At 49.5% G+C, this 57,671-nt stretch carries 47 protein-coding genes, 1 tRNA gene and 1 pseudogene (1 of these 49 running past the window's edge); 29 read left to right on the forward strand and 20 right to left on the reverse strand.

Annotated features, from left to right (window positions below; translation table 11 throughout):
• Positions 1-135: 135 nt before the first annotated feature.
• The 7 genes from ACFSW8_RS09095 to ACFSW8_RS09125 are packed head-to-tail and all read right to left on the reverse strand — an operon-like array spanning position 136 to position 8,807.
• Positions 136-2,490 (reverse strand): secretin N-terminal domain-containing protein, encoded by a 2,355-nt coding sequence (locus tag ACFSW8_RS09095; protein ID WP_377089467.1) that lies wholly within the window; start codon positions 2,488-2,490, stop codon positions 136-138.
• Positions 2,491-2,502: 12 nt separating this feature from the next.
• Positions 2,503-3,099 carry a hypothetical protein gene (locus ACFSW8_RS09100; RefSeq protein WP_377089466.1) on the reverse strand — a complete coding sequence of 199 codons (597 nt, stop codon included), beginning with the start codon at positions 3,097-3,099 and terminating at the stop codon, positions 2,503-2,505.
• An 18-nt stretch (positions 3,100-3,117) separates the two neighbouring features.
• Positions 3,118-3,633, reverse strand: coding sequence for a hypothetical protein (locus ACFSW8_RS09105; RefSeq protein WP_377089465.1), 516 nt, complete (start codon positions 3,631-3,633; stop codon positions 3,118-3,120).
• A 24-nt stretch (positions 3,634-3,657) separates the two neighbouring features.
• Positions 3,658-4,884: a PilN domain-containing protein gene (locus ACFSW8_RS09110; protein ID WP_377089464.1), complete on the reverse strand. Its 1,227-nt coding sequence runs from the start codon at positions 4,882-4,884 to the stop codon at positions 3,658-3,660.
• Complete coding sequence (locus ACFSW8_RS09115) at positions 4,877-5,821, reverse strand: type II secretion system minor pseudopilin (RefSeq protein ID WP_377089463.1); 945 nt, start codon at positions 5,819-5,821, stop codon at positions 4,877-4,879. Before ACFSW8_RS09115 ends, ACFSW8_RS09110 begins: the two co-directional genes overlap by 8 nt.
• 2 nt (positions 5,822-5,823) lie before the next feature.
• Entirely contained in the window at positions 5,824-7,062 is a 1,239-nt protein-coding gene (locus tag ACFSW8_RS09120) for a type II secretion system F family protein (RefSeq protein ID WP_377089462.1), read from the reverse strand.
• Between the two features lie 2 nt (positions 7,063-7,064).
• Positions 7,065-8,807 (reverse strand): GspE/PulE family protein, encoded by a 1,743-nt coding sequence (locus tag ACFSW8_RS09125; RefSeq protein WP_377089461.1) that lies wholly within the window; start codon positions 8,805-8,807, stop codon positions 7,065-7,067.
• A 278-nt stretch (positions 8,808-9,085) separates the two neighbouring features.
• Here ACFSW8_RS09125 and gspG point away from each other — a divergent pair, with 278 nt between their 5' ends.
• The 7 genes and pseudogenes from gspG to ACFSW8_RS09160 all read left to right on the forward strand — a co-directional run bounded on the left by gspG (position 9,086) and on the right by ACFSW8_RS09160 (position 13,408).
• Positions 9,086-9,529: a type II secretion system major pseudopilin GspG gene (gspG, locus tag ACFSW8_RS09130; protein ID WP_377178027.1), complete on the forward strand. Its 444-nt coding sequence runs from the start codon at positions 9,086-9,088 to the stop codon at positions 9,527-9,529.
• A pseudogene (locus ACFSW8_RS09135) lies at positions 9,519-9,611 on the forward strand (type II secretion system protein); the annotation flags it as partial. The gene gspG and the pseudogene ACFSW8_RS09135, both read left to right, overlap by 11 nt.
• Before the next feature lie 39 nt (positions 9,612-9,650).
• Positions 9,651-10,031, forward strand: coding sequence for a hypothetical protein (locus ACFSW8_RS09140; protein WP_377178057.1), 381 nt, complete (start codon positions 9,651-9,653; stop codon positions 10,029-10,031).
• On the forward strand, positions 10,021-10,452 hold the full coding sequence (locus tag ACFSW8_RS09145; RefSeq protein WP_377089457.1) for a hypothetical protein: 432 nt from the start codon (positions 10,021-10,023) through the stop codon (positions 10,450-10,452). Before ACFSW8_RS09140 ends, ACFSW8_RS09145 begins: the two co-directional genes overlap by 11 nt.
• Complete coding sequence (locus tag ACFSW8_RS09150) at positions 10,452-11,093, forward strand: prepilin-type N-terminal cleavage/methylation domain-containing protein (protein WP_377089456.1); 642 nt, start codon at positions 10,452-10,454, stop codon at positions 11,091-11,093. Before ACFSW8_RS09145 ends, ACFSW8_RS09150 begins: the two co-directional genes overlap by 1 nt.
• 321 nt (positions 11,094-11,414) lie before the next feature.
• Positions 11,415-12,515, forward strand: a complete 1,101-nt coding sequence (locus tag ACFSW8_RS09155; RefSeq protein ID WP_377178029.1) for a substrate-binding domain-containing protein — start codon at positions 11,415-11,417, stop codon at positions 12,513-12,515.
• Positions 12,516-12,559: 44 nt separating this feature from the next.
• Positions 12,560-13,408 carry a helix-turn-helix transcriptional regulator gene (locus ACFSW8_RS09160; protein ID WP_377178031.1) on the forward strand — a complete coding sequence of 283 codons (849 nt, stop codon included), beginning with the start codon at positions 12,560-12,562 and terminating at the stop codon, positions 13,406-13,408.
• 9 nt (positions 13,409-13,417) lie between these two features.
• Here ACFSW8_RS09160 and ACFSW8_RS09165 read toward each other — a convergent pair whose 3' ends face one another.
• The 4 genes from ACFSW8_RS09165 to ACFSW8_RS09180 all read right to left on the reverse strand — a co-directional run bounded on the left by ACFSW8_RS09165 (position 13,418) and on the right by ACFSW8_RS09180 (position 19,713).
• Complete coding sequence (locus ACFSW8_RS09165; protein ID WP_377178033.1) at positions 13,418-14,128, reverse strand: hypothetical protein; 711 nt, start codon at positions 14,126-14,128, stop codon at positions 13,418-13,420.
• 8 nt (positions 14,129-14,136) lie between these two features.
• Positions 14,137-14,781: a hypothetical protein gene (locus tag ACFSW8_RS09170; RefSeq protein WP_377178035.1), complete on the reverse strand. Its 645-nt coding sequence runs from the start codon at positions 14,779-14,781 to the stop codon at positions 14,137-14,139.
• A gap of 585 nt (positions 14,782-15,366) precedes the next feature.
• Positions 15,367-16,059, reverse strand: coding sequence for a hypothetical protein (locus tag ACFSW8_RS09175; protein ID WP_377089448.1), 693 nt, complete (start codon positions 16,057-16,059; stop codon positions 15,367-15,369).
• A gap of 15 nt (positions 16,060-16,074) precedes the next feature.
• Entirely contained in the window at positions 16,075-19,713 is a 3,639-nt protein-coding gene (locus ACFSW8_RS09180; protein ID WP_377178037.1) for a hypothetical protein, read from the reverse strand.
• A gap of 856 nt (positions 19,714-20,569) precedes the next feature.
• Here ACFSW8_RS09180 and ACFSW8_RS09185 point away from each other — a divergent pair.
• Positions 20,570-22,693, forward strand: coding sequence for a DUF6288 domain-containing protein (locus ACFSW8_RS09185; protein WP_377089444.1), 2,124 nt, complete (start codon positions 20,570-20,572; stop codon positions 22,691-22,693).
• Between the two features lie 837 nt (positions 22,694-23,530).
• Here the strand turns inward: ACFSW8_RS09185 and ACFSW8_RS09190 are convergent.
• On the reverse strand, positions 23,531-23,827 hold the full coding sequence (locus ACFSW8_RS09190; protein ID WP_377178039.1) for a sulfatase-like hydrolase/transferase: 297 nt from the start codon (positions 23,825-23,827) through the stop codon (positions 23,531-23,533).
• A gap of 214 nt (positions 23,828-24,041) precedes the next feature.
• Entirely contained in the window at positions 24,042-25,514 is a 1,473-nt protein-coding gene (locus ACFSW8_RS09195; RefSeq protein WP_377089441.1) for a sulfatase family protein, read from the reverse strand.
• Positions 25,515-26,102: 588 nt separating this feature from the next.
• Between ACFSW8_RS09195 and ACFSW8_RS09200 the strand changes: the two genes are divergently transcribed.
• The 4 genes from ACFSW8_RS09200 (at position 26,103) to ACFSW8_RS09215 (ending at position 32,375) form a co-directional block, all read left to right on the forward strand.
• Positions 26,103-29,342, forward strand: coding sequence for a LamG-like jellyroll fold domain-containing protein (locus tag ACFSW8_RS09200; protein ID WP_377178041.1), 3,240 nt, complete (start codon positions 26,103-26,105; stop codon positions 29,340-29,342).
• 246 nt (positions 29,343-29,588) lie between these two features.
• The gene (locus ACFSW8_RS09205) at positions 29,589-30,161 is read left to right on the forward strand and encodes a sigma-70 family RNA polymerase sigma factor (protein ID WP_377178043.1); all 573 of its coding nucleotides are present in this window, start codon (positions 29,589-29,591) and stop codon (positions 30,159-30,161) included.
• Positions 30,158-31,636, forward strand: a complete 1,479-nt coding sequence (locus ACFSW8_RS09210; RefSeq protein WP_377178045.1) for a FecR domain-containing protein — start codon at positions 30,158-30,160, stop codon at positions 31,634-31,636. Before ACFSW8_RS09205 ends, ACFSW8_RS09210 begins: the two co-directional genes overlap by 4 nt.
• Positions 31,637-31,727: 91 nt before the next feature.
• On the forward strand, positions 31,728-32,375 hold the full coding sequence (locus ACFSW8_RS09215) for a PEP-CTERM sorting domain-containing protein (RefSeq protein WP_377089432.1): 648 nt from the start codon (positions 31,728-31,730) through the stop codon (positions 32,373-32,375).
• 460 nt (positions 32,376-32,835) lie between these two features.
• Here ACFSW8_RS09215 and ACFSW8_RS09220 read toward each other — a convergent pair.
• Positions 32,836-32,908, reverse strand: a tRNA-Ile gene (locus ACFSW8_RS09220).
• A gap of 258 nt (positions 32,909-33,166) precedes the next feature.
• Here ACFSW8_RS09220 and ilvB point away from each other — a divergent pair.
• From ilvB to ACFSW8_RS09255, 7 genes are all read left to right on the forward strand, one after another.
• Complete coding sequence (gene ilvB / locus ACFSW8_RS09225; RefSeq protein ID WP_377089428.1) at positions 33,167-34,906, forward strand: biosynthetic-type acetolactate synthase large subunit; 1,740 nt, start codon at positions 33,167-33,169, stop codon at positions 34,904-34,906.
• Positions 34,907-34,943: 37 nt separating this feature from the next.
• Positions 34,944-35,486 (forward strand): acetolactate synthase small subunit, encoded by a 543-nt coding sequence (gene ilvN / locus ACFSW8_RS09230; RefSeq protein ID WP_377089427.1) that lies wholly within the window; start codon positions 34,944-34,946, stop codon positions 35,484-35,486.
• Between the two features lie 160 nt (positions 35,487-35,646).
• Positions 35,647-36,705, forward strand: coding sequence for a patatin-like phospholipase family protein (locus tag ACFSW8_RS09235; RefSeq protein ID WP_377089426.1), 1,059 nt, complete (start codon positions 35,647-35,649; stop codon positions 36,703-36,705).
• Positions 36,662-38,113, forward strand: a complete 1,452-nt coding sequence (locus tag ACFSW8_RS09240; protein ID WP_377089425.1) for a phenylacetate--CoA ligase family protein — start codon at positions 36,662-36,664, stop codon at positions 38,111-38,113. The genes ACFSW8_RS09235 and ACFSW8_RS09240 overlap by 44 nt, the downstream gene beginning before the upstream one ends.
• Before the next feature lie 26 nt (positions 38,114-38,139).
• The gene (locus tag ACFSW8_RS09245; RefSeq protein WP_377089424.1) at positions 38,140-39,402 is read left to right on the forward strand and encodes a thiolase family protein; all 1,263 of its coding nucleotides are present in this window, start codon (positions 38,140-38,142) and stop codon (positions 39,400-39,402) included.
• A 1-nt stretch (position 39,403) separates the two neighbouring features.
• Positions 39,404-41,377, forward strand: a complete 1,974-nt coding sequence (locus ACFSW8_RS09250; RefSeq protein ID WP_377089423.1) for a 3-hydroxyacyl-CoA dehydrogenase NAD-binding domain-containing protein — start codon at positions 39,404-39,406, stop codon at positions 41,375-41,377.
• A 20-nt stretch (positions 41,378-41,397) separates the two neighbouring features.
• Entirely contained in the window at positions 41,398-43,224 is a 1,827-nt protein-coding gene (locus ACFSW8_RS09255) for an acyl-CoA dehydrogenase family protein (RefSeq protein ID WP_377089422.1), read from the forward strand.
• Between the two features lie 2 nt (positions 43,225-43,226).
• Here the strand turns inward: ACFSW8_RS09255 and ACFSW8_RS09260 are convergent, their stop codons facing one another.
• Together ACFSW8_RS09260 and ACFSW8_RS09265 are read right to left on the reverse strand one after the other, a co-directional pair.
• Positions 43,227-43,949: a putative 4-mercaptohistidine N1-methyltransferase gene (locus tag ACFSW8_RS09260; RefSeq protein ID WP_377089421.1), complete on the reverse strand. Its 723-nt coding sequence runs from the start codon at positions 43,947-43,949 to the stop codon at positions 43,227-43,229.
• 96 nt (positions 43,950-44,045) lie between these two features.
• On the reverse strand, positions 44,046-45,236 hold the full coding sequence (locus tag ACFSW8_RS09265; RefSeq protein ID WP_377089420.1) for a M29 family metallopeptidase: 1,191 nt from the start codon (positions 45,234-45,236) through the stop codon (positions 44,046-44,048).
• Between the two features lie 193 nt (positions 45,237-45,429).
• Here ACFSW8_RS09265 and ACFSW8_RS09270 point away from each other — a divergent pair, with 193 nt between their 5' ends.
• The 5 genes from ACFSW8_RS09270 (at position 45,430) to ACFSW8_RS09290 (ending at position 49,642) form a co-directional block, all read left to right on the forward strand.
• Positions 45,430-46,062, forward strand: a complete 633-nt coding sequence (locus ACFSW8_RS09270; RefSeq protein ID WP_377089417.1) for a hypothetical protein — start codon at positions 45,430-45,432, stop codon at positions 46,060-46,062.
• 11 nt (positions 46,063-46,073) lie between these two features.
• Positions 46,074-46,406, forward strand: coding sequence for a hypothetical protein (locus ACFSW8_RS09275; protein ID WP_377089416.1), 333 nt, complete (start codon positions 46,074-46,076; stop codon positions 46,404-46,406).
• A gap of 280 nt (positions 46,407-46,686) precedes the next feature.
• Positions 46,687-47,841 carry a glutamine-hydrolyzing carbamoyl-phosphate synthase small subunit gene (gene carA, locus ACFSW8_RS09280; protein ID WP_377089414.1) on the forward strand — a complete coding sequence of 385 codons (1,155 nt, stop codon included), beginning with the start codon at positions 46,687-46,689 and terminating at the stop codon, positions 47,839-47,841.
• A gap of 29 nt (positions 47,842-47,870) precedes the next feature.
• Positions 47,871-48,368, forward strand: coding sequence for a hypothetical protein (locus ACFSW8_RS09285; RefSeq protein WP_377089413.1), 498 nt, complete (start codon positions 47,871-47,873; stop codon positions 48,366-48,368).
• A gap of 5 nt (positions 48,369-48,373) precedes the next feature.
• Positions 48,374-49,642: an adenylosuccinate synthase gene (locus ACFSW8_RS09290; protein WP_377089412.1), complete on the forward strand. Its 1,269-nt coding sequence runs from the start codon at positions 48,374-48,376 to the stop codon at positions 49,640-49,642.
• A 70-nt stretch (positions 49,643-49,712) separates the two neighbouring features.
• Here the strand turns inward: ACFSW8_RS09290 and ACFSW8_RS09295 are convergent, their stop codons facing one another.
• From ACFSW8_RS09295 to ACFSW8_RS09310, 4 genes are all read right to left on the reverse strand, one after another.
• Entirely contained in the window at positions 49,713-50,732 is a 1,020-nt protein-coding gene (locus tag ACFSW8_RS09295) for a S1C family serine protease (RefSeq protein ID WP_377178047.1), read from the reverse strand.
• A 22-nt stretch (positions 50,733-50,754) separates the two neighbouring features.
• Positions 50,755-51,747: a S1C family serine protease gene (locus ACFSW8_RS09300; protein WP_377178049.1), complete on the reverse strand. Its 993-nt coding sequence runs from the start codon at positions 51,745-51,747 to the stop codon at positions 50,755-50,757.
• Positions 51,748-52,079: 332 nt separating this feature from the next.
• On the reverse strand, positions 52,080-53,090 hold the full coding sequence (locus ACFSW8_RS09305; RefSeq protein WP_377089409.1) for a hypothetical protein: 1,011 nt from the start codon (positions 53,088-53,090) through the stop codon (positions 52,080-52,082).
• A gap of 32 nt (positions 53,091-53,122) precedes the next feature.
• Positions 53,123-53,647, reverse strand: coding sequence for a TPM domain-containing protein (locus tag ACFSW8_RS09310; RefSeq protein WP_377089408.1), 525 nt, complete (start codon positions 53,645-53,647; stop codon positions 53,123-53,125).
• Positions 53,648-53,791: 144 nt separating this feature from the next.
• Here ACFSW8_RS09310 and ACFSW8_RS09315 point away from each other — a divergent pair, with 144 nt between their 5' ends.
• The 5 genes from ACFSW8_RS09315 to ACFSW8_RS09335 all read left to right on the forward strand — a co-directional run.
• A complete protein-coding gene (locus ACFSW8_RS09315; protein WP_377178051.1) occupies positions 53,792-54,217 on the forward strand; it encodes an AP2/ERF family transcription factor in 426 nt (141 codons plus the stop codon).
• Positions 54,218-54,287: 70 nt separating this feature from the next.
• Positions 54,288-54,971 carry a hypothetical protein gene (locus tag ACFSW8_RS09320; RefSeq protein ID WP_377089405.1) on the forward strand — a complete coding sequence of 228 codons (684 nt, stop codon included), beginning with the start codon at positions 54,288-54,290 and terminating at the stop codon, positions 54,969-54,971.
• Positions 54,972-55,002: 31 nt separating this feature from the next.
• On the forward strand, positions 55,003-55,998 hold the full coding sequence (bioB, locus tag ACFSW8_RS09325) for a biotin synthase BioB (protein ID WP_377091482.1): 996 nt from the start codon (positions 55,003-55,005) through the stop codon (positions 55,996-55,998).
• 55 nt (positions 55,999-56,053) lie between these two features.
• The gene (locus ACFSW8_RS09330) at positions 56,054-57,205 is read left to right on the forward strand and encodes a beta-ketoacyl synthase N-terminal-like domain-containing protein (protein WP_377089404.1); all 1,152 of its coding nucleotides are present in this window, start codon (positions 56,054-56,056) and stop codon (positions 57,203-57,205) included.
• Positions 57,206-57,228: 23 nt separating this feature from the next.
• Positions 57,229-57,671, forward strand: the 5' portion of a protein-coding gene (locus ACFSW8_RS09335; protein ID WP_377089403.1) for a L,D-transpeptidase family protein. Its footprint extends 7 nt past the window's final position; only the first 443 of its 450 coding nucleotides appear in the window; the start codon lies at positions 57,229-57,231; its stop codon lies off the right edge, out of view.

Consider the following 57,671-nt stretch of genomic DNA (forward strand, 5'->3'; position numbering starts at 1 on the left):
GATTCCGTTGTTCAATACAACTTACCCCTAACCAATAGAAAGGAAATAAACTTACCAGTTGACCTCTCTTCACATAAAAGCCCGCACATCTCCGTGCAGGCTTTATATGGAATTTGATTTATGAAGCGAGTAACACTAACGTTTGCGAACACCACGGAAGGTATTCTTGTTCCGTGTCGGTGGTTGATTCTCAGGCGTTGGATCAGGAAGATACCAGAGTCGTCTTTGAGCTTTTTGCTCGGCAGTCGCCGCATCTTGTTGATCGGGATCAGAATACTTCAATGGAAGTACGCTCGCTCCAGACTGCAGGTCGCGCACAAGTTGGGATTTCTCACCATTTTGCCTTTGCAGATCCATTAACTCAGGTCGCCCATTAACAATCCGTGGAGAAATGAAGATCACAAGTTCTTCGCGGATCACATCTTTCTGGATAGTGGAGAACAAACGCTTAAGCCCGGGGATATGCATCAATACCGGTATACCACTCTCAGTTGACTCGTTTCTCTCAGTGATCAATCCCCCAAGAACAATGGTCTCCCCATTGGGAACAGTCACAGTCGTGAGAATACTCTCCTGACCAATCGTAGGAATGCTATTTCCATCAATGACAGTCTCACCAATGATGTTGTTATTCACGAATGAGATCTGTAAGGTCACTTCATTTTTGGAGTTCACCAGTGGGATGACTTCTAGTTCCAAAAGGATGTCACGGAATGCGATGTTAGTAGACTGCGACCCATTATTCCCAGAACCTCCCTGAGTAAATGTATTGGTTGGCACCGCCACTTGCTGGCCTGAGGAGAGGATGGCGCGCCTGTTGTTTGTCGTGAATACCGTCGGACGTGCCATGAGATGGAATTTACCACTATCTTCCATGGCTCTGAGGGTCGCAGTGAAATGCTTACCAATCTGTCCGTAGATCGATAGACCTGCAACGTTATCAAATGCTCCTAAGTTCGTCAGTGTCGTTGGATCTGCTAAGATCGGATAGCCTGTTCTATTTTGTGCAGCAAAGCCACTGTTCGCCCCACGAGTGAGCTGATAGGTACGTGCAAAATCCACACCAAAGTCGATCGAGTCCCCAAGATTATAGCGTCCAAAAATCGCAGTAATCTGTACCTGATCGGTCACTACATCCATCTCGTCTATCAGATCTTTCACCACCTTAATGGACGAAGGAGGCCCTTTGATAATCAAAGTATTGTTACTATTGTCGGCAACGAGCAAAGTCTTACCAATAATCACAGCTTCCGGTCCCTCTTCACGAGATGTCTCCGCTAGATTCCCCCCTGCATTGTTCTGTGAGAAGGATCCATTTGCAGACACTTGCCCACGGTTCTGACCACTAGTAATACGGTTATTTCCACTGCGCTGGTTTCCACCCGCTTCGTCAGAACTTTTCACAGACACTTGCGTGATGGCATTCTCCGCAATGTTTAAAAATTCAGAGACTGAGAGGAATTTCAACTTATGTTTGTAGAAGTTTCGTTCGTCCAATGGAGTATCAAAACCAGCCACTAAGCCTTCAGCCACCTCGACATCGATCGGGCGTCCAATCACAAAAATACGATTGGTCCGCACATCGGCAAGCACCTGCACGCTGCTGAAGCTTTCTCCTCCCGCACGGCGATTATTCTGATTACTGTTCCCTTGGCCACCAGGACGGTTATTAGCGTTGTTCGGCGCGGGAGTCGCAACCGCCCCACCTGCACCAGCTGAAAGCTGAGTATTCTGCTGAGCACTGAACTCCATGATCGAGCGGATATTCTCAGCAGTCTCCTCAGCGTCTGCATGCTGCAGTGAAATCCACTTCTGACGAGACAACTCCTGAGGTGTATCTATACGTTCTTTAATACTGATGAGCGTACGAATTAATTGGGAGTTCTCAGTGATTATCAGCGCATTGGCATTTGGCACAGGAACCACCGATCCGTGCGCATCAAGCTGAGAGACCACTCCAGTAAAGATACTCATTGCCTCTTCCGGCTTAATATAATCAAAGCCCATGACGTACGTCACAAGTTCCTCGCCATCGGGCAATAACAAAGCGTCAGATACCAAGGGGTAACCACCAGCCTTCCTCACATTAGGGGCTGGCAAAAGCTTCACCTCATTTGGCCCACTCGGTACAAAGACCAAGCCTTCCAAGAAACAGGTTTTCACCAACAAGTCAGCAGCCTCGCGATAGCTTAGCTTCCCTTCTTGTACAAAACTAATCTCTACGCCCTGCACTGCTCTGGTGAGAATCACGCGCTTGCCTGTATACTTACGGTAATGCTGAGCGATCGCCTCCCCACTCATCTGTGGTTCAATGACGCCTTCTGGAAGAATCGTATTCGGGTCAACCAAGGGCTTTTCCTGAGCTGGTGCCGCCCCTGGTGCAGGAGGTTCAGGCGGCTGCTCTGGCAACACTGGAGCCTGAGCTGAGGCCACACCTGCAAGCAAGAAGCTGGTGGAAAGCCCGTTAAGAACTTTAGAAATCTTTTTCATAATGCGTAGGTCTTATTTCGTGCGAGGCACGGGTGGAGTCGGTGAGGGTGTGCGACGCACGCGCGGGCGGCGTCCTGTAGAATTTGTACTCGGAGTCGGAGTTGTCTTACCTGCGGTTGGAACAGGTGGGCGGTTACTTGTGGTAGGACGCACTGGCTGCCCCTTGGGGGCTGCTTTCGTCACCACTTTTGAGGCTTTAGCGATGCTGTTTTTAATATCTGTGGAATTGAACCCAATTGTCTGTTGGCTCCCCCCACTCATCACCACTGCAGTAGTTTGCATGTAGCTGTTCTTATTCGGGTTGACCTTCACGAGACGAAGCCCATTTTTGTTAGTAGGCTTACCTTCCTTAAGAACAATCCGGGTCTTAGGGTCCTTGCGATCCACCACCGTTACATACCAACCATCATCAAACTTCGTGACCCCTCTGAGCGCTAAGGAAGTGCTCACTGGTTTGGGCGCGTCAGCTATCACCTTTTTCTTGATGATGAAGGGCGACCTCTTTGGAATCGCGCTAAACTCATTGAAGTTAGGATTTATCGGCACAGTTCCCTCCGCTAGCATGGCTAGCAAAATATTGGCACTCAGAACTGTTAGTAATTTATGCATGAGTCAATGGTTTCTACACTATAGAGATTCAGATGCAATCAGCCATTGTTCGGCTGTGAGGGTACAGATGATCGTTTCGTCTTCCTCAGCTTTCGGCGAAGGCCTCATCAAAATTTGAGTGACCGCACGAAATTCACTTGGCTGGTGAATCTCCACGAGCCATTGGTAGATCTGCTCTTCAGTGGCAGTCGCTGTCATCTGAATTTTTGTCCTCTGATACTTACCTCCCTTATTATCTAGGGGGCTGAGCTGAGGCTTCTCTGGAGTAAAGCCTAACTTTTTCCCTGAGCTCGTGAGAAACTCTAACAATTTACTCTGCTCAGCACCGAAGGTGGATGGCTCCGGCTCATACTGATCCATCCATGCCACTTCCTCAGCGATCACATCTGCGGTGGTCACACTATTACGGTAGCTCTCAGCACGCACAGCGAGAGACATCGCTTGGCCCTCTTTTTCTCGATAAGTTTCAAGATACTTCTTAATCCCCCACACATGCCCAAACACTAGGACCATGCCAGCGATCATCAGAAACATTGTTTTTTCACGCTTATTCATCGCTTAATATCCCTCGTAGCCAACAGGCTTTGCATTAAATTGAAATTCCCAGAGTCGCGTCTTACTGGATTGCTTAGGTTGCCCTAACTCCCACTCGTATTCCTCAAAAACATCCGACTTCCTCAACTTAGGCTTAAATCGGTTCAAGGCATCCGGAGTTGTAGCATTCCCTTTGATTTGAATGAACCCTTGTTGCACATTGATTTCGGTGAAGCGTATCGGCTGCCCGCCCGGAATCGCCATGACGCATTCCTTAAACAAACGCAATGGCCAGTTAGGCGTCACCACTGGCGATAGCTCATCCCAAGCCGCAAAATGGTCCTGATTACTCTGCCAGGAGGGAGCAAACTGAGCGATTTCATTCTCAAGCTTCGCAATCTTTTGATCCTGTTGGTGATTTTTCCACCACAGGACAACTCCTGCGATTAAATACAATGCCGCCACAGCCATGAGCACAACCCGCAAGCGCATCATTGATCTAACCCGCTTCTCCCACTCACTCACTGCAGAAGGCTGCAGTTCTATAGTACTTGTAGGAAATGATGGAACGGGTCGCGGTTCCTGATGTAACAGAAGGTTCGCTGAGGCCAGCTGCTTCTCGAGCTCAGTCACATCCTCAAACGAGGACCACAGCAAGAGTTCGTGCGGATGAAACGCAATCCCCTTCATTGCCAGCTGTGAGCAAAGAAGCGAAATCGTCATGCCCAAGTTGAGAACCTCCGATCCCAATGGCTCAATAAAGAACGGTACGTTGTTTCGGTAAAACGCTAAACACCAAGTGTGCCGTTCTTTCCAGAGTGCAATACAGTCGCCGTCTCGGTTTGGTGAATAGAATCTTGCTGAAAAATCAAACGAGTAATGCCGTAGGTCGTTCTCTGCGTTCAACTCCTCTTCTAACAGATAGATGGCGGAAACAAATGTCTTCCCGTCAGATTTCTCTACAGGGATACAATCCCACCCCTGATAAGCCTCATCCATAAGAAGCCCTGAACTCTCAAGTTCAAGTTGAGCCGCTCCTCGATATTCTTCAACATCATCACTCGGAACTAATAAAGGAATCGTCGCCACCCGACAGACAGAAAAAGCAACACAAGCACCAGGCTGAGCATCTGACTTTCCAACAGCTCCATCCAAGGACTTTACATGCTTCACCACGTCAGCGCGCTGGCTCCACACTTCCCATCCATCTGCCTCAGATGGTAAGATGACTATTTTCTCTGATTTACTCACTTGTTAATTGCTTTTCTTGATACTCTAACAAACCACTTTGTCCTCCCTTAGCGCCTGAAATGGCGCGAATGAGGTACTGGAAACTACCTGAATAACCAACACTCTCAATCCTTAAAATTGAGCCATTCAATGTGAAACGCTGCGCAATCGTATCTCGATACCCTGGTGGTGAAGCCATATCATCGAGTGCCTCACCAACACTCTCAAATCGAATATCATCTTCCGTACCCATCATTCCATCATCACCTGCCACAAATGCGCGGAACTCTGCTGCAATTGAAACCTCAACCTCCGCGGCTGCAGCCAACAACTCTGGGTGCGCTTCATGAATATCGAGTGGCCCCTGAGACCATAAAGTGAAAAATTCGCGCCAATCAGGTTTGAGTTCCTCAACCAGATAAAAGCCACGAACGAGCTGCAGCTCATCTAAATCGCGAAATGGCCGATTGTAGGGACGGTCAAGGTAGCCAAGCTCACGGTAATACTCAGCCTCAGCCCCATTCAGGCTAATCAACTCATCACCATCGACCCAATCCGTCAGAGCATCGACGAGCTGATCGACTTCGCGATCTTCTAGCCCCCATATCTTAAATAAATTGGTAAGAGCCCCCTTATCTTGAGAGCTCAGCACCGCATTGATATTTAATCGAGCAGCTTCCGGCTCAATCACCACAGCATACCCCTCATCATACTCAGCTGGAGGACCTTGAAGGATCGGATCGTCACGCTCGATCCCCGGATGTAGACCATAACTTAGACCTGTGTGAGCCTGCTGCCAGGCTGTAAAAGAATGCACCTCTGCGACATTATCATCCACATCAACCTTCAACATCGTCAGCGTCACCACTAAAAGTGAAGTCATGAATGTGATCACCCAGAGCACGGCGATGAGTGCTACCCCGCGCCGGTCACTAGTTCTATGGAGAGGTTTCTGCATCCTTATCTCTTAATATTACCCATGGTTTCGTAGATCGCTTGAATCATTGTATACGATAGTAGCGCCACCAAACCTGCCATGGCCAAAAGAACTATCGGAGAAATCAAGCCCAAGACACTTTTGATCAAAATAGAGAGGCGTTTATCGTAGTACTCGCCTGCTCGGACTAATGCGCGTGCCAACTTTCCCGTACTCTCCCCCACCGCGATCAAATCAACCATGTTGGCGGGAAACATCTCAGTCTTGCGCATACAACGGGTCAATCGGTAACCATCCCCAACGCCATCGGAGATAGAGGCTAACCTCCCTTTGAAATAGCGATTCGTCATCGTCTCCGAGGTCAACTGTAGCCCCTGAACTAAAGGCACACCATTCGCGAGTAGATTACCCAATGTCTGTAGCCACTGGACATAAATCCCATACATCAAAACATCCCCTATCACTGGCAACTTCAACTTCGCCTCGTCCCAGACTGCCTTGTTCGCCTCAGATTGATACCATACTTTCCCAGCAACAGCGGCCGCTACCGCCAGCACAAGAATTGTCACCCATTGGCTTCTCAGGAAATCACCCAATGATGTTGCTAATTTAACACCGAGTGGCATCTCAGACCCCGGCATCCCTTCAAGCAAACTCGTGATCTGAGGTAAAAGGTAAAAAATAAACACCAAGGTCACGATCACACATGCCAAGATCAAAAAGGCCGGATAAATCATCGCTTGAGTGAGGCGTGCTCGCAACTCCATCTGCTCCTTCATATAGAGCCCGTGTTGCTTCAAAATCGTTTGCAAACTGCCACTCGCCTCACCCGCTTTCACTAGATTACAGTACAGCTGATCAAATGCTGGCGACACGCGTGGCAGCGCTTGGTACATCTGTTCACCCTCTGTCACCCAGCGACGCAATTTTGCGGAGGCGCGTTTCAAAACCCCACTCTCATCCCTCTGCTCCATCGAAGCAAGTGCGGGCTCCAATGGCAGCCCCGCTTCCAGCAGCTCTGAAAGTTCCTCAGTGAAAGCAATCACATCCTTGTTTTTCAGGACCACAGGCTCATCAAGGCTTTCTTCTTTCTTTTCCTCAGCCTTCTTCTTTTTACCTGCAGTCGCCTCCTTAATTGTGACAGGCCTCAACCCCTTGGCTTGAAGAAACCGCATCGCCTCCGAACGCGTCGCCAGATCCAGCTCCCCCGCTTGCTTCTGCCCAGCCGCGTCCATGGCGACATATTGAAAAACCTTGGCCATCACTAACTATTTATGACACCTGAATGAGCATGTGTTGATGACAGCACCTCTTCTATCGAGGTCACCCCCTTCATCACCTTGCGCCAACCGTAATCGCGCATGGTTTCAAAACCTTCCTTCACTGCCTGTTCAAAGACCGCATTCTCATCTGCTCCCTTCGCGATCAAATTCTGAATGGATTCTGAAATCTGACAGATCTCGTAAATAGCGATACGCCCCTGATACCCGGTGTGGCGGCACTCTGGACACCCGACGGCAACACAAGGATGCCCTTCCAAGCGGTAAATCGGACGTGGGATCCCCAATTCCTCAGCGCGTGCCTCAGACCAATCTTTCACTGGTTCGGCACAATGACTGCAGAGCCTACGCACCAATCGCTGAGCCAAGAAGGCCCGCACTGAGGCCGATACCAAGAATGGCTCAATATCCATATCCAATAAGCGGCTGATCCCGCCAATCGCAGTATTCGTGTGCAGGGTACTAAACACCAAGTGACCAGTCAGTGAGGCTCGAATCGCAATCTCAGCTGTCTCGGTATCACGAATCTCACCAATCATCACATTGTTCGGGTCAGCACGTAGGATCGACCGCAATCCCTTCGCAAAGGTGAGCCCGACTTCCGGACGCACAGCAATCTGCACAATACCAGGTAATTTGTTCTCTACTGGATCCTCAATCGTCACCGTGCGCGTCTCCGGCTTGTTCAAATGGTCTAAGAAACAATAAAGACTCGTCGATTTACCAGACCCCGTCGGCCCCGTGGCCAAAATAACCCCATGTGACAATGAGAGCACCTCATGAATGGCATGCTTCACCGTGTCTTCTAGCTCCAGAGCATTCAGATCGAATTTCTCTTGGTTCAAAAGACGCAAACTCACAGTCTCTCCTTCCACAGACGGTATCGTCGCAACACGCACATCGATACTCTTTCCTTCGTTCTTCAAATGAATACGCCCGTCTTGTGGCATCCGACGTTCCGCCACATCCAAACGCGACATGATTTTCAAGCGCGCCACCACCGAAGACTGAAGTGCATTAATCCGCTCAGGTACCGGCACATCCAGTAATTGCCCATCCACACGGTAACGAATGCGTAATAGATCACTCTGAGGCTCGATGTGGATATCTGTCGCTTTGTGCACCAATGCCTCTCGGATGATCTGATTCACGAATCGCAACACACTCGCCTCATCAGACTCGTCTTCATCCAAAACCGATGCCTCATCCTTCTCAGCAAGCTGGTCAGCTTCAAGATCACGACCTGCCAAAATCTTTTCAAAGGTATCCGCACCCACACCATAAATGGCACTCAAGGAACTTCTAACATGCCTCCGCTCGGCCAATACCCAACGCAACGTGTAGGGGAGTTTCCGCGTCAAGGTTTGGCGCGCCTCCATCCGATAGGGGTCATAGCAGGCAATGCTCAAGACGTTCTCTTCCAGCGCCAGTGGCACCACTTGATAGCGAATCGCTAATGCGGCACTACACACTTGCTTGAGCTCACTTACGTCCTCAGGTTCCAATTCTCCAGTGAGTAAAGGCATATGCACCAACTCCGCCAAGCCCTTGTAGAAATCCTCTTCAGTCACCAAGCCTGCATCTAACAATGCGTCAATGATGGGTAATTGCAGTTGGCTAGCACTATCAATCACCTCCTCGATACTCGCCTCCTCGGCACGACTAGAGGAACAGGACAACTCAAAGAGCTGCTGCACGATTGGGCTTCTTTCTAAAATTTCACTCATATAGGGTTCTTCGAAGACCACTCACTGGGTTTCAACCGAGCTAGCGGCGGTGAGTTGCAGATTTTTCTTAACTTACTCAAATAATACTTCAAGACACGATTACTGGCCGAAAACGCATATCAGAGAAACAATTCACGTAAAGCCCAACGCTACCTCTCTAAATAAATTGTCTATCCAGCTTCTGAAGGTCCTCAATCCCCGACTGCTCCCCATGAGATTCCGCAATTCCTAAGCCGACAGTTTGACAAAGCCTACTAAATAACTTAACGAATTCACCTATGAAGTGTGCTCCTACCCATAAACACCCTCGCCTCCGCGGCGGCTTTACTCTCCTTGAAATGATGATGGTCATGGCCATCATCGCCATCCTCGTGGGTGGCGTTATCGCCCTCACCAAAGATTTCTCAGGTGGTGCTAAAATTCAAAAAGCCGAAAGTGAGATGCAGACACTCGCCGGTCACCTGATGAACTACAAAAATTTAGCCGGACGCTATCCAACTTCAGAACAAGGTTTGGACGCACTAATCAACAAACCCACAAGTGCTCCAAAACCAAGACGGTGGGACCAGACACTCAAAGCCCTTCCTGATGATCCATGGGGGAATCCATACATCTACAAGATGCCTGGCACAAAAGATTCATCCACCTACGAACTGATCAGCTACGGCGCCGATGGCCAACCAGGTGGTGACGATGACATCAGCTCGCAGGATGCGCAATAAGCCCACATGTACCCCGAACCGCTCAGGGTTCACTCTTTTAGAAATAATGGTCACCTTGGCCATTATTTCTGTTTTATTAGGCTCTGCTGTCCTTTTCATAGCCAATAACGACAATAAGGCTATGGAACAAATAGCCCAACAAACGCAGGTGCTTGCGAAAGAAACTCTGCGCAAAGCAAAACAAGAGGAACGTCCCTACTCAATCATCCTGACCAACCGCGAGATCTGGGTGCAGCCAGAAAACTCCAACCTAGAGCTCGACCTCCAAGACGCCTCTCGCCGCACCCAAACGATCGCCATCCCCGATGGTGTCTCAGTCTCGATCTTGGAACAACCCGACGACGGCTGGTTCACTCTCAAAAAAAATTCAGCCCCCTTCATTTGGACTTTCACCCAATCCGGGCTTTGCGATAACCTTGAAATCCAATTTGAAGACGATAATGCCATCGAAACAATGGCATTCCATCCACTGACCGCCGGCGAAATTCTCGATGAAGAATAACCCCACAACAACCAAAAATGGTTTCATGCTACTGGAGGCCCTGCTGGCCTTCAGCATTTTTGGCATTGCCGTCACGAGCATCGTTATCGCCCTCCATACCACAGCCGAACTCAGTCAAGATATCGTCCGAGAACAATGGGTTAAACAAGAAGCCCAAAACATCCTCAAAGAAGTCATCACAGCGCCCCGCTCAGGCAACGACTTCGAGCGCGACGAAACCTACGTGATCGATGAATTCACTGATGCAAGAATAGTCGTAGAACCACTCGAGGCAGTTAATCAAGACCAAGACATCCTCGATGACCTCTACTCAGTCACTGTTACCATCTATTGGGACGATGACGGACAACGGGCCGAGCAATCATTCACCACCACGCACTACTCTAACATGTTCAATGGTGCCAACCAAGGAGGACGCTAATGAAAACCCCAGATTTACGTCCACGCTCTGGCTTCACCATGCTCGAAATGATCCTCGCCATGTCGATTCTGGCAGTCATCATTTCAGTCATTTTCTCCATCACCACCAGCTCGGTCACCCTCGGACGCAGCATCTTGAGCTCACAATCCAATTCACGACACCAAGCTGCATTTTATAACTACCTCCAAGGCTTGTTTGCGAATCTCCCAAGTGACGCGGAAATCACCCTCGAAATCAACGACCAAGAATTTCAAACCCTCCACATCCAGAACCCCAATACCCAATACCCCGCCCAAGGACGCCAACACCTCGCCAAAGAACTCTGGATGGCCGTCAGCACCAACCGAGACGGACTCCTCAGCCTCGCAATGGAAACCTCTAACCAATACGAGGACGAAGCAAACTCACAAGACCCAATCTATTTCCAAACCGAGATGGTCAGAGACTTCAATAACATCCGCTGGGAATTCTATAATGCCAGCCGCGATGAATGGAGCCCCGAATGGACACCCGCCATGGGAAGACCATCGCAAATTAAATTTTTCTACAGCTACCCAGGCTATAGCGAGGAACATATGCACTACTTCTGGATCCCATTGCGCCAGCAACCCCAGATCAATGCAAATACCCAACAGCCGTAGCATAGCTGCGCTACCCATTGACACGTTCCTCCCGCTCAAGCTATTACCCCATATGGTAGTAGACTTCACTTAGACTCCCACTTGAGCCCACCGAGCGACTTTCATCAGATCCCACTCTTGAAACCCAAGAATGCGCTATGATGAAAAGAACGCCCACCGTCTCCGCCTACTCGTATGAGCGAGTCACCAACCCTTGTGCCACCTCAGTATGGGTCTCACCAGCTGCCCTCCTTAGCCACTCTCAGCTTTCCATATAGCGCCCCACTCCCCATGCGCATATCCTCCTTCTCAAAGCATTCAAATCTGTGGCAACATCATCAAATGGACGAAAAAAATGCCATCCTAAACCGTTGGGAACAAATTGCTAACATCGTCATTTGCCAGATCGAATCGAAAAAATGGCAACACACCCTCCCCGGCGTCAACGCACTCTCAAAAGAATATCACGTCAACCACAAGACGGTTCGAAAAGCCTTGCTTCACATAGAGAACAGAGGATTCATCGCTCCACCTGAGGGGAGAAAACCGCGTAAAATTATCGACGCGAAACACCACCCAAAACCACAACGCTCCCACCCTCGCCGCTTACTCATTCTATCCAATAAAGCGGAAGACATCGACCGCACCACTCAGAAAATCTTTGACGGACTCAAAACCCTCTGGGCTAAAAAGTTTGAAGATACACAAGCCGTCGCTGTGGACTTCATGCAATACATCCGCCCCACACAGTACCTGAAACGCCTCCTCAAGCTCCATTCCGCCGACGCCCTCGTCATTCTCAATGCACACTCCGAATGGTCCAACGCAGCCAACCAGCTTCTTCCAACCTACCTCCTCGGTGGCTGGGTTCCCAAGAAAGGAGCTTATTCAATCTCGGGCCCCGCACAATCTCTGAGCTATGAAGCTCTGGTCCAGAAACTCACCTCTATCGGCCACCAACGCATTCTCTGCGCAATGATGCATTGCATCGATGAGGAAAAAGAGCTCATCACCAATGTCTATAAAAACCACCTCAATGAACAACACCTCCTCGGTAGATGCCATGATTACGTGGTGCGTGTGAAATATGAAACTCCCGAAAGCTGGATGGCCATGTGGCAAAGACAAATCCCACGCCTCCAACCCACAGCTGTCATCGTTGAAAATGAAACACACTTGCTCTCACTCTACAGCTATTGCCACCTCCACCAAATCAGCATCCCTGACGACCTCTCTGTCGCCTGTGTTTGTGATAGTGATATTCTCGACTACCTCACCCCTAGGCCAGTGCGCCAAGTCTATCCCTTAGAAGAAACCCTGCGTCACTTCCAACAATGGATCAACCACGGCCTCACCCCCATCGGTAAGAAAATTCTCGCCGATGACTTCACCCACGGTGACTCCATCGCACCCCCTAAAAATTTACTTAACAATTCCGATTGAACTATTGGGAAGATTCGCCCACCGTTTCACGTATCCGACTAAACATGGCCGATTTACGCACTACGAATGTCCCCACCCCCACCGATTACCTCCGAGGAGTCGGTGACTCACTCTTGGGCCTCCCTCAAAATATTCTCTTCTTCCGTCGCACGAGTAAGCAGGTTCTCCAGCAAGAAAGCATCAAGAATCGCTCCCACCACCGCATTGTCGCTGTCTTTAACCTCGAAACCGCTGCCTATATCCACCTCGATCACCTTGAAGTCGAACTACGCCCTCGACAAGCGCTCGTCATTCCCCCTCACCAATTTCACCACTTCAGTAACCTCGAATCTCCAAAACTCAATTGGCTCTTTTGCACCTTCGAACTAGAGCGCCCATCCTACATCGAACCACTGCGGAATAAAGTGATCCCAGTCAATGAAGCGGCCCTAGAGAGCCTCTCGCAAGCTCTCGCAGCCTTTCTCAATGAAGATGGTAAACCACACGCTACCGATGAGCTCCAAGCTCTCGTCCTCACCACCCTTGTGCGGCTCAAGCAAGCAGCCATCGACCACTCAGCGCCCTACAATATTATCACGGACGACATCGTCAGTAAGGTCAACAGAGTCCTCATTGAAACCCCAAACACGGAACTCACGATCAGCACCATTGCTGACAACTTCAAACTCTCGGAGTCTCGTATGCGAGCCGTCTTTAGAGACTCTGCCGGCGTCTCACTCGGAAAATATATCCTCAACTACAAGATCCACACGGCCCTCTCCCTCCTCGCGAATACCAAGCTTGCTGTCTCTGAAATTGCTGACCAAGCAGGTTTCACTTCCCTCCAAGCATTCAGCCGAACTTTCAAAGAGAAAACCGGTGTTCCCCCAAGCCACTTCCGCAAGAAGCAATAAAACCTCTCCCTATTGCCCACATAACCCCAGAGTCACACCACCAATCCCAATCAAAACCGGGCGCGTAGCTTGAACCTCTGATGCCAGCTTCTGGTGCGTTTTCCGCTCCTCCACAACCTGCAATGCAGCTACCGAGCCACGCTTCTCCTGATGCGTCGCATCTCGCCGAGCCACCTCTACCACGAGTGGTCCCGACAAGCCCTTCACCCGCAGAACATTGGCCTCCGACCATCTCGGACCCTCTCCGTACACGCTCTTTTCCCCACTTGTCTCATACAGTTTCCCATTCACACGTGCCGGTAGGAAATGCCCACCATCCACATCTGAGGAAAAATAAAGTATCAACTCGTAACTTCGGTAGGGTAGCCCGTCCATTGTGATTTCAATGGCTTGCCTGTGGCTATCATCCAAATAGCCCAATCGTAATTTAGCATCGCCTATCCCCCTTGCCGCATCTGCTCCAGCAGACCCATCTCCCCAAGTATTCGCCGATTTCCAACCTATTGAAACCTTTGCTTGGCGCTCTCCATGAGAATCCTGCAATCCGACCCGCTTGCCACTCGCTGCGCCATTGGTATGATTCCAATGCTTGGCCGAGACGACTCCAGCCTCCACATGAGCACTCATCAACTGCTTCACTTCCCCAGCCCTTAGAAAGTTGACACTGAGAACCTTCTCTTGGCCGCACAACCCCACAGAAAGGGCCCCTAAAACTAGCATCGCACGCATCATTTCTCCTCAATGATCTGCACGGCAGCAATTGTCCCGCGGTTTTCCATCTCCCTCTCCTCCCTCTTAGGCACCTTGATCGAAAGTGTCCCCTTCAATCCTTTCACTTCAAGATAGTTCGACTTTGCCCATCTCTGGTCCGATCCATATGTCTTCTTCTCTCCCTCAGTAGCAAACTTCTTCCCATTCACACGCACCGGCAAGTAAGCACCACCATTCGTGTCGCTCGAAAAATAAATCAATACACGATAACTCTTATAAGGGATGTCGCTCACCCTAATCGAAACTGTCTCCTCTACACTGTCGTCAATATACCCCCTCCTCAATTGAGCATCCCCATTCCCCTTCGACGCCACTTCTTCAGCGGATGAGTCCCCCCAAAATTTATCTGCCTTCACAACGACTTCAGCCCCCTCCAATTCCTTGCCCTCATTATCCACCAAAGCCACCTTCTTACCGGCTTGGTCCGCTCGATAATGATTCCAAGCACTTTGCAACACAACGCCCGCCTCCGTGTCTGATTTCAGAAACTGACTCGCATGCGAACTCGACTCTACAAAGTTAATCCCAATCGATGAGGCAACACAGCTCGCCACCATTCCCAGCGCTACAGCACTATTCCAAATTTTCTCTCTTAACTTCATTCTTCAACAGGGTTTATTGTCCAGCGCCTAATGGCCGACTGGTAACACAATGACACCACCATCACTCCATAGCCAAGTCTCAAGATCCATCAAGACTACCACCTAAAGGGTAGCAGATTCTCCCCACACACTCCATCCATCAAAAAATAGACACAACTTAGCTTCAATGAGATACCTAATCAACAATCTCAATCATGCACGCAATCCCATAGAAAACTCCCATTAGTTGAAGTCACAAACAAAACGTAAAGTGCATAGTGCTAGAAATGCCACCCACATTATCACCCACTTAGCTCCTCCCACAAAACCTTTCCCCCAAGAAAATACCGTCAACATGCGTACCTCCCGCTCAGTAAAGGGTTCGGCTCTAACATCGCGAGCTATTTATAGAGAAGACCCACCTAACACCATGCATAATGGTAAATACAGCCCATGCACATACATTCGCATGCATTGTTTCTCAGAAAGTATGGGTCCTAAGAATTTCTGTTACTCCTTTTATTTCTCGGAACGATCTGGCTTGATGATGAACTCTACGTTTTTTCGATCTTCAGCTCTCAAAAGCGCCCGGAAGCTCCGGTTGATTCAACTTGGTTTGAAATCCACCAAACTCTTTGTCCTCACAACGGCCTCACCGCGCGAGTCCACAGTCGTATAGAAAAACATCAATGAGCGTTTGCTAGATCTGTTCATAAACATATTCGAATAGACTCTAATCATTTCGCCATTTTCATTGTGCCACGACTGACAATGAATGGCTTTCTTTACACTATTGATAGAAAACACAACGGACCGAGCCTGTTTAGGTTTTAAACTCAATTTCTTTTCTCCCATTTTAACGTAGATATCTTTCGATGTGAAATTGACCATCTTGTACGAGCCGTAGGGAAAAACAGATGGGTGGATGTCATAGACTTGGTAATTCCACTGTGTTTTTCCCTTAACCATCATTACCAATGGCTTTTTTACCTTACTGGGGATAACAAGGCTTTTAATAACCTGGAAAGGCTTTTCTGGATCGCCTGTTTTCTTGTATAGTTTGATGGGCTTCCCAGAGACATACCCGTATGGCGAGGAATAGCTCATAGGATGGATTCCCACTTCTACCATGCTCTTCTTCCGGCTGTCTTTTTGTACACTTTCAATGTACACGGACTCATCACCCCACTCGCTCCAACAAGCAATGTAGAATGTCTTTCCAAGCTTTGAAGATTGACCAAGTGCCAAACACGTAAGGAAGGAAGAAACGAGTGCAAATAGGTATAGATGACGAATCATAATATGAGGATCGGTTTAAATTTCTTGGGGTGAAAGCCACCTGAAAGAGGTCATCTTCAGTTTTCTTCCAAACTTCTTGTTAATTGAACTTACCGCAGAGTTCGCTTCCCACTTGTCCAAAGTGGTAGAAGATGAAAGATCGAGGTGGTAATCTTTCTTGAGCTGCTTGAACGGCTCGTTCGATGCATCAAGCCAGTCGGGAGTTCTCTGCACAGTCGCTTCACACCAGGCTGTGGCCATGATTTCATTGTTAGGTCCGCGAGCCTCACCATAGGCTCTGATTGTAAATGTATCCGATCGGGTACGGAGGATACTACCAATTGAGTTGAGTACATCGGACTGCATGAGATAACCTGGGGCTCCCGTTAGAGTGCTAATCGCCTTGATATTTTCTCCTGTATTGATGGATGAATTTTCAATATTCGGAATAGAAACCGCGTTGCGAAGACTGTCATTGATACCGGCAGCCTCAATTGCCATCTGGAGAGCTCCAAGCTTATCAACATCGGCAGAAACCCCTGAGATTGGAGCGAGCCTGCGATTAACAAAATCTGAAAGTCCCATGAAAGGGCCGCGGAGCTTGACCTGTTTTACAACGGATTCAGCCAACTCAGTAATCTCAGTTGCATTAAGCGTTCTGTAACCACTCCACTCGGCGTCCACACCTGACTTATCCGCTATATCGCTCTTGGAGCCTGCAGGCAGCTGAAAGCGGGAAAAAGGAATTCCACCATTGGACTCAGAGCGGATTTCCCCACTCTTCGTGAGGTACTGAACATCAAGTTCATTGTGGCCACCAAGGACGGCTTTCCATGCTTCTACCGAGGTAGAATTGACGTTAAAGCCACCCTCACAGATAAGGTGGGCTGCTATTTTGTCATAATCTTTAAGCTCCTGCTTAAGTGTACTTAGGTCCACCTGCCTTTCCACGTACTGAATACGTGAGTTGATGAGGGGGGATGGCGTAGCACTGTCGATGAGACTTTCCACTGCAGCGTCTTGATCTTCGAAAGGCTGTTTTCCTGATGCGTAGGCTAGGTGGGAGTCGCCCCAATTGATGCTGGAGAAAAAATATTGATCCCAGAGCATTTCATTAGAGGCCCAGGAGTAATCAGTGAGAGTGTGCATCAAAGACCGACTTGGATTAAACTCCCCCTCAATAGGACGTTTATAAAATAATTTCGAAGATTCTCTGAATCCTGCAGGGAGGAATGAGTTGCCAATCTGTGAAGTCCCATCCTCAGGGACGAGGGAAATATCAGCATGAGATAAGGAAGAGAGCGCTGTGAGAGGCGCACGGGGCAGTTCGTAGAGCACCACCTTACTTGTAGCACCTCCTCCCCATGACCCGTGACCTTCAGGGTCCATGACCAAATTGAGATCACTTACATCCGTGACTGTTTTTATTTCCACCTTCCATGAAGGTGCAATCTCGTTTGATCCATCATAGTTACGGTAGTCATAGACCTGTCCTCGCGGGCTGAAGTGATGGAAGACCGGAGCATCTTCAGTGCCGCCTTTCATGGAAAGGTCATATGCTCCAACATAGAATCCAGCTTCACCGAGCTGAGGCAAAGAATTGACGTTAAACGTTTTTGTCTCGCTGGATTTCTCAGAGACAATGGTCACACGTGTGATATGGTCTTCGTCTTCAACGTTGACCCGGGAAGGCATATTAGGAAACGGGGTTTCCGTAAGCAAGTCTGCGGCCGAACCGTCCGGTCTCTTGCTGGAAAGAAGAGAAAAATTGAAAGCATCATGTTCACCTCTAGCTCTACTCCATAGGCGCAGCTTTATGTCTGAGTTGTTCTGTGCCGTAATATTTGCGTTGAAATAGGAAAATAAGCCTGAATCTTCTCCATAGTCGAGAGTTGCCTCAATGAAGTTATGGCTCGCACCACTATATTTGATCTCTTGCTCGGATCCCCCAGTTGGCGTTGGTGACAGCACCTTAATTTCACCGGGGGCGAGAACAAAGGTTCCACCGGAGGGTGGGAGCAATCTGTATGCAAGTGCTGAATGGGAATTCCAATATGTTGTAAGCTTCCCGTCTCCAGATCTTAAGTTACCCTTGGTGTCATAGTATTCGTAATTGATAAAAAAAGGACTAAGCTTGGAGCCATACATACCTATCGATTCAAATTCGATTGGCCGGTTGTATGGGTTATGAATGGTGATGTAGGGGTCGAGAGAAAAGGCGAGTTTCCAGTCGTTTGGAGCAGCTCGACCTGTGGATTTTTTCCGAGCTCCGACAACAAAGGTGACTCTGGTTATCGTTGGTGCAACACGTGCCGCAGTTGGACGAATCAGAGCAGTTCTCCAGTCATAATCCGAACGAATGGGCACTGCGCAGGCTGCCCTGAAGCCATGATCCGATCTGTGGTCCACATACATGCCACCGGGGCTCGTTCGGTAGCCATACTCTCGTCCTAAATGATCATGTGAAGTCCCGATTGTTTGAGCGTAGCTGAGAGGCAGGGAGCCTCTAGCTTTAAAATGGTCATCGTCACTTGCATTGAAACTGCGAGCCCACCCAAAATCATCCCATTCTTTTTTGTAGAGTCGGTAATGGTTTCGAAGGAGATCCCAAGTCGGCCCCCTGAGAACATTATTTGTTCCCGTGACAGGAACCTCAAAAAGATAACCCAGGGAATGATTCTGAGGATAAAGCTCTGGGGTAGAATTAAATCCATAACGGGCATAGTTGCCTGTGAAATTTTTCTCGATAGAATTGTGATATTCTGTGAGTTCGTTGAACTCAGCCAGGTCATATTCAAATGCCGTGGAAAGGTCATGCTTAAGACCACCATCCCTCGTGTTGGTCAGGAGCGAAATGGAGTGGCTGGTGAAATCATGGAAGTATTTTTTTGCTGGGCTATCGTCCGGGGTATCTACTGGGTGGTTAAGATCGATGGTTTGTTTGCTAGGAGTATTGATTTTATTTGTTTTCGCCACCTCTGGATAGTTCTCAAAGAGGACAGAATCGGCGACCTCCATTCCTGTTCTATATGGAGTGGTGGTTCTAGCGGCTTTCTCCCATGCCTCAGGAGTATTTTCTTCAGAGATCGCATAACTGGCCTTGATCGAATCATCAGCAACCCAATAGGCATAGCTGCCCGTTTGCCTTCCATTGTCGGTAATCGGAACCGTAGCCACCTGAACCAAGTCTTCAGCTTGAGCATCCTCACCGACCGAACCTTTGCCAACAATGGTAATAAGTTCCGAGCCCGGAACATCGAATGGAGCAAGTGGTGTCTCGACATCTTCCAAAGTGGGAGTTGTTGAGGTCGGGATGGTGGCCAGCCACTTTACGAACTCTTTGTTGTTGGGTGATGTGGGCTCCCAGTTCTCTGTGGTCCAGACACCGGTGATGTGCTTTTTATCAGCTGATCGAGCTTCGTGAATGTCTGCGGAAGCGGTAACCCGCTGGTCGGGCCCAACTGATTCTTGAAGTTCACCCAAAGCCACCATCAATGCCATACGAGCATTCGCTCGGGCTTCCAACATCGCCCACCCATGCTTCGAAGAGCGTAGCTCCACCGTCGAAAGACTCAAGATCGCCAGAGCGATCATAACCAAAAGCACCATCACGCTAATGGTCGCCACTAAGGCAAAACCCTGCGCCCTGCCGCCCTCAAATTTTTCATTTCTCATTGTGTCTGTGTTTTGTGTTTGTGCCGCCCTCACAAAAAATGTGTTCAGTATATTCTTAGACCGCAAACCGCCATTTCATGACGAGATAGTTAAAAAAACTGTCCCACTTTTGTTTCTGATGATCTGATTTGATTGTTATTGAGGTGGTTTCTTCAACACCTTGACGGTCCCTGAATGTTCATCAGAACGGGCATATTCCTGTGGCTGACCAACACTGATGGTTTTTGCTTTGACGTACGCTGATCAACCATGTGCCGTTACCATCGCCGATTTCTACACGGTGTTTGCCGTGGATGTCGGCAGGGATTGTAAAACTGGTAGAGGTCGTTCTTTGGGCACACTCCTGTTTGTTGCCGGGTCAAAGACGCGGACCTCAGAAGCTTGTTTGCCTTTGAGCATGAACCGAACGAGTTCGCCGACAGGCCTACGGCCGTCGTTCTGGTCAACGGTGACTTTGAACGGCCATCCGGACTAGCTGTCGGCGTAGTGGGTAGCGTAACAACCACAGGGGGACGGGCTGAGCACGGCTAAAATTGTTACTCCTTGGAACAAACACCTGCTCACTCGTCTAGGAAGCATTCTTGGGTCTCTCCGAGAAGCTCAAGGCCGGTAGGTTTTGCTCCAGACAATTGGGTTTGGAAGCAATCGATAACTTCTCTCTTCACCTCTGGAGGAACCTCCACCTATTTGCGCACAAACACATGTTGTTTCAGGTGACAAACAAAACGACTAAAAAAGCTGACGATAAAAAAACGGCTTTATGTGTCAGGTTGGCGCTGCGTCTGGACTTCAAGGGAGGTCTCATTTTTCGAGATGCAAGTTGAATACAGGTTCAAACTAAAAAAAGGAGTAAGCAATGGAGTCACAGAAAAACACTGGCAGTTGGAAATATCGGATGAAAATGGGGTTGAACTTTAAAAGATCATTTTTGCAACTTTGGGTAATGATACTCACTCTCATGTTGACTAATCATTTGCAGGCTAAAGAGCAATCAACGAAAAATCTCTCAGAAAGTGAGCTGCTTGATATTGTTTTCAAAGCTGATATCAATCAGGAGTTTATCAAAAAAATGTTACCCTTAGTGGAGGGTGACCTGAAAGACCTTCTTCAGAAGGCTCCTTCTCAAAGGGGGATTGCAGCGCAGCAAAAGTGGGGGTGTATCTATGTCCCGGAAAAAACTTGGAAACAGTATGTTCGCTTGAAAGGAACGCTTATGAAAAAAGCGCATGAGCTTAGTGAAGCTGAGGCGGAAAAAGTGGATCATGAAAATGATATAGCGAAAGCGATCGCAGTTAAAGAAGCATATTCAGGTAACCGCGGGGTTATTCTCGTGCAGATGATGAGAGCCATGAAGGATCCCAGAGAGCGACTCTTATTGTTGTGCATCGAATATACCTCTCATGGTTTTGGAAACGGGCTGATGAATACTATCGCCATTGAGGAGCTCATTGCACCCTATGCTGAGTCTATGAGATTGCGTAAGCTTCGATTAGCCAAGGAGAACAATGAGATTTTAGCAGAAGGCTGTAAGGGTCCTGAGTCTGTAAGTGTTACAGGATTTTCCTTCAATTATTTTGTCAACCCAGATGAGTTAAAGCCAGGATTTAAAGGTCTCTATAGTTACGTGAGCCGGTATAGAAAGCCTGGGTATGTTGTGGCGGCAATAAAACCTGGTTCACCTGCAGCAAAATCTGAACTGAAGCTTGGAGATGTTATCTTGGGCGTAGAAGGTCAGTTGTTCAAAGACATCCCCGAAGAAGGTAAGTCTTTCAACCCTGAGCTTATGGACAAGTATATTGGCAATGCCATAGAGAAAGCTGAAACAACAGGTTCAGCCATATTTAATATTAGACGTCCAATTTCAAAAGAGCAGACTGCTTTCGAAACTTCTATTCATGGAAAAGCGATGAGCGTGGCTTTAAAGATGTCTAAGGTGGGAGGGTTTTCAAAGACGATGCCATTCAACTGTACTAAGAGTGCAGCCTATGCACAGAGCCTTGCTAAGTATCTGGCCGAAGACGTGGAAGGTGTGGAAAGTCCCTTTAATCCCCAGTATTTCCGGAGTTATACTTTACTCGGCCTGCTTTCTATGGGGGAGGCAAAATATGACAAACTGGTCGGCAAGCATATCATGAAGCTGGTCCCGGAAAGTGACACATGCCCTGGAACGAATTGCTGTACCTGGACGCATACTTCATCGGCGATAGTACTTTGTGAATATTATTTGAGAACAAAAGATGAAAGGGTAAAAGTAGGAATCGAAAGGCTCTACAAGATCCTTGCAGCTGGGCAACATGCTTATTACGGTTCGGGACATAAATGTCGGGGAGGAGATTATAATAGTTCGGGAATGAATATCACTTGTGCTAACACCTTGCTGTCTTTTGCGCTGATTAAAAAATGTGGTGTCAAAGTAGATGATACGCGTATTGAGAAATCGCTGGCGTTTTTAAGAAACGCTACTGAACATGGATACATTCGATATGATGGGGTCTCAACCTATGCCGAGGGAAAAAAGCTTGATTACAGGTACAATGGAACTCAGAAGGCCGGCTCAGCCGCAAGGACGGCCCTCACGGCAATAGCTGCTAGACTATTGGGGGATGACAAATACGCCGATGAGTTGATCCGATATACCCGACATGAACTAGGAAATGAAAAGGATCGCTTTAAACATCTCGCCCATGTACATGGTCTGCCCAAGATGGGGATGTTCTGGGGATTCCTAGCATTAGGGGGAGCCGATGAAGATGCTCTTTCGGAGGCAATGCGTGCCCACGTCTGGCTGTTGCAGATGAGTCGTAGGCCCGGTGAAAACTCTCTCTACATGTACAGGAGAGGTGGCTCTCGCTATTTAAGCACCATTTATCTCTTGGGGATAAATTCCCGCAAGCATAACCTCTATGTGACCGGAAAAAGCTGGTGGAAGCCTGGGTACAAGGTGCCGCTAGCAAAAGCGGAAAGTGTGTCAAAGAAGTAAATGTTGTGAAAGATTGATCATTTACCGTCAATCTTTCGAGGGAAGAAGTGCATCTTTTACTGTGAAAAAATATCTACTAACACTATCTGAGACACTCTTAAACATAGGGCTGGCATATGCTAACAGAACAAAACCTAATGTAATTGTAATCATGTGCGATGATTTGGGGTATGCCGATGTCGGTTTCAATGGTAGCACGTCATTCTACTCCAACCATACAATGGTCCTCATGAACCTCTACAAGCTACAGAGAAATATCTAACGAGATTCACAGATATTGCGGTCCCTAAACGCATCCCCATGCTACCATGGTCAGTGCTGACGATGATGACATGGGCTTGTTAGACGCCTGGCATTCGCAGGTAATAGTATTTCTTATCAGGCAACGGAGGCCCTGAACACAAGAACTCCCTTGATAACGCCCCCTACAGAGAAGGTAAATTTGATGTATGAGAAGTTGGTTTCCGAGTTCCTTACGCAGTATAGAGGATAGGCCTCTTGACGGTGTAAATCTATTTCCACACCTAACAAATAATAACAGTGGGACTCCACATGATGCTATAGATATGCGAAAGTTTGATAGAGGTAAATTCGTAGTTCGCCGCGGAGATTATAAATGGATCGTTCACCATAAAAATGGGGCAGCTCGAACTGTAAAATCTGAAAAAAGTATCAGTAAGTGGCTGAACATTACCAAGCAATATCCGAAGAAGGTAAAGGAGCTTGTCGGCTTTAGAGCTGTTTGTGGAGGTAGCCTTACAGAGCTATCTGGAGTTTAATTTTGATAGTTTCCTGCACGGCTGTTAGCTGCTTTAACGACTTCTTTTCCAGATTGTCTTAGTGATGTCGAAGAAGCTGCCATTTGCCGGCGATACAGGTGGAATATCCTTCCTTTTTGAGCAGATTGGCGACGGTTACTTCCTTCGGGTCAAGCCAGCCGAAACCCTGATAGTTGCGACTGTTGTAGCGCCCGCTCATGACCTGTACCCGCGAAGGTGTGCATGATGGCTGCGCATGGCAATGCGTGAAACGCAGACCACTTAACGCCAATGTGTCAAGATTGGTCGTCTTGGTATCTTTGCCGCCATAGCTGGAAAAACATTCGACACCAATGTCGTCGGCCATGATTAACACGATATTCGGCTTGCTCCCGGGCTATCCAGCACTGAAGTATGAGACAAAAAATAATGTATGTCGGAAGAGACAGGTGTAGACGGTGCCCGTTCCTATTTCTCTCGGTTTGGAAAAGAGGAACGTAATAGACAAACTTGTCCTCTTAGCCTTTTTTGTGCATCTCATTCATCCTCTCAGAATTTGATTCGTTCATTTCAGCAGTCCTAACGGATCACTAGCGTTTGGGTTGATCCCAGTAAGTGCCTTCTTTTTTGACCTGAGCTTCATGCTTTTCGAGTTCTTTGAGCATTTTTTTTGCGAGTTCTGGTTGCTCCTCCGCGCGGTCGATACGCTCGCCAAGATCCTCTTCAACTTGAAAGAGCAAAGGAGTTTCACGATCGGCCTTGAAACCGTAGTTGTCGCGCAGCTGCGATCCGGTGCGGACATGTAATTTCCATGGCCCCTGACGGATGGCGGCGGGTTTGTTGTCGGAGTAGGAATAGATGAACTTGAATGGAGCCACATCCTTATTGTCACTAAGCTTGCTCGAAAGCAGCGGGCGAATGTCGCGGCCGTCGATGCTGCGATCTGTAGGAACACTTGCACCGCAAATCTTGAATAGGGTCGGAAGAATATCCAGAGTACTGGCAGCTTCAAGTTCGCGCTTAGGCTCAATTACACCCGGCCAGTGAAAAATACCGGGGACGCGAAATCCTCCTTCCCAGGAAGCTGCGCCTTTGCCGTCACGGAAGGGATGAGCATAGCCGATGTGCATACGTGCTTCGCCGTACTTGCCGTGTTGCTTGGTGTTTCTGAACATCAACCAAGGTCCATTGTCGGACGAAAAGATGACCAGAGTATTTTTGTCAATGCCTGCGTCTTTCAATGTCTTCATTACGCGAGCGACGGAATCGTCGACTTCGGCCATAACGTCACCGAGCAAGCCACGTTTGGATTTGCCTTTAAATTTGTCGCTGGCGTAAAGACCCAGGTGGGGTTGGTTGTGAGCGATATAGGCGAAAAATGGCTTTTCTTTGTTGGCTTGGATGAATTTGACTGCAGCATCGGTATAGCGCCCAGTGAGCGATTCGGAGGCTTTTAAGTCGGAGGGTAAATCCTTGGCTAGGCGGGAATATCCTTTGATGGGCGTATTGCCATTGATGTCACTCTGAAGTAGTTGCGCATTGCCGTAATCATGGGAAACATTGGTGCCAACCCATTCATCAAAGCCATGAGCGAGCGGCAGAGTATCTGTACTCATGTCATTCTTTTCGTTGGGGCTGCCCAAATGCCACTTACCGAACATTCCCGTTTTGTAGCCAGCGCTTTTTAACCCTTCAGCAAGGGTGACTTCCTTGGTGTGAATGTGGCGTGCACTGCCAGGCCCGATCACCCAAGACCCCAAGCCTGAACGGCCAGGAACTCGTCCGGTGAGCAGGGCGTAGCGGGAGGCGCTACAGGCCGCGGTACCGACGTAAAATTGGGTGAAGCTTTTGCCTTCTTGGGCAAGGCGATCGATGTTGGGAGTGTGAATTGTCGGATTGCCATTGTGGCTGATGTCGCCATAGCCACTGTCATCGAGAAAGAAGATAATGACGTTGGGCTTTTCGAGTGCAGGTCGAGGAGAACTTGGAGCCGCCGTGACGTAACTAGCAATGCTAGGGTAGAGCAATGCCAAACCGATGAGATGAAGTGTTTTCGTAAACATAAAGAGAGGATCCTGAACTTAGAATTGAGTAGGTGGTCAATGAGCTTATGCTGAGAAATAAGCGCTTATACTGACTGCTAGGAATTTGCTTTTGAGTGAGGTGTTCTGAAAGGCTTTCATGGGGTGATAAGGGGGTAAGTAAAGATAGTGTTCTGTTCTCTATTAGACCGCAAACCGCCATTTCCTGACGCGGTAGTGTTCAGAATCTTTCGCACTTTTGTTTGGAATGATCTGAAACTTGTTGGTGTTGCTGTGGGTTCTGCTACTCGGAAGCTAAGAGTTTGAGGCTGGGGGTCGCCCCCCATCTTGCTTATTTGCATTTATCCTTGCCTCCCAAAAAACCGAGATCGCCTTTGAAGTCCATACGCCGCTCGAACCTGACACATAAAGTCGACTTTTTTTATCGTCAGGTTTTAAGCCAACTTGGTCTTCACAAGCCACAACACATGTTTACGCGCATGATGCGCAAATATGTGAAGTTTTGGCGGTGTCCGAATACCCCGCCCCCAAAAAAATTCCTCTCAGTAACTGCGCTTGCACAAGCTGACACCTCCCGCAAGAGAGACTGAGAGTAACCTTAATCACCTTATGAGACCAGAAGACACACTCGAACGCACAAGTTCATTCATGTCCAAGTGCTTCAAGACACGAAGCGCAATTCACCTACTTCTCAGCGGAATAGCGATCAGCCACACAACCGCTTTTGCTGATGAAAATCACGAAAACCTCAACGGAGCTGAGTTTTTTAGGAAAGCCTCAGCAATTGAAACATCCGCAGTTGTAGACCCAGAAAGTCCACCGCAGCACTTACGTGTTCAATTCAAAGATCCGGGAGGCAAGCCTCTCACAGCCTTCCTTGTGAGAACATCAGCCCGTAGAGCTGATTTCACAACACGATACGCTAGCAAGGGAAAGGCAGTCAAAGATTTCGACCCAGGCCCGATTCGTACTTATAAAGGATGGGTTGAAGCGCTGCCAGATACCATGGTCGCGGCAACCTTGCTGCATGACGGAACGATGAGGATTTCGATTCAACGTGCTATTTCCTCAAAAGGATGGGGCAGCAAAGGCGGTATCGCTCCTGGTCCATATTCTGCCGACAAGCCGAAAGGGAGCTCGCTGATTGATAACCGTCTAAATGTCGTACAGGAAAAGGGGGCCGAAAACTTTGACGGCGGCAAGGACTTCACTTTTGTATCTGGAAAACCGAAGTTCGAATTCGCTACTCCTTATCCGGGTGCCTCATTTTCATCTGGTATACCGACGAATGAGGCTTTCTATAAAAAGATTGCTACTGTTGATACCGGGGTCGTCATACGCGCCGACTTCTTCAATAGCAAAAACGAGAAGAGATTAAACAATCTAGATGGCTATCGAAAAATCGTGGCGCACTGCGAGCACGCAGCAAACAACTTCGACCTTATGTCATTGAGATGTGGCTTCGAATCACTGCAGATAAGCAATGTCGTTATCCCTTCTGGCTATCGAGACCCTAACCATAAAGGCGACGAAGGCGTTATTTACACCGACGAGCAAACAACCCGATTCCTAAACGGGCTGAAACCTGCAGACGGAAGCATCCTACTTAAGTATGCAGGCGGTGGTGCTGCCAACGGACTCAAAAAGCGTAAAACGGACCAGTGGATCTCATGTGCGATTAGCAACTGGAACCATGAATTTGGTCATTGGCTTGGTTGGGGAGGCGATAATTGTGGTATGGGTGTGGAGACCGATCTTCTGGGCCCACTCAGCACCCCTGCTTGGGCGCAAGCGTGTCACTCTTTCGGTGTAGTCGCTGTGAACAACCACAAGAGAAGCCGTTTACTTCAGAGGGAGAACCCTGAATGGAGTATGCATGACAACTACCGGCCTCTTCCAACGCTTCCCATTCTGCCTTATGCCATGATGGATGACCTTGAAGGCAGGGTAAATAAGGATACAGTCATCGATTGCTTATCTAACGACTTTGATGTCAATGGTGATGATATTGCGATTGCCGATTTTGATAAGACAAGTATTCACGGGGGAACCATCACATTTGTTCCTCAAGGTGGAAAAAATGGTCGTGATGCTCTGCGCTATACACCTAAGGCGGATTATACCGGTAAGGATCGATTCACTTACTGCATCGTCGACAGTGCCGGCCGCATGGCTTACGGTAATATTCGTGTAAACGTTAAAACGGGTCAGACACGGACACTTATCAGTTACCTCAGTTTTGATGATGTCGACGAACTCTATGAACTGGATCCTCTTTTCAACCATGTCATACCAGTATCAAAAAGGAGTCGTCTCGGACTTCCCTGGGGGGAAGGTTTTAGAACAAAGCCGTTTGTAGCTTGTTGGGATGTTTATAGGGCAAGAAAACGGTATTTTGATGGCTTCATCGTTTCTGTTTATAATTGGTTCTCTGGGAAAGGCAATATTGTGAACCCAAATGACAGGGTTAAAACTACGCATTATGATGAAAAAGCGGCTTTGGCTCCATATTCCAATAAAGAGTTCAGCTTTGATATAACCGGTCAGGCATTTCTCAATTGCCCTGACGGGGTTTACGATATTAGTCTCTATCGCTGGCCATACAGCAACGTGCAAAGTAGAAGGGAAATTAAGAAGCATCCGAAACTCAAGCTTCATCGCATCGCTTTGCGTGTGGATGGAAAAGAGCTTGGTGCCATGAGCGTCAATAGTGATATTGAACTTAAGAACGAGCCGATCGCTAGAGGCCCATATGGTGACCAGTTCAGCATATTTCGTCTGGACTTGTCGAAGAAAATGTCTGATCCCAAGTTTCAGGCTGCCCTCAAGGAGGCTGATAGGTTGACGACTTACTTTCATCCACTACCGATGATGCGGAATCGTATGAATGGTGTCAAAGGGCCGAAAGTTGAACTCGTTGTGGAATTGAGCAAGAGTGAAGGGCTTTTTGTCGGTGGTTTGGATATGACTCCTGTTGATAAATCGTTTGAAAATCTAAAAGGAAAGTTTGGTAATGCCGTTAAGATTAATGATCGATATCGCCTATTTCATGACATCAACAGAGATGGAAGCGCATATAAAACGCTCAGTTACTGGTTTTATGCACCGACCTGGAAAATGCCGTGTGGCCCCAAGTTTGTTCGGGTATGGGGCGTCAGTGATGGTTTCGATTTTGATTTCAGAAAAAACATGATGAAGTTCAGTGATAAGTTTGTGAACCCGGACACCCAGGGCGAAGGTCGAATTGACTTCCCAATACCCTCCGCAGGTGAGTGGCACCACTATGCCTTGGTATTGGGTAAAAAGGACGCCAAGGTTTATATAGATGGCGAGATGGCTGGTTCCGCTCCTCGAACCAACTTTTCACCGCGCATTGGATCCCCAACTACCAAGGGGATGGGCGACATGTTCTTTGTCAACCTGAATGGTGCTATTGATGACTTTAGAGTATACAGTGGAGTGCTGGAGCAGAAGGACATCAAGACCCTAATGGATGGTGGAGTTCCTGAATTCCTGACACCGTTTCCCGGACAAGCCGCATTTGACGAACAGGAACTGAGCTGGGTTCCCTGTGCCAATGCCGCGAATCAGAAGGTTTACATTGCAGAATCTGAAGATGAGCTAAAAACATGTGAGCCAACTGCAACTCTGAAAGGTTCTGTTTACAAGTTCAAAGCTCCAATTAAGGCAAACAGCTCCTACTTCTGGCGTATCGATACAAAGCGCAAAGACGGTAAAGTTGTGCCCGGCACAGTCTGGAAGTTTTCCACTGCCGATAAGCTCTATTCTCCGGCTGAAGCTTTAGAGCGTAAGACAGCTGCCTTCCGTGAAAAATTAGAAGAACTTTAGTTCTCTCTCTAGAGAAGTTCTGAAGAGTAAGTTAAATAGTAGCTCCTGCGGGTGAGGGCAAGCCCCTGTCCGCAGGGTTACAATGGCTGCTCTGGTTTGTTGAAGTCTCTACGCTAGTCTATCATGGCAATTAAAGTCGATTTTTATCGTCAGGTTTTACAACGTTTGGGTCTTCACCTCTATCGTCTTGTCGCCACTCGGTTCGCACACTAGACTCAGACCTTACTAATCTCAGAAACTTCCATCATGCCTGAACAACCATTCAGCTCTCCACGCCCCGAAAAAAAAACAACCATCCAGGTTGTCGACACCGAGGACCCTGCATGGCTTCTTGCCCAGGCTCAAAGTAGGCTCAAAGGCTACATCCTCTCCATGCTCAGCAATAGCCAGGACGCCGATGATATTCTTCAGGAAACCAACACCTACATCCTCACCCACCTCGACAAGTTCGATCGCGGCAGTAATTTCAAGGCTTGGGCATTCCAAATCGCCTACTTCCGTGTCAAATCCCATATCCGCGACCGCCAACGCCGCAACCACGTTGATCTCTCTGACGCACTGGTCGAGAAGATCTCCCATGCCGCCGCCACGTATTTCAACGGAGATGACGAGCGGCTCAGCCACCTGCACCGCTGCATCCAGAAACTCGGCACCAAGGAACGCCTGCTGCTGCGCCTGCAGTACATGGAAAATGCTTCGCTCACCGAGCTTGCGAAAACGACCATGCAAAAGCCCAACAGCATTCATAAAGCCATGTCTCGTATTCGTCAAAGTCTACGTTTCTGCATCGAAAAACAACACAGCCAACAACCCGCATGAGTCAACACGAACGATCCGAACTGAGGGCGATCATCGATCAGCAGCTCGATAACCCGCCGCTCAGCCAACAGCAGGCCGACCGGCTCAACCAGCTGCTTCAGGACGAGGCTCACATGCTCTATTACCTCGAAAGCATGGAACTGGAAGCAAATCTGCCGGACGGAACCGAAAACGCCGAACTAGCTGACCTGGTCACCACCTCCGCAAAATCCAATCCCACAAGGTTCTGGCTGCCTGCAGCCGCTGCGGCCTGCCTCGCCTTTGCCGCCGGCTGGCAGCTGTCATCCCCGCCAAAACCTGAGACTGGCCCTAGCCTAGCCAATCAAGAAAAATCCAGTCCAGCCGCTCACGCCACCATCAGCAATATGTTTGGCGTCCGTTGGACCGCCTCCCCCGAAGATATTCGCAACCCCAAGGAAATCGCCATCGAATCCGGGCTCATCGAACTCAACTACCCAAGCGGCACCAGCATGATACTCGAGGGACCCGCACACTACACAATCACCGGTGACAACCACGGCCAACTCGCCTACGGAAAATTCGTCGCCAAAGTCCCCAAAGGCGCGGAGGGCTTCACGGTTGACTATCCGAACGGCAAAGTAGTAGACCTCGGCACAGAGTTCGGTGTCCAGCTGGACCGCAACGGCGACCTCTCCGTGGGCGTTTTCGAGGGGGAGGTGGAACTCCACCCGCAAGGCCGCAAGGATATCGCCTTAATCGAGAAAAACCATGCCCTGGCTCAGTCAGCCGACAACCCACAAGAGCTAAGCTCCATCCCCTTCGAGCGCGACCAATTCGTTCGCCATATTCCCTCGCGTGAGTTTTCTTGGAACATAAGCACCCCGGGGGAAATTGAAAAATCCTTCGACATCTCCCACCTGATCTGGAAACCCGGCGAATACCGGGCCCTCGTCAAATGGATGTCAGGCCACAAAGCCGTCATGTCAGGCCGCTCCCCCATCAAAATTAAGCAAGCCACGCTCTGGCATGATAAGCGGCTTATTTCCAGCGATGTGCACGATGGCTTCACGGGCCATGTCCGACAAACCCGTGACAACATCTACCACCTGCACATCCCTGACGAAGACTTCAGCAAAGGAAAATGGATACTGAAAGTTCGTATGCAGTTCACTACCCCTTTCAAGAACACTTCAAAAAACACCTCCAAGGGAGTTCTCCTGCTTGAGGAGGGCACGGCCTATGCCGGCAAGGACAGCGACTTCATTGGGCGCTGGCAGTACACCCACGATGGCGTGACCTGGATAAGGGAATTTCATCCGGACGGCTCAGTGTCCCAGTTCGCAAACGGAGGCGAAGCGCTCGGGTTCCGCAATTGCCACTGGAAAACTGAAAACGGTGTCCTCAAGTTATGGCTCGAGAAACCACACTACTACACCGACCATATCCTGCGCGATCCCAACACCCTCATTTTTGTTGATCAGCCATTTCGGCATGCCGTGAAAATAAAACCGTAAAAAAGTCTACTTTTTTTGTCATGATGGCCACGCCCGTGGTCTTCACCCTCTGAGAGCGTCTGCTCCATCAGCTGAATTATCAAAAAAAAACATGAAAATCACAAACACAAGCATCCTTACCACGATCACTGCCATTGGCCTGAGTATCGGCGCACACGCCGCGACCTTGGCCACCCAGACATTCGCCGTCAACACTACCGTGAACGAATTTTATTTCCTTGATGAGGCTACAGCCACCTGGACGATCAACTCTGGCGTCACTGTCACCGGCGACGGTACCGAACGTTATTATCTGGGTAGAAACAACGTAGGGGCCAACGATGTCCCAGCTAACTGGATTGTCAACGGCGGAGGTACGCTTGAAATCGTAGGTACTACCTTCCGTCTAGGTCATCAAGGCACGTCTGAGGTAGGTACACTCACCATTCAGGGGGGGAGCTCGGTACTCATGACGGCTGAGCAAGCAAGCGTTCAGCAACAAAAGGAAGGCAGCTTTATCGCACTCGAAGGCGTTGGAAGCACCTTCCAATGGTATGGCACATGGGACGCGGTCAACAATGAAGTGGAAAGCGCTGGCGGCTCTGGCAACCATATTCCCTTGAGCGCCTCAGGGGGAACCCTCTCGATCTCCTCGGCTGACGGGTTTACCACAGCTACGGTGGTCGCCGTGCCCGAGCCATCCGCTTCCGCACTTGTCGGCTTGGGTGGAATGGCATTAATTCTACGTCGCCGCAAGTAGATCCTGCCAAGCTTCTTAATCGATTTCATCGGCTCTCCCCTCTGTGGTGGGAGCCGTTTTTTTTGCTCAGGGCTTCAGCACAACAGAGAGAGCGGCTAGCGGAAAGTAAAGTTACTATCCTGAAGTGTGGACCAGAGTCATTCCAACCAGAGAGAGCATGGTTGTGCGTTGACTCCACCCTCCTTGCTCCACAGAGTTGATGGCTACTCTTCTTCCCCACCTTCTTGGTTGCCTTTTGCTTTAATTTACGGTCACTCAGACAAATACGCGCTCATGAGGATTGAGTACAGCTACACAGCACATTACTAATCGGTCACATGCTTGAAAAAGGGCCCCTCACTCCACAAACTCCAAGCCGCCTCAAATAGACATTCCCCGAGAAAACCTGCGTCAGAAAAACCAGTATACTAGACATTCACAAACCTGCTAGAAAATACCCAGAACCATTGATATATAAAAGTAGGGCCGGTGGGACTTGAACCCACGACCAAGGGATTATGAGTCCCCTGCTCTAACCACTGAGCTACAGCCCCCCTGAGTTGGCCGCCACTATAGGCATCGCCCCCGACTTGGCAACACCTCAATTAAGATTTTTAAAACATCTCCTTAGCTTCACAAAAACCCTATTTTCATCCACCCAACAAGAAACCAATCAGACAACTCCCCCCTAAACTCATCGTTTTCGAAGAAAATCTAAAGTAAACTACTAAAACTTTCACCCAAAATGAGCATTTTTGAGTTTACTAAATCACAATAAGTGGCAACTTCCCCCCACAAGAACCATTTTCACTATGGCTAAGCAACAATTAGACGGAGCACAAGCTCTTATCAAGACCCTCGACGACTTAGGCGTGGAATTCATCTTCGGTTATTCCGGAGGTGCTGCCATCCCTATCTTCGATGCACTTGAGACAGTCAAATCAAATATTCAGTTCGTGCTCGCACGCCACGAACAGGGAGCCTGCCACATGGCAGATGGATACGCACGCGCCACAGGCAAACCAGCAGTCGTTTTGGTCACCTCTGGCCCCGGAGCAGGTAATACCATCACTGGTCTTATGACCGCTCAAATGGACTCCGTTCCCATGATTGTTATCTCCGGCCAACAAGTCACTTGGATGTTAGGTAAAGACGCCTTCCAAGAAGCAGACATCTTTGGCATCACCATCCCAGTGGTAAAACACAACTATCTGGTGAAAGACACCAATGCCCTCCCACGCATCGCGCGTGAAGCATTCCACATTGCCACCACTGGCCGCCCCGGCCCCGTCTTGATCGATATCCCTAAAGATGTCAGCTCCGCACCATTCACCGGTAAACTTAAAGACAAGAAGAACGAAGAGTTCGACCTCCCTGGCTATAACCCAGAGGTAGCATTTGACATCGATACTGATGCTGTGGCGAAAGCGGCAAAACTTATTAAGAAGGCAAAACGTCCACTGATCCTTGCTGGCCAAGGCTCCATGATCGCCCGTGCACAAGACGAACTACTCACCCTCGTCGAAACACTCGATTGCCCATTCACCACCACACTTTTAGGTAAAGGCACCCTCCCTGAAACCCACCCACTCTCATTGGGAATGCTCGGGATGCACGGGACAGCCTATGCTAACAAAGCAGTTGTCGAGTGCGACCTGCTCCTCAATATCGGATCTCGATTTGATGACCGTATCATCGGGCAGCCAGACAAATTCTGTGCCGATGCCAAAATCATCCACATCGATATTGACCCATCTGAGATGAACAAAATGATCTCGCCTGACGTCGAGATCGTCGGCGACGCGAAAGCTGCCCTCACCGAGCTCCTTAAAGAAATCCAACCAACGAAACACACCGATTGGAACGACCACCTCGATGGCTACCGTAAACGCTACCCGCTCGCCTACCGCAAACAAGGTGGCCTCCGCATGCAGCAAGTCATCGACGAATTTAACAAGCAAACCGCAGGTGAAGCCATCGTCACCACCGACGTTGGCCAACACCAAATGTGGGCTGCCCAGTTCTACAGAAATGCAAAAACGCACTCCTGGCTCAGTTCAGGTGGAGCAGGCACTATGGGCTTCGGCTTCCCTGCTGCCATCGGGGCAGCATTCGCATGCCCAGACCGTCAAGTGATCACCTTCTGTGGCGACGGCGGATTCCAAATGACCCTCTTTGAATTGGCAACAGCTGCAATCCACAAACTACCAATCAAGATCGTCGTGCTCAATAACCACTACCTCGGCATGGTGCGCCAGTGGCAAGAGCTCTTCTTCGAAGACCGCCTCTCCGGAGTCGACCTCGAAGGCAACCCCGACTTCGTCAAGCTCGCAAACGCATACGGCATCAAAGCCATCAACATCAAACGCCCAGCGGATGTAGAACGCATCGTCCAACAAGCCCTCGACTACAATGAGGGTCCTATCCTCATTAATGCCGAGTGTGTAAAAACAGACAATGTCTTCCCAATGATCCCAGCCGGTGCCGCACTCGAAGATATGCTCACCGAGCCACCAAAACATAAAATGGCGAAACCTAAAGGCTCCACCTAGGACTCACAGCCTCTGACCACTTACCCAATTTATAACAATGTCGAAAACAATTGTTACCACTGACAGCCCGGCTCACAAGTCACCTGACCACAGCAGCCACACCCTATCCGTGTTTGTTAACAACACTCCCGGTGTCCTGATGCGTATCACTCAGGTCTTCGCGAGACGGGGCTTCAACATCGACTCCCTTGTTGTCTCCGAAGGCCGCGATGACCGCTTCTCACGGATGACCATCGGTATCACCGGCCATTCTAATGGCCTAGAACAAATTATCAAACAAGTCTCCAAGCTGATCGATGTCATCCACTGCATTCAGCACGAAGCTGATGACTCCGTCGTCAAAGAGCTCTTGCTGGTGAAAATGCTCATCGCAGACACAGAGACCCGTACCGCAGCCCTCCAGGTCATCGACCACTTCAACGGTAAAACCGTAGACCTCACCCCCGAATCCATGATCGCGATGATCTCCGGTGATAGCAGCAAACTCGATGCCGCGATCAAGATGTTCTCAGGGTTTGAAATCATTGAAACCGTGCGCACAGGTAAGGTCGTCATGGCTCGTGGAGCCTCTACCACCTAAGCCAATAACACATTCTCTACCAGCCGCACACCCACTCCCGGGTGTGCGGCTTTTTTTTGTGCGTTTTAAACACACTAACACCGAACACTAACGAAACTCCTTGATAATAAACCCCTCACATTTTATAGTACACCCTACCTCTTTTTCTATTTCGTCACCCATGACAGAATCTCCCACAGACTCTCGCTCCGCCAAAGAGCACATTATCTCCTTCCTCAAGCGTCTGAGCCCTTGGACTCCATCTGCCGAAGTAAAAAACAAACAACTCCGTCCCCCTCGTATTGGTCTAGCCCTCTCCTCCGGCGGTGCCAAGTCCCTTGCCCATATCGGAGTCATGCAGGTCCTTGAGGAAAATAACATCCCCATTCATGCAGTCTCTGGCTCCAGCATGGGTGCTTACATCGGCTCACTCTGGGCGACCAAGCACAACGCTAAACAAATGCTGAAGCTGGCTGCAGAAATGCAAGACCCTAACACTATGCGCAAGCTAGCTGACCCAGTCATCCCCCCCATTCGTGGCGTCTTCTACGGAAATAAAGTGAAGGCACAACTAGCACGCTCAATCGGAACCGTCACATTTGAAGAGCTCGATCGCAAACTCCTAGTCATCGCTGCAAACCTAGACACCTACGAACGCATCGTCTTTCGCAAAGGTAGCGTGCTCGACGCTGTCCACGCCTCATGTGCCATGCCCGGCATCATAGTCCCTGTCGAAATTGATGGCATGCGCTGCACCGACGGCGGTGTCGTCGACCCCGTCCCAGTAGGCGCCCTCAAAAAATTTACAGATGTCGATAAAATCATCGCCGTCAGTACTGTCCCAACACTCCAAGATATCGATACCCACCTCTCCGCCGCTGAAACCGCAGAGGGTGAAAAAGAAGTTGAGCTCGAATCATGGTGGCAACGGGCTCTAACCATCCTCGGAAGTAAAATCAACCCAGGCGCCACAGGCAACATGATAGACAACTTGCGTCGCTCGCTACGCGCTTCACAAATCCGCATGGCTCACGACTCCTGCCTCCGAGCAGACGTCAGTATTCACCCGATCTCCCACGGCAGCCAATGGCACGAATACCACCAGTTCGAACAGTTCATCGAACTCGGTAGACGCGAGGCCACAAAAGCAATGCCAGAAATCAAAAAACTCCTAGAACCTATACCCATTAACGACGATGAAACCACCGAGAAATCCTTGGTGGGAATGCGCGTCGCCTGACCAAATCAAACACCGTCAGTCCGCGCTTCTCCATAAGTTCCTTCGAGACCGAGTCATTCCTTTCTCGGCCTACTATAACAGGGTCTTCCAACAGAACGGACTAACCGCTGATGACATCAAAAGCACTGATGACCTCGTAAAACTACCATTCACTTCCAAAAGCGACCTCGGTGAAACCCGCGACTTTGTCATCATCCCAGATGAAGCAATTCTTAAAAAGCAGGCTAGCACCTTGCTCAAAGTTCTGCGCTACGGCCCCAGAGGAGTAAAACACCAGCTCGCCGAAGAATTACGCCCGATTCATATGACTTCTACCACTGGGCGCTCAGCAGAACCTATTCCCTTTCTCTATACTAAACAAGATCTAGCAAACCTAGAAGCAGGAGGACTCCGACTTATGCAACTCTGCGAGGCCCCTCAAGACTACCGAGTCATCAATGCCTTCCCATTCGCACCCCACCTCGCCTTCTGGCAAGCTTGGTATTCAGCCCTAGGTAACACCTGCTTCGTACTCAGTACTGGCGGAGGAAAAGTCATGGGCACCTCAGGCAATGCCAAAGTCATCAACAAAATCCAGCCAGATGCGATCATCGCAATGCCTACCTTCCTCTACCACCTCCTGCAGCACGCCCACGACAATGGCATGCAATGGAATAAACTCAAACGACTCGTGCTCGGTGGTGAAAAGGTCCCTCTCGGGATGCGCAGAAAACTCAAACAACTCTGCCGCAATATGGGTGCCGATCACGTCGATGTCATCTCAACCTACGGTTTCACAGAAGCAAAACTAGCATTCAGCGAATGCAGAACTCCTGAGGGTAAAGAGCCTAGCGGCTTCCATCTCTACCCCGACCTAGCCTTTGTCGAAATCATCAATCCCGATACAGGAGAACGTGTCCCAGAAGAAACCCCAGGCGAGATTGTTTTCACCCCACTCAATGCACGTGGTTCAGTTGTCCTTAGATACCGCACTGGTGACCTTACCGACGGTGGGATCACGACAAAACCCTGCCCCTATTGCGGGAGAACCTGCCCCAGAATCTTGGGAAAAATCTCACGCGTCTCCGATATCAAACGACTCCAAATCGGCAAACTCAAAGGCACTCTAGTCGACTTCAACCAACTCGAACACGTCCTCGATGACACCGATGGTGTCGGTGCCTGGCAAATCGAATTGCGAAAAGAAAAGGATGACCCGCTCAGCCTCGACGAAATCCATATCCACGTCGTTGCAATGACTACTGAGAAAGATCAACTCACCAAAGAGATCACCCGGCGACTCAGAGACAGCACTGAACTCAGCCCTAACTCTATCAAGTTTCAAGACTGGAAAACAATGCGCGAACTCCAAGGTGTCGGCAAAGAACTCAAAGAACAAAAACTCGTCGATAATCGCCCCTCCCCATAGCCACAATCCCAGCCCTCTAGAATGTAATGCTCTACATCTACAAAACTACCCGTACTGCTTTCACTAAGATGAGTGGTGCCATGGCACACCTATCTGCTGCTGACCTCGGTAAGCATGCTCTTAGTGCTCTCCTAGCGGAATCTAACGTACCTCCAGACTCCATTGATGAGGTCGTCATGGGCTGTGTCTGCCAGCCCGCTGACTCCGCAAATATCGCTAGAGTCATAGCCCTCAGGGCTGGTCTGCCTGAGAATGTCATTGCCGCCACCGTCCACCGAAACTGCGCCAGCGGCATGGAAGCTATCACTAGCGCGTATGAACGCATGCACGCCGAGAAGGGTAAGCTCTTCATTGTCGGAGGAACTGAAAGCATGTCTAACGCACCTGTCCTCTTTCGCCACTCAGCTATTAAAAAATTTGCAGCCTTACAAAAAGCACGAGGCTCACTTGCGAAACTAACAGCAGCACTTCGCTTCCGCCCACATGACTTCTCCCCCATCATCGGGCTTAAACAAGGCCTCACTGACCCATACTGTGGCCTTAATATGGGAGAAACAGCGGAGCTACTAGCCAGAGAATTCGAGATCTCTCGCAAAGAACAAGACGCGTTCGCTACTCGATCACACCTCAATGCCGCCGCTGCCAGAGAATCTCTCAATCAAGAGATTAGCCCGATCTATACGCATGGCCGTGCCGTCGCTGCTGACGACGGTATCCGTGAAGATTCCTCGGTTGAAAAATTGGCGAAACTAAAACCCGTTTTTGAGAAAAAAACAGGAACGGTCACCGCCGGCAACAGCTCACAAATTACCGACGGAGCAGCCATGCTCTTGGTCGGCTCCATCCGCGGTAAAGAACTAGGACTTGAACCAATCGGTCGACTTAGAGCCTACGCCTACGCTGGCTGTGACCCAACCCGCATGGGACTTGGACCACTCTTTGCCATGCAAAAGTTATTCCGCGAAACAAGCCTCTGTATCAAACAAGCTGACATCATTGAACTCAATGAAGCCTTCGCCGCCCAAGCTCTCGCTTGCCTCAAAGTCTCAGATTCTAGCGCGCTGGCAAAACGCGCTGGCCTCGATGCCCCACTCGGAGAAATCCCCCTCGACAAACTCAATCAGCGAGGAGGTGCCATCGCCCTCGGACACCCAGTCGGAGCCACCGGGGCACGACTCGTCATCACGGCCCTAGACCAATTAAAAACGCAGAATAAACAACACGCCCTCACCACACTCTGTATCGGTGGAGGCCAGGGAGCTGCTCTCTGGATAGAAAGGCTCACGTAATATGAATCTATTGTTAGAAACCCACGGCTCGATTGCACACCTCATATTCGATCGCAAAGATTCTTCGGCTAACATCTTTGATAAAGACACTCTCGTCGAACTCAATCAGCTACTAGACGCCATCCCTAAGAGTAGTACCCTAACAGCTCTTATCGTCTACTCGAAAAAAGCAAATATTTTCATCGCAGGTGCAGATTTAAAAACACTCTCAACAGCCAAAAAGGATGACCTAAATGAGCTCATCACACTCGGTCAGTCGGTCTTCAACAAGCTCGAAAATCTTCATATCACCACCATCGCGGCTATTCATGGGGCCTGCGTCGGTGGTGGTTATGAATTAGCGCTTGCATGCGACTATCGTGTAGCGTCTGACGATGCCGCTACACGCATCGGTTTACCCGAAACCCAATTGGGTATTTTGCCCGCTTGGGGCGGATCCACCAGACTCCCAGCTCTCATCGGGCTCAGCAAAGCCCTCCCTCTAGTACTTTCAGGAAAAATTCTCAAAGCAAAAGCTGCGAAACACAAAGGCCTCATCGATGACATTTGCCCAAAAGAACACCTCCTTGAATTCGCCGAGTCGTTCACGAATCGTCCCAAGCGCCAACTCCCTGTACACTTATTAGAGCACAATCCTCTTACTGTTGCCCTCATTCGCAAACAAGCCAGCGATAGCCTCTACAAAAAAACACGAGGACTCTACCCAGCTCTCAATAAATCCATTGATGTTCTCTGTGATAGTGTCCGAGTGAGCCTCAACGAAAGCCTCCAAAACGAGAAAAATGCCATCCAAGAGCTCAGCACTAGCTCAGAGGCTAAGCAACTAATGCGCCTCTTCTTTGCCTCTGAAAAAGCAAAGAAGCTAAAACTAGATGGCCCACAGCCCCCCACACTCACCCAGTGTGCTGTAATCGGTTCAGGCGTCATGGGCTCTGGGATCTCGTACTGGCTAGCCACCCGAAAACGCTCGGTCATTTTAAAAGACATCAATGACGATGCCCTAGCCGCAGGTATGAAAAACATTGAGAAAACACTGCACACCTCAGAAAAAAAACGCATCCTAACAGCCACTCAAAGCAGAGCTGCACTAGACCGCATTACTCCCACCACTCACGCACTGCCTCTCCTGGATCGCGAGATCGTGATTGAAGCTGCCACTGAAAACCTCGCACTTAAAAAGAAAATCTTTGAGCAACTCTCTGAACTAATGTCTCCAGATACCATTCTAGCCACGAACACGTCTGCTCTCCCCATTTCAGAGCTCTCTGATCACATCTCTCATCCTGAAAGACTCGTCGGAATCCACTTTTTTAATCCAGTGCCAATGATGAAACTCGTCGAGGTCGTCAACACCCCAAAAACATCTAAACAAACGCTGGCCGCCGCGATCCTATTTGTCCAACAAATCGGCAAACTCCCAGTCGTCGTCCAAGATTCTCCCGGCTTTGTTGTCAACCGCATACTCGTCCCCTACCTCATCAGAGCCGCTCAACTATTCGCCGATGGCATCGCTCCCGAACAAATCGATAATGCCATGCTTAACTTCGGTATGCCCATGGGCCCCCTCCGTCTGCTCGATGAAGTAGGCCTCGACGTCGCCCACCACGTTGCTCAAACCCTCTCACACGCATTCCCAGATCACATCACTATCCCCACATTATTTGACGAATTGTTAGAGCAAGGGGTGCTAGGTAAAAAATCTGGAGAGGGATTCTATATTCACAACCAAGGAGCGACCCAACCAAACCCTAACATCCAACCTGGATCATCTCCGTCTCTCTCTTCTCAAGAAATTCAAGACCAGCTCGTTATACTCATGAGCCGAGAAGCAGCACGTTGCCTCGATGAAAACATTGCAGAATCCGCAGCAGATATCGATTTCGCAATGGTCATGGGTACAGGATACGCCCCCTTCCGTGGCGGCCCTCTGAGACACGCCACTGACACACAGATTCTAGATAGAAATTTCTACTAACCCATAGCCCATCAAAGACCATGCCAAAGAATAGCATCATAGACACTTCAAACATGAGCGCTGGCCAACGCGCAGCTCTCGAAATGGCCGAAGACTCCAGAGATGTCCGTGAAATCAGCGGCTTTGCAGGTTCTCTCTTCATGGGTTTCCCTAAACTATCTCGAATCTCTCCTTTCCCTGAACAAGCGCATGACGACAAATCGGAAGGAGACGCATTCATTGCCAAACTAAAGGAATTTCTCATCCATCATACAGACCCTGATACCATCGATAGAGAAGGTGAAATTCCTGACTCAGTCTTCCACGGACTCGCCCAACTCGGTGCCTTCGGAATCAAAATACCCAAAAAATACGGTGGACTCGGTCTCTCACAAACAAACTACTCCCGCGCCGCTGCGGTCCTGGGCGCTCACTGCGGCAACCTAACAGCACTCCTATCAGCACACCAGTCCATCGGAGTCCCCCAACCTTTGATCGTCTTCGGGACTGATGAGCAAAAAGAATCCTTCCTCCCACTCTTCGCAAATGGCCAAGTCTCAGCCTTTGCTCTCACTGAAAAAGATGTCGGCTCTGACCCCGCAAAAATGCAAACCCTCGCCAGCCCATCAGACGATGGTGAGCACTACCTCCTCAATGGTGAAAAACTTTGGTGCACCAACGGACTCAAAGCTTCTCACATCGTGGTCATGGCTAAAACCCCGACACCTGAAAAACCCTACGCTTCAACCGCATTCATTGTGGACGCAAACGCCCCAGGTGTAGAAATCGTAACGCGTTGCCACTTCATGGGCCTGCGAGCTTTATACAATGGTGTGATCAAATTCACCAATGTCAAGGTCCCCAAGAAACACATTGTTGCCGGTGTTGGTAAAGGGCTCAAGGTAGCCTTGACCACCCTCAATACAGGCAGACTTACCTTACCAGCAGCTTGCTCCGGAGCCCTCAAAACCTGCCTCGATATCTCCCTGAACTGGGCAAAAAATAGAGAACAGTGGGGCTGCGCCATTGGCAAACATGCAGCCATAGCATCCAAACTCGCAGATCTCAAAGCCGATCACTTCGCCACGGAATCAATGGTCCTTTACGTCTCCGCATTGGTCGATCGCGACAAAAACGCGGACATTCGTATCGAGGCCGCAATGGCCAAACTATGGGGCACTGAAGCCGCGTGGAGAGGTGTCGATCAAACCATGCAACTCAAAGGAGGCCGCGGCTACGAGACTGCAGATTCACTCAAAAACCGCGGGGAATCTCCAGACCCAATAGAACGCATGATGCGTGACTGCCGAATCAACACGATCTTTGAAGGCTCCAGTGAAATCATGAAACTCTTTATCGCACGTGAAGCCCTCGACCCACACCTCAGACGCGGTGCTGCCGCTATCGATACACGAAACTCGATGAGCGTGCGCCTCATTGCTGCTCTGAAAGCTGGTCTCCATTACGCGCTGTGGTACCCCCTACGCTGGCTGCCACTCACTCTCGAGGTCCCTGTTGGCACCCATCCCCGCCTCAAACGCCACTTCAAACATATCGAAAAATATGCACGCAAGCTCTCACGTTGCCTCTTCCATGCCATGGTCCTAAATGGGCCAAAACTTGAAAAACGCCAACTCCTCCTGGGATGCTATGTCGACATAGCCACCGAACTCTTTGCCATGAGCTGTGCCGTATCCCGCACTGATAGCCTCCTGCAGAAAAACCCCAAGCATTCGCTCTCCACCATCCATTACCTCTGCTCAAGAGGTTGCCAAAAAATAGAAGCTCTCTTCGCACAATCCAATGACGTCAAAAGCGAGAAGAGAGGCTACCGCCTAGCTCAGGAGATGATGGCCGAACTTGCCTAGAATCACCTCCGCTTCCGCCATGCACTAATCTTCGACACTCCGAGTTGGAATTTTCGGCCGTGCTCACGAATGATGAAACTCTCATCCGTTTCGTGGATCAGCTCAAAACGCTCTCGCATTTGCTCCTGCAACCACTCCCAGCTATCGCCCTCAGGCCATTTATCTCTGGGTGTGTATTGCTCTAACCACGAGAATGGTGTCGCCAATACTACCTCACCACCCTCGCCTAACAAATCTGGAAGCCGGTCTAGAAATGCCTTTGGGTCGGGAAGTCGACATAATAAATTAGAGGCATGCACTCGGTCGAAACCTTTAAATCCCTCCGGCAATGCAAGCGCATCGCCTTGAGCAAAACTCACTCGCTCAGGCTTCACTCCATCTGGCAATAAAGCCTCACTCTCAGTATAACGATCTCCCTCTTCTTGGATCTGATACGCCAAGCTCCCCCTCTCCTTCAGCGTATTAGCTGCATCTATAAAACTTTGCGAAAAATCGATCCCAATCACCTTCTCAGATGTCTTGGATAATAAAAAGCTAGACCTCCCAACAGCACAGCCCAAATCTAGGCTCAATCGAACACGCTTTGCTGTAAAAAATTCCACTGTCCGACTCACAAAATCTAACGCGCCTAACCCACCAATCACCCACGGCATCCGTTCCTCACTCGTGCCATAGTGCATTAACAAATACTCGTTTAGTAACTTATCTGATTCGTAATCCTGCATAATTAAACCTTTTTAACCACAGAAGTCACAGAAAACACGGAATCCACAATGACTTTCTGTGAAATTCCGTGTGATCTGTGGTTCAATATAAAATTACTAACTACAGAGAGCATTCATGATGTACTCACTCGGACGGAAGTGCTGAATAATCACCTCTTCCTGATCGCCACGCTTCATCCTCACTTCACTGATGTCAAAATTCGGAGTCTTGTGCGGTGCAAATAAAATGTCGTCATGCGTGCTATTCTCATGCTTCTTAAACATCTCGGGCACAATGTCCCCCCCCAGATGGTCATCCCTACCTGTAGCGAGATGACACGTCCCCAAGACTTTCTCATCTTGGATATCCTGTCCTGAGACAGGTAGAACCTGTGTCCCAAACCCTAGCTCCCCCAGAGTCCCGGTCATCGGATCATCGGCTAGACGAGCGTTGTGCTCATCAATGGTCGATTGATTTCCCTCAATCAAAGTAGATTTCACAATATTCCGATCCACCACCGTCAGAACCCCTAGGGTTCCATCCTCATATTTCATCGGAAACTCGCCACGGGCGTCACAGGGCACAAAATATACTTCTCCTGCTGGAAGATTCGCAACGTCCGGGGCCTTCCCCTTACATAAACCATGCGACTTCTGAGCCTCTTGCCCATCTAATCCTAACCACGCTGTCAGAACTCGCCCATCCTCTAATGTGAAATCAATCTCAATGGAATCTGCCTGAGTCATCGCCAAACGCACTTTCTCAGCATCAGCACTCACTTCATCGTAATCCACTGCTAATCCAGAATTGAGAATGATATCATTCATACCGTGCATCGTTGCACCTCGGAAACCGTATTGCTTACATTTCGCAGTCAATGGAGCCGTAGCACTCCACGTAGAAATACAGAGAATGATGTCGTAATGAGGATAGATATCACGATCCAAAGAAAGTTGCTCACCCGCTGTGTTGAAACATTCATCCCTCAAATCCAAGTTCGAACCGTGCGTGCAATAATAAGAAAACATCTCCCCACCATGCATCCCTAACTCCTCCATCACTCCATCCTTAAAGGTCTGGTAGAAATTCTCATAGGCCTTGCGCTGCACACTAAACTCACTCACTTCCAAAAAGGCAAAATCCTTGATCCACTTCTGCGGCTCATCAAAATCTACCAATATACAAACCCGACACCCCGCCGTTGGCTCAAATACCGTGCTCATCAATTTACGAACAGAAAATTGCGGAAACTCTCGCTTCTCAGGATTCAACATTATCTCTTCACTCAGGTAGTCAGGTAATAACATAGTGCTCTAACATACGGTCTTCACTTCCTCATGCAAGGAACGATCCGTACTTTTTTTGTCACCACCATCACCCACCCTCCAGCCGCGACTAAGCCACAAGGGATTAGTCAAGAAAAATTAAATAATTACCTAGCCAAAGTTCCTCCGCTTTGCTATAGCAAGGTGGTAGAACTCGCAGCTTTCCGAACCAATCATGTCCCGTCTCACTGAAACTCGCCCCCAGCGCCTGAATGTCACTCAAATGGAAATGAAGGCAGACAGCCCCGTAGGCTCATCTCCACTCGCTGAGGACTTCGAAGGGAAACTCGTAGCCGCTCAACAACAACTCGAGCAGCTACAGCAACAACAAGAGTTTATTGAACAACAAAAACGCGAGCTCGAAGAACTCAATGAACGCAAAGAAGAATTTCTTCTGGGCCAAACTGACATCAGCGAACGCTTAGCATCCTCACTCACAGCAATCGATCGTGAGCTTTTTGAAATGCGCCAAGAAATGGAAGACTTGGAGCAAACCCGCCAATGCTTCGCTGAGCACCAAAAGAAAATCGACGAGTTGACACCTCAGTCATGGAGCAAAGACGAGCTTAAGTTAGAGCTTAACCGAGCCATCTCTATGCTCGACCACGCTGAAGATGAATACGAAGAAGCCATGGAGCACTTCAAAGGTGGCCGTCGGGCTGGCGTCTTCACTCCGGCTCAAAAGAAACAAAAGAAAAATCCGGCTAACACCAGTGAGTTCTCAGCCAACTTTAGACAAGGCCTAGCCTTTAACCTACCGCTGATCATTGCAGCAGCCATTGCTTACGCTCTCTACCTCTACCATTAAGATCCCCCTAAATGTTCGGATCCAAAAAGAAGGCTCAGGATTTCGCGGAAATCGAGCGTCAAAAAGAAGCTCTTCAAGCACAAATTGAAGAACTCCAAAGCTTCATCAAAGAAGCCCCTGAAAAGCTGCAGCAAGAAGAGCAAGAAAGACTGCAAACCATGCCGGCACCTGATGAGCTTACTCAAAGGCGCCGTGAAAATGATTTTGCGAACCGTCTCACAAAAGGCGAACTCAAGAATGAACGACGCCACCAAGCTCGCAGCGCTCTTCTCTTCATCCTCTTGCTCACCGCGATTGTTTTCGTGTCCTTGTGGGTATACAAAATCATTGTCAGCTCAGCATAGCCAGCACACGGAATGCTCGCGCCCACACCCAACCACACCTCACTGACAAAGTGGCCAAAATTAATCTGACTAAAACAAAAATGTGCCCAGTCGGTGCCGCAACCCCACACTTTTGGACTGCTATATCGAGTTTTTTTCTCGACTAGAGTGCGGCAAAACCTTGATATCTCGGCCTTTCTCAGCCCCTCGTTCCAAAGCTCCCTCAGATTCTGAAAAATCACCTTACTTCCCGCTTGCATGCTCGGAACTTGCCCCCTAGGGTGCGCCAGCTACGGCGCCTATGAAAGCTACGAACAAAGCCATACTCGCACTTGAAGACGGCCGCACCTTTGAAGGTGAAGCCTTTGGTCGCACTGGAACCAGCACTGGGGAAATCTGTTTCAACACCTCAATGACTGGCTACCAAGAGATTATTACAGATCCATCATACCGCGGCCAAGTCGTCACACTCACCTATCCCTTGATAGGCAACTACGGAATCAATCCTGAAGATGCCGAATCAAAATCACCGCACGTACGCGGCCTCGTGATCGGTGAGCTCTCTCCTGTAGCTTCTAACTTCAGATCCCGCCAAACACTTGATGAATACTTCACAGAACATCAAATCATTGGTATCGAAGGTATCGACACTCGCGCCCTAACCAAACATCTCCGCACCGCAGGTGCAATGCGTTGCTGCATCTCAACTGAGCTCACAGCAGAAGAAGCCATCCAGGCAGCCAAAGATGCCCCACCAATGGAAGGTTCTGATTTCGTAAAAGAAGTCTCCACCGAAGCAAATTACCACTGGGATGGTGAGTCCCGTCTTTGGAACATTCCTAGTCCGTCACAAAACCGTGAGGGATACTACGAAGAACTCGCTCCAGCAAAGTATAAGCTCGTCGCCTTCGATTTCGGCATCAAGTACAACATCCTCCGTAGCATGCGCCAAGCAGGCTTCGACATCGAAGTCGTAAACTCACGTAGCACAGCAGAAGAGGTACTTGCCCTCAACCCTGATGGCATCTTCTTGTCCAATGGACCTGGTGATCCAGCTGCACTCGACTACATTCACGCAGAGGTGAAAAAGCTACTCGGCAAAAAACCAATCTTCGGTATCTGCCTTGGCCACCAAATCCTGACACACGCCTTCGGTGGTACCACCTACAAACTTAAGTTTGGTCACCGCGGCGGCAACCAACCCGTCAAAGACCTCCGTACTGGCAAAATCTCTATCACTGCTCAGAACCATGGCTTCGCCACCGACCCTGAGTCCCTTCCGGATGATGTCGAAATCACTCACATCAACCTCAACGACAATACTGTCGAAGGCTTCCGCCACAAAACATTCCCAGCATTCTCAGTGCAATATCACCCAGAAGCTGCACCTGGCCCAAATGACGCCAAGTACTTCTTTGATGAATTTGCTGAGATGATCGATCAGTTCGAAGGCTAACAACAAATCGGCCTTCTCTGGAAGTATCCATGCTACGTTCCACTATCATCACTCTATCTGTCTGGGCTTGCACACTCCTCGTGTCACAAGCCCAACAGACGTACGATGATCACGGCTTCAGCTTCCAACACAGCGAAGCTGAAAAAGTCACTGTCACTGGTGATAAAATAAAGACCGTACGTGTCGAGAATGCCAACGGTAGCCTCTTCATGCTGCAAAACTATGGGAAATCTATCACTCCCGAGCAACTTCGCTCAATGATGACCGAAAGTTTGCTCAAGCAGTTTGAAAAAAACGCCACCGAGCTCAAACACAAGTCAGCCACTCGCACCCTCTTCGGGGAAGCTCGCAGTGGTAGCTATATACTATTCAGTAAAAACAATATTCCTAGCGAGTCGCTCCTCTTCACCTTCCAGAAGGATGGCGACACGATATGTGTCATCACTCAAATGGCACTCCAACACAGTAAAGAGGCTGAACGCATGTTTGCAACTATCCAAGAAAGCCTCTCCATTTCTAAAAAATAATTCATATGAATACCATCATCTGTGGCCTCCAATGGGGCGACGAAGGCAAAGGCAAAATCGTAGACTACCTAACGGAGTCTGCTGACCTTGTAGCACGCGGCCAAGGTGGCAACAATGCTGGACATACTGTCATTGCCAATGGCAAAAAGTACATCCTTCACCTCGTACCTTCAGGCATACTCTGGGGTGATAAAACTTGTGTGATCGGCAATGGCGTCGTCATGGATCCAGTGGGTCTCTGCAAAGAAATCACCACCCTCGAGGAACAAGGCATCACTGTCAGCCCTGAACAACTCCTCATCTCCGACCGCGCACACGTCGTCTTGCCCTACCATAGAGAACTCGATGCCGCTCGTGAAGCTGCTCTCGGTAAAAACAAGATCGGTACCACCAAACGCGGTATCGGCCCAACCTACGCAGATAAGGCTAACAGAATTGGCCTACGTCTCGCAGACTTTACTGATGAAGCGACCGCACGCGAACTCATTGACATCCGCCTCCAAGAAGCCAATGAAACTCTCGCGCGCCACGGTTTACCGACCTTCACTACCGACCAGGTCCTTGATGAAGTTCGCCCAGCTATCGCCAGACTTCTTCCTCACGTTACCAACGTGATCCCTACTCTACACAAAGCTTGGAAAGAGAAAAAAACGATCCTCTTCGAAGGTGCTCAAGGCTCATTGCTCGATATCGACTTCGGTACCTATCCATTCCTCACATCTTCTAACACCACTGCTGGTGGTGCATGTACAGGCTCTGGCCTTCCACCCACAGCTATCGATCGTGTGATTGGTGTTTGTAAAGCCTACACCACACGCGTCGGCTCCGGTGCCATGCCAACTGAAAACGAGGAAATCACAAACTACTTCCACTCCAAAGGCATGGAGTTTGGTGCCACCACTGGCCGCCCGCGCCGCTGTGGATGGCTCGACACCGTTCTTCTGCGCATGGCTGTCATGGTCAATGGCGTCACTGACCTCGCTGTCACTATTCTCGACGGACTTGATGAAAAAGAAACTCTCAAGATCTGCGTCGCTTACGATATCGATGGCGAACGCCATGAGTTCCCACCAGCAGCCCGTTCAGGCTGGGAGAAAGCTACTCCAATCTACGAAGAACTCCCAGGCTGGCAAACTGATACCACCAAAGCCCGCAGCTGGGATGACCTTCCCGAGAATGCTAAAAATTACCTCAATCGCCTAAGCGAACTCGTAGGTGCACCCGTGAGCTTCATCGGCAATGGTCCTGAACGCGAACAAACCATCATCGTTTAATCCCTACACATCAGTCTCATAAAAATTTAAGGCTCCACCCATGTGGAGCCTTTTTCGTGTAGAGGCTTATTTAATCTTCACCCTCTTTCTTTAATTCAACTAACAATTTCTTAAGATCCTCAACGGGAATAGCAAAACTCTCTGCCCGGTTTGCACGAGCGATATTCATACCGATACATTTCCCATCGAGTGTGAGTAAGGGTCCACCTATAGTCCTAGCACTGAAGGGGATATCAGTTTGCAACACACGCGGGAAACTATCCCGTCTCTTTGAAAAATCACCACTCATTGCGTCATTCCGAGACCCACTTTCCTTGTAGGCCTCGTCACGAGCCATCAGTCTAACCTCTACCTCTAAACGCCTACCATCACGCTCAAATTCAATCAAAACCTCATCACCTGGCAAATAGTCTCGGATAATCTCTATCAATGCTTCGCGCGTCGCCACTTCCTCACCAGCGAATTTCTTAATCGTATCACCAGCCTTTATACCAGCTTCCTCCGCGCCAGTCTCTTTAGTCACTTCTTCAATCACTAACGACCCCTTATCTGCCTTGAATGAGATCCCCAGCACAGCAGGAGCTTTACCTTCAACCGCACGAGTTTTTGCACTGATAATCCCAACGTTAATGCGACGCAGGCTACGGCTCGTCACTCCATTAGCAACTACCCAAGTTCCCTGAGACACATCACTGCTCTCAGCCCAGGAGACTGGAGTCAACCCTTCGGCATCAACCTTCAGTAGAGCAACATCCCATCTTGGGTTCTGCGCCACAATCTCTACTTCGGTGTATTTCTTCTCACCCACGCGAATATCGATGTCTTTCCGCTCTTCTAACTCACTACCCTTTGCTAAAATCAAACCATCCTCACTCACCACAATACCGTAATTGAAACTGCGCCAACCATCATACAAAACAGCACTGCTCGCTTGAATCGCAGATCGCTGTGGCCCAAAGGCCGCCCTCACTTCTTTACCGTTCGTGCGCTCATCAGTTGGCAAACTCGTCTGCGCCATCAAGGCCAGCTGAGTACATGACACCAGTGCCATGAAACCTAACACACTCCCCATTCCAAATGTTCTTATCATCACTTTTCTATAGTCCACAGGCTTATCGCTTCACGAGATTCATCTCTACACTCTCATCTGCTCCTTCTCTTAGGAAACTCATGGTAACTTTGTCACCTGAGGCTAGCTGACCCATTATTTTCTTTAAGCTCTCTTTAGTGGTAACCACCTCTCCATTGATAGCTTTCACAATATCGCCAACTTTCACACCTGCCTCCTCAGCTGGATAACCTTCTTCAACAGCCGTCACCTCTAGACCACCACTCACCTCCTTCACCGCTATCCCCATAAATCCAGTACCAGGTTGCGGCTTTTCAGCAAACGGTCCGTCACCCAAAAATTTACCCGACTCCATACTGTCCCAATACTTGTGAAACACCTGCATCGGTACATGCATGTTCTCAGCAAGCTGCTTGCCCACACGACTGTGAATCCCAATCAGCGTCCCATGCATGTCAAATAATGGCCCACCTGAATCTCCACCAATCAACTTGCAGTCAGATTGAATCGTACTATTAGCTACCCTAACAAGTCTCCCTAAACGCACCACCGAGCCCCTCTCCTTATCAAATCCTCCAGAATGCCCTAATGCAAATACCCAATCACCCAATTGGGTACTTGGCTTGCCAGACTCACTCGCACTCTCGTAGCGTACGAAGGGAAATTTCTCGTCACTCTGAATCTGCAACATCGCCGCATCATTATCCGCATTCAATCCAAGCGACTTCGCTTCGTACTCAGTGCCATCCTCCATCACCACGGTCATCTCCTTCTTTACCCCCGTCACCACGTGTGCCGCACTCAGAACTAATCCATCCTCAGAAATAATCACTCCCGTCCCAGACCCCTGCCCCATCTGAATACACACCGTTGCTTTGCGCGCTTGCTCCAGATGCTTCTGCAATGCCGATTGGATCGCCATAAGATCATCCCTAGTCTCAGGCACCTTCTTGTCATTAAAATACAAACGTTCTGCCTGCAGAGCTCCCCCTGTAACCATCCCCAGTAGCAATACCAATCTTCCTATGCGTCTCATCACTTTGCGAATCCTTAGAATAACACAAAGTACCCAATCACTAAGAAGATTCAACCACCCATTCCAGAATTCGTCCCCCCAAAGCACAAAAAAGACGACCCGCTAGACCATTCTAAAGGAAACCCCCTAACCTTAAAGAACAGTGAACCTATCGGATCGTCTTGTCCTCTTGCGAGAACGAGATGAATATGTCACCACTCCCGCTTACTGCAAAGTTTTTTCGCCACCATTCGAGAAACCTTCGTTTAAAATTTTAACCGATATGACAGCCTACCTCGTTCTATATAACTTATAATAAGTGAAAGGCTTCACTTTTTGTTAGTTCCTCCACCCTAGAAAAAATCTTTCCCGAACTGCTCTTTTTGCTGAGTAGGAGGCACTCGGGGGTTACGGTAACTAAGAATACCGCCGGCTTTTGCCCCCCGCTTGCCGCCTAATCGCTCTGAACTTGGCTTCTCAGGGAAGGTTAATTTGCGATTCATCAAATACAGCCCACCACCGCCAATCACCACGAGACAACCCAGAATGGATAACACCACAGGCGACACCCCCTCTCCAACCCTTTCTTCAATCATCCCCACCAACTTCTGAGCTTTACCAGCCTGAACCTTGCCTTCATCCACCACAGCTTTCACTGGAACCACAACCATCAACTCACTCAATATCTCCTCAATCCAAAACAAACGCATCGATAACTGGCCCACAAACCCATCAAGTTGATCAAAAACATCCGATTTTTCACGCGCCTTGTGCGCCGCATTCCACAATAATTCCCGTACCTGCCATTGCGGAACTTGATCACTCGCACCACCAGCAAGCAAAAACTCAGAACGCTCTGGTGCCCCCATATAATAATACACCAGCACAACTGGCTTCAAATCCTCCCCAAACAGTTTCTCGTAGACTCCCTGAGGAGAATAGTCCTTAGGAACCCGCTGCCCAGCATCAAACAAATACACATAAATCGGTAAATCAGACTCATTGTGGTGCAACTCCAAGGCATACTTTAAATCTGCACGTTCCTGCATACTCAACAATTGCTGAGGATCCACTAAGCTATCCGTTGGTTTCTCGCCAAAATAATGCCCGAGATGCTGACCCGAAATCTCAGAATTCTCACCAAGTTGTTCATGTTGGTTCAAGCTTGGCTTTGCTTCCACGGCTTCAATAATCACCTCCACCTGAGGGGTGCTCTCCTTCTCGTCCCCCTGCTGCGGCGCACGATCAGTAAGTAAAGCCATCCCAACCACGATCTCCCCCTTCTTACGCTTTGCCTCATCTTCCGCATTCCATTGCGGCAATGGCGGCGCCTTCGCTGCCAACGCCTCACACGCAAACAGCAAAACTATAAATACAACTCTCCTCCACCCCAACATCACTTCTTCGCCAATTGCTTCGCACGCCTCCTCATTCGCTTCACATACCTCACTACGCCAGCCAACATCACTTCTATCGCTTGAAGGTAATTCGCTTCTAACAGGTATGGATGCCCGTTAAGTAAGGCATCAAATGCCTCTTCCTCCTTCAACGCCGCATCCAATAGATAGCCTACTAACACACATACCTCCTTACGATTGACATCGATAAGTAATAGCACCCCTCCATCTTCTCGTGCCGTCTCCGGCATCCCCTCAAAAACTCCACGATTCAATAACCAAAAACCATACGACCGCAAACTTTGCTCATCACTCAGTGAGCAAGTCACCACATTAAAAAACAATTGCGGAAAGCGTCGCTCAGCCTTCTCGATCCACTTCGCTACGCGCTTGCGCTCAGGCACCCGTAACACCCCTGCTGCATCGTGTGGCTTGCGCACATCTATCGTAAACCCATCATAGAGCGCATCCAATTGCTCCAACTCAAGACCACAATGCGGGCATTCCTCTGCAGAAAGGTGCATCGTTTGTAGGCATCGGGGACAGCGCATCGGGCGACAACATAAACACCCACCCCCACCTCGCCAAGCACAGAGCCGAGATTTTTTCCCTCCCCCTCCATGCAGCCACTAGTTGACAATCACCATCGCTTGATTAAATTTTTTCTTATGCCCAATGACTCACCCAACTATGCCATCGCCCGGATCGACCTCCCGGACGCTCGCACGCATGGTTGGCAAGTCCGCCTCCAAAGACGCGGCATCAAATACGCAAAATTCTTTGCCGATGCCCCCCATGGCGGAGCTGAAGAAGCTCTCAATGCTGCCAGAGCTTGGCGAAACAACCTTCTCGACCGCCTAGAAAGCGAAGATCGCGCGCGCATCTGCCAGCGATCTACCCGAAATTCTTCAGGTGTCGTAGGTGTCTCTAAAGTATCCGTCGTCACCAATGGCGTGCGTTACACCTTCTGGCAGGCAACCTGGTCGCCAGAACCCGGAAAACGACGCTGCGTCAAATTCTCTATCAAAAGATATGGCGACGCCGAAGCATTTGATCTCGCCGTAAAGGCCCGGATCGAAGCCATCGGCCATTAACGAAAAAAACTTCACCTATCTCCACCACTTTACTCTTCACAGCCTGCGTATTCACCCCCATTGTCCTTGCATGCAGCGTCTGATAGGTACCCTTATTCTAAGCATCAGTTTAGCTCTCACTAGCCTAGCCAGCGAACACGTCATTCTGGCTGGCGGCCCCGCCCTTCGCCACTGGGAAAATTACCGAGTCCCCAACGACCGACATGACGCATGGTGGGCCAACTTCATCCGGGCCTCAACACTCCAAATGGACATCACCCGAGCCCAAGAAGGTGGCTCGCCTCGATTCACTTGGTTCGTCTATAAAAAAGGCTACGTCCTGCGCGGTAAGGAAGATAATAAACCCTACACTACTTGGATCCAAGAACAGGCCCAAAAACGTGGAGCAAAACTCGTTTGGGTCCACTCAGGAGAAGACTTCATCCGCCGCTTTAACCAACTCCCAGCCGGCAGAACCCGTAGCTTCCATTACTTCGGCCACTCCAATAAGCACTGCTTTTTGCTAGACTATTCATCTCAGATCCTCGGCACATCCGCAGCATGGCTCCACGAGTCCGACCTCCAACGCCTCAGCGGCCGACCACTCGCCAAAGGTGCGATTTGTAAAAGCTGGGGTTGCTATACTGGCGAAAGTATGAATCGCTACTGGAAACAAGCCACCGGCACACGACTCATTGGAGCCAAAGGTAAAACTGATTACTCCGCTCTCAGCTTCGGCAAAATGCCAACCGTCAATGGACGCTGGATCAAATAAACCCAATCATTCACCAATTGCATCAAATCTCATGAAATTCGAAGAACTTAAAGTACTCCACGACCTTCCCCTCTTTGACCTGATTAAAAAATCCCGGGAAGTCCACGACGCAAACTGGAGCGACAATGAGATCCAGCTCTGTACCCTCCTCTCTATCAAAACTGGTGGCTGCTCTGAAGACTGCTCCTACTGTGCTCAATCAGCACGCTACAACTCAGGGGTCCAAGTGGAACGATTGATGGAAAAAGAAGCCGTGATGGAACGCGCTCGCGCAGCTGCGGATTCCGGCTCAACTCGCTTCTGCATGGGTGCTGCCTGGAAGGGTGTGCGTAAAGGTACCAAACGCTTCGACCAAGTCGTAGACATCATCGAAGAAGTTTCCGAACTCGGAATGGAAGTCTGCGTCACTCTCGGTGAGCTTGGCCCCGAAGAAGCTGTTATCCTCAAAAAAGCAGGTGTCACTGCATACAACCACAACGTCGACACCTCACGCGAACATTACCCTAACATCGTCACCACCCACACATATGATGACCGCCTACGCACCATCCGCAATGCGCAAGATGCTGGGATGTCCGTCTGCTGTGGTGGTATCCTCGGCCTCGGTGAAACCACCGATGACCGTCTCAAAATGATCGAAACGATCTCTGAATTTAACCCTCAACCAGAATCCGTTCCTATCAACTCCCTAATGCCTATGCCAGGCACCCCATTAGGCGACTCCGACCCAGTCACTATCTTCGATGTCGTTCGTATGATTGCTATCGCACGTATCGCCATTCCTAAGGCCAAGGTTCGCCTTTCAGCAGGCCGCACACAAATCTCTGAAGAAGGTCAGGCTCTCTGCTTCTTCGCTGGGGCTAACTCTATTTTCTATGGTGATAAATTACTTACCGCACAGAACCCGAGTGTCCAAAAAGACCTCAACCTTATCAAACAACTTGGCCTCACTGCCAAGCAACCAAATCCTAGCCTAGAGCCTCCTAAAGCGGATTGCGCAAAAGAAGCAAGCCCTTGCTGCGGCTAAGCTACTGAGTCAATAACTACAGGCTTGGCTCCCCACCAAGCCCACTTCTTCGACCTTGAATAAGACGGTTTCCATCACCGGACTCTCGGCCGTATCGAGTCTCGGCGCCACGCTAGAGGCCCACGCCTCATCCATGGAAGCAGGCCACACTGGACTGCAACCACTCCAGCAACTACTCGGCTCCGAACTCAATTGCGGCTCACTCATGGGAGCTTGGATCCAAGACCGTAGTCTCTTACAATCCCGTAAGTGGGCGCCAGCATCTGCCCTCGCACTCCATTGCGCAAAATTAGCAGTCAAAGATGCCGGTCTCGATGGCTCAGCCCTCAAAAATGCCGCTGTCATTGCCGGCTCTTCACGTGGCAATGCTTGGCTGCGCAATTGGCCAGGCCGCCGTCCCTTCAAATTAATGGCCGCCTCTAACTCCATGCATGGAGAAATCGCTTCAGCGGTGAGTATTGAACTCGGCATTACCGGCCCCTGGCAAACGATCGCATCAGGGTGTGCCGCATCACTAGACGCCCTCGGTATGGCGTGGCTCATGCTCCAATCCGGCATGGTCGAACACGTCATTGTCCTCGGAGTCGAACTTCCCTTAGTGGCCGAAATCGTCCAAGATTACATCAACACCGGAGTGCTCAGCACCAATGGGATCAACGATCCCTATCACCCAGAAACGTCTGGCTTCTTTCCCGGTGAAGCAGGCTGTGCCTTGGTTCTCAGCAAAGAACACATCCCTAGCACTCCCCAGTTAGCCGGATATTGGTGCAACTCAGATGCAGACTCCCCAATTGGCATGCCTGAGGACGGATCTGGCTTACGCCGCTGTATTCAACGAGCACTCAACGACCTGCAATCCATTCCCCCAATCACAGCCATCTGCCCTCACGCTTCTGGAACCCACCTCCATTCATTGGCAGAAGACCGAGCTCTAAGAACTGCCCTCCCACTTCATTCTCCCCTCTCCTTACACCCGATCAAACCCTTCACTGGTCACACCGTCGGCGCCAGTGGTGCACTCGACACCACCATACTCGCACACTACTTGAGAAAAGGCCTGCTGCCACCTAACCTCCCACTCACCCCTCCTGACGCCCCCTTCACCCTCCCACAAAAACCTACCCAAGCACTTGGCTCTCTGCTCAAAATTGCCGTAGGTATGGGCGGGCATAATTCTATCATCGCCCTCACCCCACCCTCCCCATAACCCCCCACTGGCACGCGACAAAGATGCATATTCTCATCTCCATCAACAAACAAACCCTCCAGCTCATGGAGCAAAATGTCGTGCTCCATTCCTACCCAATCTCCTCAGCTAAAAATGGCATTGGCTTCGAGGAAGGGTCCTACCAAACCCCCACTGGAAATTTTCTCATCTCCGAAAAACACGGGCACGACGCCCCCATTCACACCATCTTCAAAGGCCGTAAAGCTGTCGATCTCTGGAACCCTGAACACCACTCAGATCAAGACCTCGTCACAACACGCATCCTCTGGTTAGAAGGCCTCGACCCCAATAACCTCAACACCAAAGAACGCTACATCTACATTCATGGCACCAACCATGAAGACTCGATCGGCTCCCCCTCTTCCTGTGGCTGTATCCGCATGCGTAATCTCGATATCATCGAACTATTCGATGCTGTCACAGAAAATACTCCCGTCCAAATCCT

Origin of the sequence: Rubritalea tangerina (assembly GCF_042683245.1) — a bacterium.
In the GTDB taxonomy this organism is placed as follows: domain Bacteria; phylum Verrucomicrobiota; class Verrucomicrobiia; order Verrucomicrobiales; family Akkermansiaceae; genus Rubritalea; species Rubritalea tangerina.

What these genes read in the sequence shown, in the direction of transcription:
- ACFSW8_RS09095 (WP_377089467.1), bottom strand. Translation starts at nt 2,490, where the DNA reads ATGAAAAAGATTTCTAAAGTTCTTAACGGGCTTTCCACCAGCTTCTTG.
- ACFSW8_RS09100 (WP_377089466.1), bottom strand. Translation starts at nt 3,099, where the DNA reads ATGCATAAATTACTAACAGTTCTGAGTGCCAATATTTTGCTAGCCATG.
- ACFSW8_RS09105 (WP_377089465.1), bottom strand. Translation starts at nt 3,633, where the DNA reads ATGTTTCTGATGATCGCTGGCATGGTCCTAGTGTTTGGGCATGTGTGG.
- ACFSW8_RS09115 (WP_377089463.1), bottom strand. Translation starts at nt 5,821, where the DNA reads ATGCAGAAACCTCTCCATAGAACTAGTGACCGGCGCGGGGTAGCACTC.
- ACFSW8_RS09120 (WP_377089462.1), bottom strand. Translation starts at nt 7,062, where the DNA reads ATGGCCAAGGTTTTTCAATATGTCGCCATGGACGCGGCTGGGCAGAAG.
- ACFSW8_RS09125 (WP_377089461.1), bottom strand. Translation starts at nt 8,807, where the DNA reads ATGAGTGAAATTTTAGAAAGAAGCCCAATCGTGCAGCAGCTCTTTGAG.
- gspG (WP_377178027.1), top strand. Translation starts at nt 9,086, where the DNA reads ATGAAGTGTGCTCCTACCCATAAACACCCTCGCCTCCGCGGCGGCTTT.
- ACFSW8_RS09140 (WP_377178057.1), top strand. Translation starts at nt 9,651, where the DNA reads ATGGAACAAATAGCCCAACAAACGCAGGTGCTTGCGAAAGAAACTCTG.
- ACFSW8_RS09145 (WP_377089457.1), top strand. Translation starts at nt 10,021, where the DNA reads ATGAAGAATAACCCCACAACAACCAAAAATGGTTTCATGCTACTGGAG.
- ACFSW8_RS09150 (WP_377089456.1), top strand. Translation starts at nt 10,452, where the DNA reads ATGAAAACCCCAGATTTACGTCCACGCTCTGGCTTCACCATGCTCGAA.
- ACFSW8_RS09155 (WP_377178029.1), top strand. Translation starts at nt 11,415, where the DNA reads ATGGACGAAAAAAATGCCATCCTAAACCGTTGGGAACAAATTGCTAAC.
- ACFSW8_RS09160 (WP_377178031.1), top strand. Translation starts at nt 12,560, where the DNA reads ATGGCCGATTTACGCACTACGAATGTCCCCACCCCCACCGATTACCTC.
- ACFSW8_RS09165 (WP_377178033.1), bottom strand. Translation starts at nt 14,128, where the DNA reads ATGCTAGTTTTAGGGGCCCTTTCTGTGGGGTTGTGCGGCCAAGAGAAG.
- ACFSW8_RS09170 (WP_377178035.1), bottom strand. Translation starts at nt 14,781, where the DNA reads ATGAAGTTAAGAGAGAAAATTTGGAATAGTGCTGTAGCGCTGGGAATG.
- ACFSW8_RS09175 (WP_377089448.1), bottom strand. Translation starts at nt 16,059, where the DNA reads ATGATTCGTCATCTATACCTATTTGCACTCGTTTCTTCCTTCCTTACG.
- ACFSW8_RS09180 (WP_377178037.1), bottom strand. Translation starts at nt 19,713, where the DNA reads ATGAGAAATGAAAAATTTGAGGGCGGCAGGGCGCAGGGTTTTGCCTTA.
- ACFSW8_RS09185 (WP_377089444.1), top strand. Translation starts at nt 20,570, where the DNA reads ATGGAGTCACAGAAAAACACTGGCAGTTGGAAATATCGGATGAAAATG.
- ACFSW8_RS09195 (WP_377089441.1), bottom strand. Translation starts at nt 25,514, where the DNA reads ATGTTTACGAAAACACTTCATCTCATCGGTTTGGCATTGCTCTACCCT.
- ACFSW8_RS09200 (WP_377178041.1), top strand. Translation starts at nt 26,103, where the DNA reads ATGAGACCAGAAGACACACTCGAACGCACAAGTTCATTCATGTCCAAG.
- ACFSW8_RS09205 (WP_377178043.1), top strand. Translation starts at nt 29,589, where the DNA reads ATGCCTGAACAACCATTCAGCTCTCCACGCCCCGAAAAAAAAACAACC.
- ACFSW8_RS09210 (WP_377178045.1), top strand. Translation starts at nt 30,158, where the DNA reads ATGAGTCAACACGAACGATCCGAACTGAGGGCGATCATCGATCAGCAG.
- ACFSW8_RS09215 (WP_377089432.1), top strand. Translation starts at nt 31,728, where the DNA reads ATGAAAATCACAAACACAAGCATCCTTACCACGATCACTGCCATTGGC.
- ilvB (WP_377089428.1), top strand. Translation starts at nt 33,167, where the DNA reads ATGGCTAAGCAACAATTAGACGGAGCACAAGCTCTTATCAAGACCCTC.
- ilvN (WP_377089427.1), top strand. Translation starts at nt 34,944, where the DNA reads ATGTCGAAAACAATTGTTACCACTGACAGCCCGGCTCACAAGTCACCT.
- ACFSW8_RS09235 (WP_377089426.1), top strand. Translation starts at nt 35,647, where the DNA reads ATGACAGAATCTCCCACAGACTCTCGCTCCGCCAAAGAGCACATTATC.
- ACFSW8_RS09240 (WP_377089425.1), top strand. Translation starts at nt 36,662, where the DNA reads ATGAAACCACCGAGAAATCCTTGGTGGGAATGCGCGTCGCCTGACCAA.
- ACFSW8_RS09245 (WP_377089424.1), top strand. Translation starts at nt 38,140, where the DNA reads ATGCTCTACATCTACAAAACTACCCGTACTGCTTTCACTAAGATGAGT.
- ACFSW8_RS09250 (WP_377089423.1), top strand. Translation starts at nt 39,404, where the DNA reads ATGAATCTATTGTTAGAAACCCACGGCTCGATTGCACACCTCATATTC.
- ACFSW8_RS09255 (WP_377089422.1), top strand. Translation starts at nt 41,398, where the DNA reads ATGCCAAAGAATAGCATCATAGACACTTCAAACATGAGCGCTGGCCAA.
- ACFSW8_RS09260 (WP_377089421.1), bottom strand. Translation starts at nt 43,949, where the DNA reads ATGCAGGATTACGAATCAGATAAGTTACTAAACGAGTATTTGTTAATG.
- ACFSW8_RS09265 (WP_377089420.1), bottom strand. Translation starts at nt 45,236, where the DNA reads ATGTTATTACCTGACTACCTGAGTGAAGAGATAATGTTGAATCCTGAG.
- ACFSW8_RS09270 (WP_377089417.1), top strand. Translation starts at nt 45,430, where the DNA reads ATGTCCCGTCTCACTGAAACTCGCCCCCAGCGCCTGAATGTCACTCAA.
- ACFSW8_RS09275 (WP_377089416.1), top strand. Translation starts at nt 46,074, where the DNA reads ATGTTCGGATCCAAAAAGAAGGCTCAGGATTTCGCGGAAATCGAGCGT.
- carA (WP_377089414.1), top strand. Translation starts at nt 46,687, where the DNA reads ATGAAAGCTACGAACAAAGCCATACTCGCACTTGAAGACGGCCGCACC.
- ACFSW8_RS09285 (WP_377089413.1), top strand. Translation starts at nt 47,871, where the DNA reads ATGCTACGTTCCACTATCATCACTCTATCTGTCTGGGCTTGCACACTC.
- ACFSW8_RS09290 (WP_377089412.1), top strand. Translation starts at nt 48,374, where the DNA reads ATGAATACCATCATCTGTGGCCTCCAATGGGGCGACGAAGGCAAAGGC.
- ACFSW8_RS09295 (WP_377178047.1), bottom strand. Translation starts at nt 50,732, where the DNA reads ATGATAAGAACATTTGGAATGGGGAGTGTGTTAGGTTTCATGGCACTG.
- ACFSW8_RS09300 (WP_377178049.1), bottom strand. Translation starts at nt 51,747, where the DNA reads ATGAGACGCATAGGAAGATTGGTATTGCTACTGGGGATGGTTACAGGG.
- ACFSW8_RS09310 (WP_377089408.1), bottom strand. Translation starts at nt 53,647, where the DNA reads ATGCACCTTTCTGCAGAGGAATGCCCGCATTGTGGTCTTGAGTTGGAG.
- ACFSW8_RS09315 (WP_377178051.1), top strand. Translation starts at nt 53,792, where the DNA reads ATGCCCAATGACTCACCCAACTATGCCATCGCCCGGATCGACCTCCCG.
- ACFSW8_RS09320 (WP_377089405.1), top strand. Translation starts at nt 54,288, where the DNA reads ATGCAGCGTCTGATAGGTACCCTTATTCTAAGCATCAGTTTAGCTCTC.
- bioB (WP_377091482.1), top strand. Translation starts at nt 55,003, where the DNA reads ATGAAATTCGAAGAACTTAAAGTACTCCACGACCTTCCCCTCTTTGAC.